The sequence below is a fragment of the Pseudarthrobacter sp. NPDC092202 genome, assembly GCF_044755505.1.
GTDB lineage: Bacteria > Actinomycetota > Actinomycetes > Actinomycetales > Micrococcaceae > Arthrobacter.
In genome coordinates, this window is record NZ_JBIVRG010000009.1 from 112066 (window position 1) to 168834 (window position 56769).

51 protein-coding genes (1 of these 51 only partly in view) are annotated in these 56769 nt (G+C 66.5%); 24 read left to right on the forward strand and 27 right to left on the reverse strand.

Going from position 1 to position 56769, the window contains the following annotated elements; all coding sequences use genetic code 11:
* The 5 genes in view from ACIQF4_RS14440 to ACIQF4_RS14460 are tightly spaced (each overlapping or abutting the next) and all read left to right on the forward strand, a layout consistent with a single transcriptional unit that may run on beyond the window.
* Window positions 1-288 carry the 3' portion of a polysaccharide biosynthesis protein gene (locus tag ACIQF4_RS14440; RefSeq protein ID WP_400516342.1) on the forward strand. The gene continues 870 nt to the left of window position 1, outside the view, so 288 of the gene's 1158 nt are visible here — the last part of the coding sequence; its start codon lies off the left edge, out of view; it ends in the stop codon at window positions 286-288.
* Window positions 285-2063 carry a glycosyltransferase gene (locus tag ACIQF4_RS14445; protein ID WP_400516341.1) on the forward strand — a complete coding sequence of 593 codons (1779 nt, stop codon included), beginning with the start codon at window positions 285-287 and terminating at the stop codon, window positions 2061-2063. Before ACIQF4_RS14440 ends, ACIQF4_RS14445 begins: the two co-directional genes overlap by 4 nt.
* On the forward strand, window positions 2060-2398 hold the full coding sequence (locus tag ACIQF4_RS14450) for a hypothetical protein (RefSeq protein WP_350003942.1): 339 nt from the start codon (window positions 2060-2062) through the stop codon (window positions 2396-2398). The genes ACIQF4_RS14445 and ACIQF4_RS14450 overlap by 4 nt, the downstream gene beginning before the upstream one ends.
* Window positions 2398-2610, forward strand: a complete 213-nt coding sequence (locus tag ACIQF4_RS14455; RefSeq protein ID WP_350003941.1) for a hypothetical protein — start codon at window positions 2398-2400, stop codon at window positions 2608-2610. The genes ACIQF4_RS14450 and ACIQF4_RS14455 overlap by 1 nt, the downstream gene beginning before the upstream one ends.
* Window positions 2607-3659: a hypothetical protein gene (locus tag ACIQF4_RS14460; RefSeq protein WP_400516340.1), complete on the forward strand. Its 1053-nt coding sequence runs from the start codon at window positions 2607-2609 to the stop codon at window positions 3657-3659. Before ACIQF4_RS14455 ends, ACIQF4_RS14460 begins: the two co-directional genes overlap by 4 nt.
* Before the next feature lie 35 nt (window positions 3660-3694).
* Here the strand turns inward: ACIQF4_RS14460 and ACIQF4_RS14465 are convergent, their stop codons facing one another.
* The 3 genes from ACIQF4_RS14465 to ACIQF4_RS14475 form a co-directional block, all read right to left on the reverse strand.
* Complete coding sequence (locus ACIQF4_RS14465; RefSeq protein WP_400516339.1) at window positions 3695-4090, reverse strand: DUF1622 domain-containing protein; 396 nt, start codon at window positions 4088-4090, stop codon at window positions 3695-3697.
* Between the two features lie 71 nt (window positions 4091-4161).
* Window positions 4162-5022, reverse strand: a complete 861-nt coding sequence (locus ACIQF4_RS14470) for an SDR family oxidoreductase (protein WP_400516338.1) — start codon at window positions 5020-5022, stop codon at window positions 4162-4164.
* 3 nt (window positions 5023-5025) lie between these two features.
* A complete protein-coding gene (locus ACIQF4_RS14475; protein ID WP_350003937.1) occupies window positions 5026-5946 on the reverse strand; it encodes an MSMEG_6728 family protein in 921 nt (306 codons plus the stop codon).
* A 156-nt stretch (window positions 5947-6102) separates the two neighbouring features.
* Between ACIQF4_RS14475 and ACIQF4_RS14480 the strand changes: the two genes are divergently transcribed.
* Entirely contained in the window at window positions 6103-6690 is a 588-nt protein-coding gene (locus ACIQF4_RS14480; RefSeq protein ID WP_400516337.1) for a hypothetical protein, read from the forward strand.
* A 160-nt stretch (window positions 6691-6850) separates the two neighbouring features.
* Here the strand turns inward: ACIQF4_RS14480 and ACIQF4_RS14485 are convergent, their stop codons facing one another.
* Both ACIQF4_RS14485 and ACIQF4_RS14490 read right to left on the reverse strand, forming a co-directional pair.
* Window positions 6851-7513 carry a transglycosylase family protein gene (locus ACIQF4_RS14485; protein ID WP_400516336.1) on the reverse strand — a complete coding sequence of 221 codons (663 nt, stop codon included), beginning with the start codon at window positions 7511-7513 and terminating at the stop codon, window positions 6851-6853.
* A 172-nt stretch (window positions 7514-7685) separates the two neighbouring features.
* Window positions 7686-10262 carry an ABC transporter gene (locus ACIQF4_RS14490; RefSeq protein WP_400516334.1) on the reverse strand — a complete coding sequence of 859 codons (2577 nt, stop codon included), beginning with the start codon at window positions 10260-10262 and terminating at the stop codon, window positions 7686-7688.
* Between the two features lie 48 nt (window positions 10263-10310).
* Here ACIQF4_RS14490 and ACIQF4_RS14495 point away from each other — a divergent pair, with 48 nt between their 5' ends.
* From ACIQF4_RS14495 to ACIQF4_RS14505, 3 genes are all read left to right on the forward strand, one after another.
* Complete coding sequence (locus tag ACIQF4_RS14495; RefSeq protein ID WP_400516333.1) at window positions 10311-11375, forward strand: adenosine deaminase; 1065 nt, start codon at window positions 10311-10313, stop codon at window positions 11373-11375.
* Window positions 11376-11629: 254 nt separating this feature from the next.
* A complete protein-coding gene (locus ACIQF4_RS14500) occupies window positions 11630-12547 on the forward strand; it encodes a glycosidase (RefSeq protein ID WP_400516332.1) in 918 nt (305 codons plus the stop codon).
* Between the two features lie 112 nt (window positions 12548-12659).
* Window positions 12660-13019, forward strand: coding sequence for an acylphosphatase (locus tag ACIQF4_RS14505; RefSeq protein ID WP_400516331.1), 360 nt, complete (start codon window positions 12660-12662; stop codon window positions 13017-13019).
* A gap of 13 nt (window positions 13020-13032) precedes the next feature.
* Here ACIQF4_RS14505 and ACIQF4_RS14510 read toward each other — a convergent pair whose 3' ends face one another.
* The 3 genes from ACIQF4_RS14510 to ACIQF4_RS14520 form a co-directional block, all read right to left on the reverse strand.
* Window positions 13033-16650, reverse strand: coding sequence for a TM0106 family RecB-like putative nuclease (locus ACIQF4_RS14510; RefSeq protein ID WP_400516330.1), 3618 nt, complete (start codon window positions 16648-16650; stop codon window positions 13033-13035).
* A gap of 112 nt (window positions 16651-16762) precedes the next feature.
* The gene (locus tag ACIQF4_RS14515; protein ID WP_350003929.1) at window positions 16763-17962 is read right to left on the reverse strand and encodes a TerC family protein; all 1200 of its coding nucleotides are present in this window, start codon (window positions 17960-17962) and stop codon (window positions 16763-16765) included.
* Window positions 17963-18003: 41 nt separating this feature from the next.
* Complete coding sequence (locus tag ACIQF4_RS14520) at window positions 18004-19677, reverse strand: RecQ family ATP-dependent DNA helicase (RefSeq protein WP_400516329.1); 1674 nt, start codon at window positions 19675-19677, stop codon at window positions 18004-18006.
* A 222-nt stretch (window positions 19678-19899) separates the two neighbouring features.
* Here ACIQF4_RS14520 and ACIQF4_RS14525 point away from each other — a divergent pair, with 222 nt between their 5' ends.
* Window positions 19900-22227 (forward strand): FdhF/YdeP family oxidoreductase, encoded by a 2328-nt coding sequence (locus ACIQF4_RS14525; protein ID WP_400516328.1) that lies wholly within the window; start codon window positions 19900-19902, stop codon window positions 22225-22227.
* A gap of 12 nt (window positions 22228-22239) precedes the next feature.
* On the opposite strand, the gene ACIQF4_RS14530 is transcribed toward ACIQF4_RS14525, so the two are convergent.
* The gene (locus ACIQF4_RS14530; protein ID WP_400516327.1) at window positions 22240-22569 is read right to left on the reverse strand and encodes a DUF6457 domain-containing protein; all 330 of its coding nucleotides are present in this window, start codon (window positions 22567-22569) and stop codon (window positions 22240-22242) included.
* 324 nt (window positions 22570-22893) lie between these two features.
* On the opposite strand from ACIQF4_RS14530, the gene fdhA reads away from it, so the two are divergent.
* The 3 genes from fdhA (at window position 22894) to ACIQF4_RS14545 (ending at window position 26116) form a co-directional block, all read left to right on the forward strand.
* On the forward strand, window positions 22894-24111 hold the full coding sequence (gene fdhA / locus ACIQF4_RS14535; protein ID WP_231457053.1) for a formaldehyde dehydrogenase, glutathione-independent: 1218 nt from the start codon (window positions 22894-22896) through the stop codon (window positions 24109-24111).
* A gap of 132 nt (window positions 24112-24243) precedes the next feature.
* On the forward strand, window positions 24244-24594 hold the full coding sequence (locus ACIQF4_RS14540; RefSeq protein WP_400516326.1) for a GNAT family N-acetyltransferase: 351 nt from the start codon (window positions 24244-24246) through the stop codon (window positions 24592-24594).
* 160 nt (window positions 24595-24754) lie between these two features.
* Complete coding sequence (locus tag ACIQF4_RS14545; protein WP_400516325.1) at window positions 24755-26116, forward strand: MFS transporter; 1362 nt, start codon at window positions 24755-24757, stop codon at window positions 26114-26116.
* A 14-nt stretch (window positions 26117-26130) separates the two neighbouring features.
* Here ACIQF4_RS14545 and ACIQF4_RS14550 read toward each other — a convergent pair whose 3' ends face one another.
* The gene (locus ACIQF4_RS14550) at window positions 26131-26883 is read right to left on the reverse strand and encodes an ArsR/SmtB family transcription factor (protein WP_400516324.1); all 753 of its coding nucleotides are present in this window, start codon (window positions 26881-26883) and stop codon (window positions 26131-26133) included.
* An 83-nt stretch (window positions 26884-26966) separates the two neighbouring features.
* Here ACIQF4_RS14550 and ACIQF4_RS14555 point away from each other — a divergent pair, with 83 nt between their 5' ends.
* Complete coding sequence (locus tag ACIQF4_RS14555; protein ID WP_400516323.1) at window positions 26967-27950, forward strand: phosphotransferase; 984 nt, start codon at window positions 26967-26969, stop codon at window positions 27948-27950.
* Here the strand turns inward: ACIQF4_RS14555 and ACIQF4_RS14560 are convergent.
* The 10 genes from ACIQF4_RS14560 to ACIQF4_RS14605 all read right to left on the reverse strand — a co-directional run bounded on the left by ACIQF4_RS14560 (window position 27947) and on the right by ACIQF4_RS14605 (window position 38154).
* A complete protein-coding gene (locus tag ACIQF4_RS14560) occupies window positions 27947-29200 on the reverse strand; it encodes an MFS transporter (RefSeq protein WP_400516322.1) in 1254 nt (417 codons plus the stop codon). The two genes, ACIQF4_RS14555 and ACIQF4_RS14560, sit on opposite strands and share 4 nt — an antisense overlap.
* A gap of 152 nt (window positions 29201-29352) precedes the next feature.
* Complete coding sequence (locus tag ACIQF4_RS14565) at window positions 29353-30627, reverse strand: AGE family epimerase/isomerase (protein ID WP_400516321.1); 1275 nt, start codon at window positions 30625-30627, stop codon at window positions 29353-29355.
* A gap of 47 nt (window positions 30628-30674) precedes the next feature.
* On the reverse strand, window positions 30675-30857 hold the full coding sequence (locus ACIQF4_RS14570) for a hypothetical protein (RefSeq protein ID WP_350003918.1): 183 nt from the start codon (window positions 30855-30857) through the stop codon (window positions 30675-30677).
* 57 nt (window positions 30858-30914) lie between these two features.
* Window positions 30915-31658, reverse strand: a complete 744-nt coding sequence (locus ACIQF4_RS14575; RefSeq protein WP_400516320.1) for a sulfite exporter TauE/SafE family protein — start codon at window positions 31656-31658, stop codon at window positions 30915-30917.
* Window positions 31659-33098, reverse strand: coding sequence for an NAD-dependent succinate-semialdehyde dehydrogenase (locus tag ACIQF4_RS14580; RefSeq protein ID WP_400516319.1), 1440 nt, complete (start codon window positions 33096-33098; stop codon window positions 31659-31661).
* A 79-nt stretch (window positions 33099-33177) separates the two neighbouring features.
* Window positions 33178-33993 (reverse strand): carbohydrate ABC transporter permease, encoded by an 816-nt coding sequence (locus tag ACIQF4_RS14585; RefSeq protein WP_066273968.1) that lies wholly within the window; start codon window positions 33991-33993, stop codon window positions 33178-33180.
* Window positions 33994-33997: 4 nt separating this feature from the next.
* Entirely contained in the window at window positions 33998-34903 is a 906-nt protein-coding gene (locus ACIQF4_RS14590) for a sugar ABC transporter permease (RefSeq protein WP_350003915.1), read from the reverse strand.
* Window positions 34904-34956: 53 nt separating this feature from the next.
* Window positions 34957-36243 (reverse strand): extracellular solute-binding protein, encoded by a 1287-nt coding sequence (locus ACIQF4_RS14595; protein WP_350003914.1) that lies wholly within the window; start codon window positions 36241-36243, stop codon window positions 34957-34959.
* A 95-nt stretch (window positions 36244-36338) separates the two neighbouring features.
* On the reverse strand, window positions 36339-37223 hold the full coding sequence (locus ACIQF4_RS14600) for an aldolase (RefSeq protein WP_350003913.1): 885 nt from the start codon (window positions 37221-37223) through the stop codon (window positions 36339-36341).
* Between the two features lie 16 nt (window positions 37224-37239).
* Complete coding sequence (locus tag ACIQF4_RS14605; protein WP_400516318.1) at window positions 37240-38154, reverse strand: PfkB family carbohydrate kinase; 915 nt, start codon at window positions 38152-38154, stop codon at window positions 37240-37242.
* A 141-nt stretch (window positions 38155-38295) separates the two neighbouring features.
* Between ACIQF4_RS14605 and ACIQF4_RS14610 the strand changes: the two genes are divergently transcribed.
* The 4 genes from ACIQF4_RS14610 (at window position 38296) to ACIQF4_RS14625 (ending at window position 42844) form a co-directional block, all read left to right on the forward strand.
* Window positions 38296-39438 (forward strand): Gfo/Idh/MocA family protein, encoded by a 1143-nt coding sequence (locus tag ACIQF4_RS14610; RefSeq protein ID WP_400516317.1) that lies wholly within the window; start codon window positions 38296-38298, stop codon window positions 39436-39438.
* Between the two features lie 69 nt (window positions 39439-39507).
* On the forward strand, window positions 39508-40290 hold the full coding sequence (locus ACIQF4_RS14615; protein ID WP_350003910.1) for a DeoR/GlpR family DNA-binding transcription regulator: 783 nt from the start codon (window positions 39508-39510) through the stop codon (window positions 40288-40290).
* Window positions 40287-41216, forward strand: coding sequence for a 2-hydroxyacid dehydrogenase (locus ACIQF4_RS14620; protein WP_400516316.1), 930 nt, complete (start codon window positions 40287-40289; stop codon window positions 41214-41216). Before ACIQF4_RS14615 ends, ACIQF4_RS14620 begins: the two co-directional genes overlap by 4 nt.
* Window positions 41217-41299: 83 nt before the next feature.
* Window positions 41300-42844 (forward strand): DUF222 domain-containing protein, encoded by a 1545-nt coding sequence (locus ACIQF4_RS14625; protein ID WP_400516315.1) that lies wholly within the window; start codon window positions 41300-41302, stop codon window positions 42842-42844.
* Here ACIQF4_RS14625 and ACIQF4_RS14630 read toward each other — a convergent pair.
* Window positions 42841-43728 (reverse strand): LysR family transcriptional regulator ArgP, encoded by an 888-nt coding sequence (locus tag ACIQF4_RS14630; RefSeq protein ID WP_400516314.1) that lies wholly within the window; start codon window positions 43726-43728, stop codon window positions 42841-42843. The genes ACIQF4_RS14625 and ACIQF4_RS14630 overlap by 4 nt on opposite strands.
* Window positions 43729-43798: 70 nt before the next feature.
* On the opposite strand from ACIQF4_RS14630, the gene ACIQF4_RS14635 reads away from it, so the two are divergent.
* The gene (locus tag ACIQF4_RS14635) at window positions 43799-44395 is read left to right on the forward strand and encodes a LysE/ArgO family amino acid transporter (RefSeq protein WP_400516313.1); all 597 of its coding nucleotides are present in this window, start codon (window positions 43799-43801) and stop codon (window positions 44393-44395) included.
* Window positions 44396-44416: 21 nt separating this feature from the next.
* Here the strand turns inward: ACIQF4_RS14635 and ACIQF4_RS14640 are convergent, their stop codons facing one another.
* From ACIQF4_RS14640 to ACIQF4_RS14655, 4 genes are all read right to left on the reverse strand, one after another.
* Window positions 44417-45280 carry a hypothetical protein gene (locus tag ACIQF4_RS14640; protein ID WP_400516312.1) on the reverse strand — a complete coding sequence of 288 codons (864 nt, stop codon included), beginning with the start codon at window positions 45278-45280 and terminating at the stop codon, window positions 44417-44419.
* Window positions 45277-45951: a hypothetical protein gene (locus ACIQF4_RS14645; RefSeq protein ID WP_400516311.1), complete on the reverse strand. Its 675-nt coding sequence runs from the start codon at window positions 45949-45951 to the stop codon at window positions 45277-45279. Before ACIQF4_RS14645 ends, ACIQF4_RS14640 begins: the two co-directional genes overlap by 4 nt.
* Before the next feature lie 725 nt (window positions 45952-46676).
* Window positions 46677-47936 carry an MFS transporter gene (locus ACIQF4_RS14650; RefSeq protein ID WP_400516310.1) on the reverse strand — a complete coding sequence of 420 codons (1260 nt, stop codon included), beginning with the start codon at window positions 47934-47936 and terminating at the stop codon, window positions 46677-46679.
* Window positions 47933-48310, reverse strand: a complete 378-nt coding sequence (locus ACIQF4_RS14655; protein WP_400516413.1) for a MarR family winged helix-turn-helix transcriptional regulator — start codon at window positions 48308-48310, stop codon at window positions 47933-47935. The genes ACIQF4_RS14650 and ACIQF4_RS14655 overlap by 4 nt, the downstream gene beginning before the upstream one ends.
* 445 nt (window positions 48311-48755) lie before the next feature.
* Here ACIQF4_RS14655 and ACIQF4_RS14660 point away from each other — a divergent pair, with 445 nt between their 5' ends.
* Genes ACIQF4_RS14660 through ACIQF4_RS14680 form a run of 5 tightly spaced genes read left to right on the forward strand, consistent with a single transcriptional unit; the run spans window position 48756 to window position 55096 of the window.
* A complete protein-coding gene (locus ACIQF4_RS14660; protein ID WP_400516309.1) occupies window positions 48756-50825 on the forward strand; it encodes a beta-galactosidase in 2070 nt (689 codons plus the stop codon).
* An 11-nt stretch (window positions 50826-50836) separates the two neighbouring features.
* On the forward strand, window positions 50837-51817 hold the full coding sequence (locus ACIQF4_RS14665) for an ABC transporter permease subunit (protein WP_350003901.1): 981 nt from the start codon (window positions 50837-50839) through the stop codon (window positions 51815-51817).
* A gap of 11 nt (window positions 51818-51828) precedes the next feature.
* The gene (locus ACIQF4_RS14670; protein ID WP_400516308.1) at window positions 51829-52728 is read left to right on the forward strand and encodes a carbohydrate ABC transporter permease; all 900 of its coding nucleotides are present in this window, start codon (window positions 51829-51831) and stop codon (window positions 52726-52728) included.
* 6 nt (window positions 52729-52734) lie between these two features.
* Entirely contained in the window at window positions 52735-54369 is a 1635-nt protein-coding gene (locus ACIQF4_RS14675; RefSeq protein ID WP_400516307.1) for an extracellular solute-binding protein, read from the forward strand.
* A gap of 49 nt (window positions 54370-54418) precedes the next feature.
* Window positions 54419-55096 (forward strand): DUF624 domain-containing protein, encoded by a 678-nt coding sequence (locus ACIQF4_RS14680; protein WP_400516306.1) that lies wholly within the window; start codon window positions 54419-54421, stop codon window positions 55094-55096.
* Window positions 55097-55153: 57 nt separating this feature from the next.
* Here the strand turns inward: ACIQF4_RS14680 and ACIQF4_RS14685 are convergent, their stop codons facing one another.
* On the reverse strand, window positions 55154-56170 hold the full coding sequence (locus ACIQF4_RS14685; RefSeq protein ID WP_400516305.1) for a CU044_5270 family protein: 1017 nt from the start codon (window positions 56168-56170) through the stop codon (window positions 55154-55156).
* The gene (locus ACIQF4_RS14690; RefSeq protein WP_400516304.1) at window positions 56136-56732 is read right to left on the reverse strand and encodes an RNA polymerase sigma factor; all 597 of its coding nucleotides are present in this window, start codon (window positions 56730-56732) and stop codon (window positions 56136-56138) included. The genes ACIQF4_RS14685 and ACIQF4_RS14690 overlap by 35 nt, the downstream gene beginning before the upstream one ends.
* Window positions 56733-56769: the final 37 nt, after the last annotated feature.

Here is a 56769-nt window from a genome sequence, read left to right on the forward strand (position 1 = left end):
TACGCCGATTCGTCAGCGGACGCCCTCCGGCTCCTGGCGGCCGGTCTGGTGGCATACGCGGTGCTGCAGGCCTACAACGCCGTGTGCCGGGCCAGCGGCCGCTACGCTGAGGCAATCATCGTGGGTGCGGCGCTCGGAACCGTCCTGTGCGCTTCGGCGCTGGTGGCGGCCGAGAGGGGGGCCAGCGCCATGGCCCTTGCGTGGCTGGTAGTGCTCTCCACCGGTGCAGCGGCTGCCGGCATCCGGCTGTTTGTTGTCCTCCGGCGAGTGAAGCAGGACGCGAGATGACCAGCACACTCGATGTGGCCAGACGCACCGAAGCGCGCTGGAAGCCCCGCGACGTGTGGTGCGCAGTGGGGGGAGCCGGGTCGCTGGCGCTTGCCGCGGGGGCCGCCTCCACAGTGGCCGTGCCCGTGAACAGCGACCTTGGGCTCCTCGCCGTCCTGCCCTACCCGTTCTGGGTGGGGATCCTGCTCCTCAACGTTTCCTTCGCCGTCGCGCTCCGCGGGGATGCCGCAGGCCCGGCGCGCCGCCCGGTCATGCTGTGGCTCATCGCGGTGCTCGTGGTGGTGCTCTTCGGGACCGCAGCCTTCGTGACGGACATTCCGCGGGGGGAGGTCGCCTTCCGCCACCTCGGCATCGCCGACGCCCTCTCAAGGACCCAGGGCATCGACCCGGACATCGACGCGTACTTCAACTGGCCGGGCTTCTTCGCCCTCCTGGCGACCGTGCTCGGCGCGACGGGTCTTGACCCCGCCACCGTGGCATTGTGGGCACCGGTGCTCAACATGGGCCTGTGGCTCGCTGCCATGGGCGTGCTGACGCGCTACCTGACGCGCGATCCGCGGCGCCGCTGGCTTGCGCTGTGGATCTTCTGCCTCGGCAACTGGCAGGACCAGGACTATCTGTCTCCCCAAGCCTTCGGCTTTTTCCTGTACCTCGTCATCGTTGCACTGCTCGTCGGGCCCTTGGCCGCGCGGGCGCCCGGCTTCCGCGGCTTCAACCGCGCCGCACTGGAGTCATGGTGGCGGGGGCGGTCGCCCACGGAACCCCGGCAGGCCCACCGGGTAAGCGCAATCGCGGTGGTCCTCCTGCTCGTGGCCGTCATTTGCGCGAGCCACCAGCTGACACCCTTCATGCTCTTGATCGCCATGATCGCCCTCACCCTGAGCGGACGGATCTGGCCCAGCCGCCTGCCCTTCATCACCGCCGTGGTGCTGTCGCTCTGGCTCGTGTACCCCGCCAGTGCCTACCTCGTGGGGCACCCTCCACTCGAGGACGCAGGACTGCTGGCAGCAGCCGAGGCGAACGTCGTCGACCGCGTGGGCGGGACCCCCGGGCATGTGTTTGTGGTCCAGGTCCGGATGGTCCTCACCGTTGTGCTGTGGCTGCTCGCTGCAGCGGGCGCCTTGCGGGACTGGCGCAGGGGGCGGCTCGACATTCGGGTGGTGCTCCTGGCCGTCAGCCCGCTGCTGCTCTTTCCCGCGCAGGCGTACGGCGGGGAGATGCTCATCCGTGTCTCATTGTTCGCGCTGCCCTTTATCGCATTGCAGGCCTGTTCGGCCCTGCTTCCCAGGCATCGCGGCACACGTCCTTCCGTCCTCCGTGCCACGGGCCTTGCGCTGACCTGCTCCCTGCTGGCCGTGCTGACCGTGACGGGACGCTTTGGGAATGCCCAGTATGATGTCTTCACTGAGGGCGAGATGGTCGCCGTCGCCGCTGTCCAGCGTCTCGCGCCGCCAGGCTCGGCAATCATCTCCGCCGCCCATCCGACGCCATGGCGCAGCGAATCCTACCTTGAGCACAAGTACCGGACCGTCGACGAACTGTGCCAGGCAGACCTGTCGCCGGCGGTGTGTGGCCCCCTCGTTTACAACTATGCCCGGCACAATCCTGCCGGTGCCGTCCTGCTGCTCACACGCTCGTCCGAGGCGAGCCTCGTGGTGCAAGGAACCACCACTGAGCGCGGCTTCGCGGAGCTGGAGGATTGGCTGGGCGCGCAGGACGGCGTGGAGTTCGTGTTCGGCAACGCGGACGCACGCGCTTACCGGGTGGCGCCATGAGCGGCAGCGTCAGCCGGTTTACCCTGGTGCTCGGCCTCGCGGCCGTGGCATTGGCGCTGGTGACGGTGGTTGGGTTGCCGGCACCGCTGCAGGCGGTGACGGCGGCGGCCGTCCTTGTACTGCTCCCGGGGCAGGCGCTGGCGCGGCTCACACCGGTGACCGACGCCGGGCTTGGCGCGCTGCTCGTCCTGGCCCTGGGCCTCGCCACGCTCACGGCGGTGTCCACGACGATGTTCTACCTCGCTGTCTGGTCCTGGCAGGCGTGCGTCGTGACGATGGCCGCCATCACTGTCCTCGCGTGCGTGGCACGGGCACGGCAGGAGGCGGCAGGCTGATGGACCTGTTGATCGACCTGGTGGGCCTGCTCGCGGCCGCAGCACTGCTTGTCACGCTCGTGGCGCTTGAGGTGCGGCGCCCGGAACCGGACACCGGGCAGCCCGTACACCCTAGGCTCCTCGGCCTGACCATCAGCCCCCGGGTGGTTGCCGCCGGCTGGGTGGTATACCTGATCCTCTTCCTTCCGCGCCTGCTGGGACTCCTGGTATGAGCGGCGCGGCGCGATGGCTGTTCCTCAGCGACCTCCACCTGGGCGTGACGGACGACGACGCGCGGCACCCCGGCATGGTGCTGTCCGCGTTCCTGCGGCGTGAGGTGCTCTCGGCCCCGGGTCCGCTGCCGCACGTCGCGTTCGTCGGTGACACCTTCGAACTGGTCGGGTGCAGCGGGGAGGGAAGCGTGGCCCGGCTCGAGGCCATCCGCAACCGCCATCCCGGGACGTTCGAGGCGCTGGAGGCGTGTGCGGCGCACGGGGTGCAACTGCATTTTGTGTGCGGCAACCACGACGTGGAGCTGGCGAGGCCCGCGGTGGCCGCCCGCCTTGCGGCAATGCTGTCACCTGCAGAGCCGGCTCGGGTCCAGGTGCACCCGTGGTTCCTGCACGTCCCGCGGGTACTCGTGGCCGAGCACGGGCACCAGCATCACGCGCTGCACCGGATACCCGAGGTTCTCCGCGCTGCTGTCAGCGGCACCGACGGACTGGACCTGCCACCGCTCGCCGCCTGGATCGCTGAGCCGTCAAGGTCACGCCTGCGCCGTGCCGGGGCGCTTGCGCAGGCCTGCCTGGGGTCCGAACGGGCGGAACGCCGCGTACGGGAGCCCGCTTACGCCAACCTCCTGCAGGCCGAATCGTCTCGGCTCGGTCTAGACGGGGCGGCCGTCCTGGAACTGGCACGCCTGTCCCGGTTCCGCACCGTGTCGGCGTTGCCGGCTGCTGCGGCCCGCATGGCGCTGGCAGCTGCTGGGCGAAGTGCTGCGGGCGGAAAGGCCCCTGCTGCAGCGGCCAAAGTGGCACATACCCTTGAAGCCCATGGCGCCGGGGTTGCCTGGTACATTTCGGGCCACACCCACCGGGCCGTGGAATCGGCCCTCGAGGCCAGCTCAACCCGGTACGTGAACACCGGCACCTGGTGTTCGGACATCCGCGGCCGCGGACCCGACCAGTCGGACCGCCAGGCGTTCCCGTATGCCGTGGTGGACGTCGCCCGCGACGGCGCTACCAGCGGCGGGCTGCGGTACTGGCGTCCGGAAGCCGGTTGAGCCGCACCGGCAGCGCAGCGGTGCTACGGGAGTCCTCAGCCTGCAGAAGCCGCCGCTGGCTCGGCGGCCTTGGTGGATTCCTTCTGCCAGGGCCAGCGCCCGGTGATTTCCAGCTCAAGCGAGAAACTGAGGAACGTCCGGATCAGCACGATGATAGCCAGGACCCCGACGCTTTCGAACGTGGGGGTCACAGCAACCGTGCGGATGATGTCGGCCGCAACCAGCAGCTCCAGGCCCAGAAGTATGGACCGGCCCAGCAGTTGCCGGTAGGAGCGGTAGAAGCTCAGCCTGTCCGCGCCGGCGGGAAGGTTGCGTGGCTGGTGCCCGCGGAGCGCCAGCGGGATGGAGATGAGCGCGCCGATCACCATGACGGCAACTCCCGCAAAATCGACGAACTCTCCGACAGTCTCGATGATGTGCCGAAAATCCATGGTTCACGCCTTCCTCTGCGACCGGGGTCCAGTCAGCCAGCCTAATGCCGGCGCCCGCAGCCACGCCGCAGCTACGGGTGGCGGACCCCGGTCCCGGCGAGGACGGCCCGGTAGCCTTCCCGGAATGTTGGATAGGTGAACGCGAAGCCGGTACTGAGCAGGAGACCGTTGCCGCAGCGCTTGTTGCCGCCCCGCGCCGGCCCTGCGTCACCTGCCGGGGGCTCGGCGAGCCCCATCTCCGCGGCGAGGAAGCGCAGCACCGTCCCAAGGTCGGCGGGATCGTTGTCCACGCCAACATAGGTTGCTTCGGGCCGGGAGGCCATCGTGGCGAGATGGACGATGGCAGCCGCAGCGTCGTCCCGGTGGATGCGGTTGGTGTACCTGACATCCTCCGGAATAACGGCGGAACCGTTGCGTACCTGGTCGATCAGGCGGGTGCGGCCAGGGCCGTAGATGCCGCCCAATCGGAGGGACGTGGCCGTGGTGGCGGTGCCGCGGAACCGGGCCTGGATGAGCTCCTCGGCTTCCAGCAGCACGCGTCCGGAAAATCCACCGGGCGCAGCCGGCGTGCCTTCGTCCACCCAACCACCTGCGGCGTCGCCGTAGACAGCCGTGGAGGAAACGAAAAGCACCCGGCCCGGCTGTACACCGTCCCGTTCCAGGGCGTCGAGGACGTTGGTGAGTCCGTCCACGTAGCTCGCGCGGTAGGCCTCCTCGGAGGGCGAATCGGCAGCAACGGCTATAACGACGGCGGTGGTGTCGGCGGGAACCGGCGGCAGTCCCGGCGCGCTGAGGTCAGCTGCGACACCTTCGATGGCGGACGGCAGCTTCGCGGGGGAGCGGCGCCAGCCCACCACGCGGTGGCCCAGCGCGTGGAACCGCAGCCCCGCTTCGGTCCCCAGGTCACCACAGCCGGCTAGGAGGATAGTCATGGGTTACGGTGCCTCCACCGGGAAGAACACGCGCGGGTCCTGCAGGAGGGCCGGATAGGTGAAGGCGGAACGGTCGATGATTTCCGTGACCGTGAAGTTCCTGCCGAACCTGCCGTCCTCCAGCGTGATGGGCCGGCCGACAACCTGCCCCACCGCAAACTTCGCACCGTGTTCGAACGGGACAGCAACGGGAGTCTTGCCCGGGAGGGTGGAGAATGCTTCCTCCTGCGCCAGGCGCTTGCGCGTGGGCTTCTTCACAAGCTGCTTGGGCGGTGCCTTGCGGGACTGCCGGGACGGGCGCCGGGACCCGTCGTCGACGAAAACAGGGGAGTAGTCCGCGTCCGCACCGGACGCATCAGCGGCGGCAGCGGGGCTCCCGTTCACCGGCGGAAGGGCCACGGTATCCAACGACTGGGGATCGACGTCGTCGTGCGGGGACCTCAGGATCCACAGGATGTCACCCTCAGGCTCCTGCGGCAGGAACTCATGCCGGGGCTCGGGCCAGATGTAGTCCATCTCCGGTATCGCATCGGTGAAGACCGGGGTGTAGAACTTGGGTTCCTTGCGTACCAGCTTTGAGCGGTGGCTCAGGTGGAAATCGGGGTCCCCAAGCCAGGGCGGCATGGGGATCTTCGCCGCATAGTCCGGGTGGGCTGCCTGCGGCGCAAACTCAGCGATGTTGGCGCGGGTGTTGTCCGGGTGGCCGCGCTGGGTCCACTCGTCAACCATGGCCAGCCCGTACATGGTGAGTGCGGGCACGTACCCCATCCACATCCGGATGGCCGGGTGCGTCTGCCAGCCGTAGCCGGGAATCACCAGGGCACGCAGTGTCTGCAGTGCCTCAACGCGCTGCTTGCCCAGCCTGGCGGTGTCCAGGGCAGCGGCGCTCTGCCGGAAATCAGGGTACGGGAGGAAGGTTTGCATCCCTTCAGTCTGACGGCACCCGGCGGATGTGCCAATTGCAGTGCCACGGACCACATGGACGAAGCCCGGATGTTCACATAGTGGACCTATGCATACGCCGGTGCTCCCAACCCACTAAGATCACCGCAACCACCCCGGCGTTTTGGAAGCTCCCTCATGACATCAACACCTGAAAAAACCACCGCAACCGCCCCCTCCCTGCCCCGCTACGGGCAGATGCTGAGCCCGGAAGCAAAGGGCATCCTTGTCCTCGACGAGTTCACCCTTGATCCCGCCGCGGCCCGCAAGGACCAGCACCGCTTCCGCGACGGCATGGCCGCGGTCGCCCTGACAATGCGCCGCATCGCCGCGCTCCGCATTGTGATCGCCATCGTGGCCATCGGAAACCTGCCGCTGTTCCTGCTCTCGAGCGGCTGGTGGATCTACGGCGTTTCCCTCACCCTCGTGGTTGCCGTCCACGCCGCCGTCACCTGGCTGAACCGGCATGAGCCGCGGCTGAAGCAGCGCTCAGCCCTGGAACTGCACAAGCACCGCGAAAACAGCGCGAACTACCGCAAGGTCCGCGATGCCGTGAAATACATGATCGACACCCCCGCCCGGATGAACGAGCACCTTTACCTTGAGCTGCTCGCCGCCAAGCGGGTCGCCCTCAACCTGGCCCACGGCACCGTCGCCCTGCTGGACACCAGCGATGACTCGGCGTGGAAGGTGCGGATTGTCCGGGAGCTGCCCGGCGCCGCGTAGGGTCCGTCCCGGGCTGCGGCCTGGAAAAGCCATTAAAGAACGACGCCGGCGCATCCCCTTGTGGGGGCGTGCCGGCGTCGTAGTTGGTCAACGGAATTTGTCTATCGCCGACCTGATTTTGGTGCCCTTGCGGGCAGCTGCTGCGCAGCTTCAACAGCCACTAGGCCGGAAGCTGGATGACCTGTCCCGCGAACACGAGGTTGGGATCCGCAATGGTGTCCAGGTTGGCGTCGGCAAGGTGCTGCCAGCCGCCTTCAATGGCAAGCTTCTCGGCAACCTTGCTCAGGGTGTCGCCGGCCTGCAGCGTGTAGGTCTCGCCGCTCAGGGCCACGGCGGTAACATGCTTCGCAACAGGCGCCTGCGCGACGGGCGCGCTTTGCTGGACCGGGGCGCTCTGTACGGGTGCAGCTTGGACCGGGGCAGCCTGCACGGGTGCGGCCTGCACCGGAACGGACTGCGGGGCAACGCCGCTGCCGCCGCCGCTCAGGCCCAGCTGGGCCGAGCAGGAGGGCCAGGCGCCCCAGCCCTGCGAGGCCTGGACCTGCTCGGCTACGGCGATCTGCTGCTCGCGGCTTGCGTCAGCGGCTGAACCGGTGCCGCCGTAGGCAGCCCAGGTGGTGGGGCTGAACTGCAGGCCCCCGGAGTAGCCGTTGCCGGTGTTGATGGACCAGTTGCCGCCGCTCTCGCACTGTGCCAGGGCATCCCACGTGGAGGTGCTGGTGGTGGCGTTGGCCGCCGTGGCTGAGAGGGCCAGGCCAGCCGCGGAGATGGCGGCTACGGTGGCTCCGCGGCGTGCGGCAGTACGGAATTTGGTGTTTTTCATGATGGGTGATGCTCCCGAAGGCCACCTGCGCTGCTTCCGTCCCCGGAGATCATCGCGCCACTGCCCGCCCCTGACGAATAGAGGTCAACTTCGGTGGCTGCCGGCTGGGCAGTTGTGGTGAAGGCAGCACCGGGCATTCATGGGCCCGCCAGCAGCGGGCATGCTTTTCACGCTAAGACATTGGGCTGCCGTTATCAAATCGAGATTGTTCTGGGCGTTGGCTGGTGGTTTCCTGTCCGAGTGCGGTGGCCAGGTACCGCGCGGTGCGGCTCCGGGTGGAACGGGCGACGGCGGCCGGCGTCCCTGTAGCCACGATCAGGCCGCCTTTGTCCCCTCCTGACGGGCCGAGGTCAATGACCCAGTCGGCGCCGGCGACTACTGCCATATCGTGCTCAACAACCACCACGGAGTTTCCCGCGTCCACCAGGCCGTGGAGCTGGGCCATCAGGAGCTGGACATCGGCAGGGTGCAGCCCGGTGGTGGGTTCATCCAAGAGGTAGAGGCTGTGGCCACGCTGGGCCCGTTGCAGCTCAGTGGCCAGCTTGATCCGCTGCGCCTCGCCGCCCGAGAGCTCGGTGGCCGGCTGCCCCAGCCGCAGATAACCCAAGCCGACATCCCGCAGGCTCTTGAGGCTCCTCGCCGCTGCGGGGATGGTGGCCAGGAACTCGGAGGCGGCGTCCACCGTCATGGCCAGGACTTCGGCGATGTTCAGGCCGTGGTACCGGACCTCAAGCGTTTCAGGGTTGTAGCGGGATCCGGCGCATTCCGGGCAGGGGCCGTAGCTGCCGGGCAGGAAGAGCAGTTCGACGGCGACGAACCCCTCGCCCTGGCAGGTTTCGCAGCGTCCGCCCGCCACGTTGAAGGAGAACCTGCCGGCGCCGAAGCCGCGGGCCCTGGCCTGCTCCGTGGCGGCATACTCCTTGCGCACGGCGTCGAACAGGCCGGTGTAGGTGGCCAGGTTGGATCGCGGGGTCCGGCCGATGGGCTTCTGGTCCACCGTCACCAGGCGGTCAATGCGGTGGTGGCCCAGGACGGCTCCCAGTTCCAGCGGCTCCGCAGATTCATCCTGCTCAGCCGGGGTCCTTAGGCCGGAGCCCACCACCTCGCCGAGTACTTTGCTCACCAGGGTGGACTTGCCGGAGCCGGACACGCCGGTGACTGCCGTCAGGACGCCCAGGGGGAACTCGGCATCCAGCCCGAGCAGGTTGTGCCGGGTGATGTCCTTCAGCTCCAGCCACTCTTCCGGTTCCCGCACCCGGCCGGTACCGGAACGGCCAGACGGGACGGAACCGCCGTCGTCGAAAAGGAAAGGCCTGGTGACAGACGCTTCAATTCCGGCGAGGCCGTCAACCGGCCCGCTGTAAAGCACCTCGCCGCCGCCTTCGCCGGCACGCGGCCCCACGTCCACCAGCCAGTCCGCGCGGCGGACCACGTCCATGTTGTGCTCCACCACGAACACCGAGTTGCCGGACGACTTCAGCTGCGCCAGCACCTCCAGCAGCGGCTCGGCGTCGGCGGGGTGGAGCCCGGCGGACGGCTCATCCAGCACATAGATCACACCGAACAGGCCGGACCGCAGCTGCGTGGCGATCCTGAACCGCTGCATCTCGCCCGGCGAGAGGGTGGGGGTGGCCCGGCCGAGCGCCAGGTAGCCGAGCCCGAGGTCCAGCAGCACCGTGATGCGCTGGAGCAGGTCCCGGGTGATGGCCACCGCCACCTCGTTGGACTCTCCGGAAAGCTGCGTGCGGGAGGCCGTGCCGGCGTCGTCCAGTTCAGCGGTGGGGCGGACAACCTCGGCGAGCTCCGCCATGGGGAGGCCGTTGAGTTCCGCGATGGTCCTGCCGGCAAAGGTGACGGCCAGAGCCTCGGGCACCAGCCCCGTGCCCGAGCAGCGGGGGCACGGACCCGACTCCATGTAGGCCAGCACGCGTTCACGCATGGAAGCGCTCTGTGAATCGGCCAGCGTATGGAGGACATAGCTGCGGGCGCTCCAGAACTTCCCCTTGTACGGTTTGGCCACGCGGTCCCGCTGCGGGGTCACCTCCACCACGGGCTGTTCCTCGGTGAAGAGGATCCAGTCCCGGTGCTTCCTGGGCAGCCTGCGCCACGGGACGTCGACGTCGTAGCCCAGGTGGGTAAGGATGTCCCGCAGGTTCTTTCCCTGCCAGGCGCCCGGCCAGGCCGCGATGGCACCGTCGCGGATGCTCAGTGACGGGTCCGGGACCAGCGAGGACTCCGTGACGGTGTGCGCGATGCCCAGGCCGTGGCATTCCCGGCAGGCGCCCGCGGCTGTGTTGGGGGAGAAGGCGTCCGAGTCCAGCTGGGTGCTGCCTGCCGGATAGGTGCCCGCCCGGGAGAACAGCATGCGGAGGGAGTTGGAGAGCGTGGTGACGGTTCCCACCGTGGACCGGCTGCTGGGGGCGCCGCGGCGCTGTTGAAGCGCGACGGCGGGCGGCAGCCCGCTGATCAGCTCCACCTTCGGGTTGTGCCCCTGCTGGATCAGGCGGCGGGCATACGGGGCGACGGATTCGAAATAGCGCCGCTGGGCCTCCGCGTAGATGGTTCCGAACGCCAGGGAGGACTTGCCGGACCCCGAGACGCCGGTGAACGCCACGATCGCATTGCGCGGGACATCCACATCCACGTTGCGGAGATTGTTTTCGCGGGCACCCCGGACCCGGACAAAACCGTCTGCGGCGGGGGCGGGAGACGGGTACTGCAGGTCATCAGCGTGCTTAGCGTTCTGCATTGGTTCGACTCTAGTGGTGATTACGGCGCTGGGCATTATCCTGACCCGATGGATAACTTTGCCGGCGGCACTGCCGTGCCCGAGACAGAACTGGACGCAGCAGAGCTGGACGTCCCCGCCAAAATCCTTCCGGTGGCGGAGCTGCACCTGCACATTGAGGGAACCCTCCAGCCGGAGCTGATCTTCGCGCTCGCGGAGCGGAACGGCATCGCCCTCCCGTATGCAGGCCTGGACGAGCTCCGGGAAAGGTATGAGTTCACGGACCTGCAGTCCTTCCTCGACCTCTACTACGCCAACATGGCCGTGCTGCAGACGGAGCAGGACTTCGCGGACATGACCCGCGCCTACCTTGAACGGGCCGCCGCCGCAGGAGTGCGGCATGCCGAGATCATGATGGACCCGCAGGCCCACCTCTCCCGCGGCATCCCGCTGGAAACGTGCGTCAACGGCGTTGCATCCGTCCTGGCGACGTCCCAGGAAGACTTCGGGATCTCAACGCTGCTGATCGCGGCCTTCCTTCGCGACCTCAGCGAAGAATCCGCCCTGGACGTCCTGGACGGCCTGCTGGCCATGAACGCCCCGATCGCCGCCGTCGGCCTGGACTCCGCCGAGGTGGGAAACCCGCCGTCCAAGTTCGAGCGGCTCTACGCGAAAGCCCGCGAAGCCGGCCTGCGGCTGACCGCCCACGCAGGGGAGGAGGGCCCGGCGTCGTACATCATCGAAGCCCTGGACATCCTTGGCGTGGAACGGATCGACCACGGCATCCGCTGCATGGATGATCCGGACCTGGTGGAGCGCCTGGTGGATGCGCGTATCCCGCTGACGGTGTGCCCGCTCTCCAACGTCCGTCTGCGCGCCGTGGACACCCTGGCAGACCATCCCCTGCCCGCCATGCTGGCAGCCGGCCTGAACGTGTCCGTGAACTCCGATGATCCGGCCTACTTTGGCGGCTACGTGGATGACAATTTTGCCCAGCTGGGCGCGGTCTTTGAGCTCTCGGACTTCGACAAGGCCAGGCTCGCCGCCAACTCCATCCACTCGTCCTTCGCTTCCGAGGAGCGTAAGGCGGAGCTGCTGGACGAACTGAACCGCGGGGAGGCCGTGCACCCGTAACGTGTCTGAGGCAACAACAGCCGCGTCATGCGGCTAAACTGGGTGCCGCAGGCGTGTCTGGGAAGTGCAGTGCGGCACCCATGTCAGCGCTCAAGGGTTGTGCAGCCAGCCCGTTTCCCGAGACCTCAGCCTCACTTGTTGGGACGTCCGCTTAACAGTCGGTCACGACACGCAGTGTTAACCATTTCAAGTCGCGCGATTTAACGGGCAGTTGGCAAGATGCCTAAGACCGATCGCTTTTATAAAGGGGAATCATGGCCAAGTCCACCGCAGAAAACACCTTCCTTCGACTCAAGACCGTACTGGATGTCCTGACCGAAGGTGTGTGGTCAGGCGATGCGCTGAACGCGGGCCAGGTCCTCGCCGAGGCAACGGCCCGGGTGCCGTTCAACGAGCACGAGGCCGAGCTGCTCAGCGGCGGCATTCCCCGCGGCCACAAGACGCTCACCTCCGCCACGGCAAAGTTGGTCAAGGCCGGCTGGCTGGTCAAGGGCCGCTCCGGCTGGACCATCACCGACGAAGGCATGCGTGCCACGGTCGCCTTCCCGGATGCGGTTTCCTTCGCCAGCGCGCTCGACGCCGGCACGCCCATCCCTGCCGACGTCCAGGTTCCCACTGCTCCAGAGGGCTTCGTCCGGAAGACCACCGCGGTTCCCGCAACGGCAGCTGCCGCCACGGAACCCAAAAAGGCCACCAAAAAGACGCCTGCCAAGAAGGCCGCCGCCGCCGTTGGCAGGGCAGCCAAGGTGATCGAGGACGCCGTCGAACCGGTTGTGAAGGCTGTCCGCAAGGACAAGGCACCGTCCAAGACCGAGGCAGTTGCCGCACCCGCAGCGCCGGAGGCGTTTGAGGACGCGGACGTCGAGACGCACCCGCAGCCCGAAGCTGTGGCTGTTGCTGGCGACTTCAATACCTTCCTGGGCGCTCCGGAGAACTGGGCGCCGCAGTACGACGAAGCGCAGATGGAGTTCGACTTCCTGGACCAGATCTGGAAGAAGAGCGCCGAACTGCCTGCCGGTTTCTACACCTTCAAGATCGCCATCAACCGCTCCTGGGATGAGAACTACGGCGCTTACGGCACGTTCGACGGCCCCAACCACGAACTGCACCACGCCGGCGGCACCGTGACCATCCGCTACAACCACAGCACCCGCGACATCACCATCAACTAACGGGTTGCCCTCCCGCCCAACCAGGTAGCAGTTAATGTCGTTCTGGAGGCTCAAAGCGACACTTGCTGCTACCTGGTTGGGCAGGGGCGGCGCTGACAGGAGGGGAGGCACCTTGGCCAGGCACGCAGGTTCGTCATCCGGGGTGCCCGACCCTTCCAACGGTGCGGCTTCGTCCCGCGCGACAGATCCAGCTGACACGGATGCGGTCCGGCTGGAGGCGCGCGTTTTCGGCATGGTTCAGGGAGTGGGCTTCCGGTTCCGGACCATGGGCAAGGCCGAGGACCTGGGCCTGGCCGGCGAAGTGGAGAATCTCAGCGACGGTTCGGTGGCCGTGATTGCCGAGGGCCCCGAGCGTCAGGTCCGGGCACTTCTTCACTGGCTCAGTTCCCCGAACACCCCCGGCCGGGTGGAGCGTGTTGAGGATTCGTTCTCCGCCGCGCGCGGCAACTTCCGCGGTTTCAGGGCCCGCTGACCGGCATCTCCCGTCAGCCGCGCGGGCTCAGGCCCAGGAACGCACCCAGCTCCTCCAGCGCTGCGGGCCGGTGCGGCATATAGCTGGTGAGCTCGGGGGAGCGGATGATCACTGCCCGCCACTGCCCCCGTGAGACAGCAACATTGATCCGGTTCCTGTTCAGCAGGAACTCCGCTCCCCGAGGCGCCTCGGCTACGGCAGAGCAGGCCATGGACACGAGCACCACCGGCGCTTCCTGCCCCTGGAACTTGTCCACCGTCCCCACCCGGACCTCCGGCAAACCGGCTTCCTCCAACGCCCTGCGCACCAGGTGGACCTGGGCGTTGTACGCGGCCACCACCAGCAGGTCCTGCTGGCCGAGGGGCCGGAACTCATCCTCGGCGCCGGGCTTCCATTTCAGGCCCAGATGCCGCCGTGCCTGCCGCACCACTTCAGCGGCCTCCTCCGGGGATGCTGTGGTGTTGCCGGCGTGCTCTACGAACACTGTCTCGACGCCGGGCGGCAGCTCCTCGAGGTTGCGCAGCGACGCCGCCGGCGCGGACTGCAGCTTTCCCTCGTAGCTGAGCCGTGACACCGCCCGGCACAGGTCCGGATGCATCCGCCAGCTGTCCGCCAGGAAGTAGCCCAGGCTGGCAGGCAGGGTGGCGTGCCCCGCAGCCAGCCAGCCCAGCGCCGATTCATCCACCGGCTCCGGGTGGGCCCCTTGGCTGACCTGCGGAAGCTGCTGAGGATCGCCCAGCAGGAGGAGCCGCTTGGCCGCGCGCGAAACCGCAAGGGTGTTGGCCAGCGAGAACTGGCCCGCCTCGTCGATCACCAGGAGGTCCAGCGAGCCCGCCGGGACTTCCTTGCCCGTCATGGTCCACGCCGTTCCGCCCACCAGGCAGCCGCCGGGGGAGGCGAGCAGCCGGGCGACGTCGCCGTCGGCCGTCTGGGTCCAGGGGACATCGTGCGGCGCAGCCAGCTTCTTCGCCACAACCGTGGGGGAGACGCCGCCGGTGGCGATGGCACGGCAGAGCAGGTTTTCCACCACGTTGTGCGACTGGCCCACCACGCCGATCTTCCAGCCGTCAGCCACGAGGTGGCCGATGACGTGGGCCCCCACGAACGTCTTTCCTGTTCCCGGAGGGCCCTGGACTGCCAGGTAGGAGTGGCCAAGGTCCCGAAGCGATGCCGTGATGGCTGCAGCGTAGTCCGGAGCGCCCGAGGTGTCATGGCGCACCCCTGCCGGGCCGGGAAGGCTGTGGAACTGCGGGGCCCGTTTCCGCAGGATGTCCAGGCCGGGATGGGCCGGCAGTGACGGAAGGGAGGCGCCCACCGTGCGGGCAAGCTCGGCGATGGCAGCCTCGATGCTGGTGGTGGCCAGCGGCTGGTCCTCGGTGAGGGCGACGGGAAGGTGCGGGTAGGCGGCCACCTTCCCGGTCTCCCGCTCGGCAACCGTGATGATGGTGTGCTCCGGGTTGTCGGGCGCGGGAGCAACGCCGCTGATTTTCGTCCCAAAGGAGAAAGCCCGCGCACCGGGGGCAGCATCCTGGGCAGCCATGCCGTCAGGTGGCGAGGCGTCGTAGAGCCGGCACCAGGTGGAGTCCGCGCGGAAGTCCGAGCCCTCCGTCATGGTGCCGCGGAGCCGGAGGGTCCGGGTCCGCATCCGTTCCCGGGGCTTGGCAAGCGCCCAGTCCGAGGCCACCTCCGCCGAGGACACCAGGAACACGTTGCGCTGGTCCGCCCAGTTTTCCACCGGTGCCTCCACGCGGTCGAAGTGCTGCCACCAGAACTGCTTGCGTTCGCGGCGGTGGTAGCCCGTGGCGGCGGCAACCATGGCGATTGCGCGTTGGTCTTCACTCCAGGCCAGGTCCTCGGGCAGTCCCGCCAGGAATTCGCGCAGCCTGGTTTCCTCAGGCGTCTCCTCCGCGGCCGCCGCGCGCTCCGGGGATGCTCCCTGGGGCGGTTGGCCGGCGGAAGCGGCACGATCAGCTTGTGCCCCGCCGGGCTGCCCCGCCACGTCCAGCAGCCAGTCCCGGAGCTTGAGCGTGGACAGGCAGTCGTACTGGTTGTAGTCGGAGATGGATGCCAGGACCTTCCCTGCTTCGGCTGAGCGCCCCGCGTCCCTGGCTGCACAGTAGGCGGCGTACGCAACAACGGATGCTCCGGCGTCTTTGACCTCACCGGAGCGCAGGTTGCTGCCCATGTACAGCGGTTCGAGTTTCTTGATCGAGTAGGACGCCTCCGAGATGCGCAGTGACTGCCGGACGGTGGCATAGAGATCCACCAGCAGCCCTTCCCGCAGCCATGCGTCCACCGTGTCTTCCCCGGCCTGGTGCGCCAGGGAGAGGTTCCGGAGGGCCGTTTTTTCGTAGGCGGCGTAGTGGTAGACATGCATGTCCGGATAACGGGCGCGGCGTTCTTCCACGTACGCGAGGAAGTCCAGGAAGGCGCGGCGTTCCTCGGCCCGGGAGTGCGCCCAGAACGGGCGGAACACGGGATCGCCGTGATGGTCCGGAACCGGCGCCTCAACAACGCCGAACAGGTACTCGATGCCCCAGGCGCCGGTGGCCGGATCCTGCCAGAGGGGATCACCCTCGAAGTCGAAGAAGATGTCCCCGGGGCTGGGCGGTGGGAGCAACCCGATGGTGTTTTCCGGGAGGACGGTGAACGAGACGGTGTGGGGCGCCCCGTCCTTGGTGAACGTCCGGGACCCCGCCACGGCGTCCAGGCCCAGCTGCATCCGCGCCTGGGCCCGCAGCCGGACCACGGAATTCCTGGCGTCCCCGGCAGGCATGGCCGCCAGTTCATCGATGGTGGTGATGCCCGCCGCATGGAGCTTCTTCCGCTGCACCACGGACATCCCCGCCACCATCAGCAGGTCCCGGTGCACCTGCACCTGCTCGGCGCAGTAGTCGCACCGGCCGCAGTGGACCACCCCTTGTTGCTGCCACTGCACAGTGGCGTTCCCTGCCCGGTGCTGCGCAGTGAGCTCGCGGAAGCGCCGCCGCCGTTCCCGGAACGCCGGCAACAGATCGGGCAGGGAATGGCTGCTGCGGAGCCAGTCTTCACCCACGCGGGTCCCCAGCACCAGGGTGACCACCGGAGAGGGCTCCAGCCCCATCCCGAGCAGCTGGTCGCCGTAGGCCGCAAGCTGCAGGAGGGCGCCCACCTTCGCGTGGCGGGCAAGCTTGGTGTCCCAGACCTCGTACCGGCCGGGGTTGCCCGTGCCTGCGGCCTCGTTGACCAGGAAGTCCGCATAGCCCAGGAACTCCCCGTCAAAGAAGGTGGCCTGGAACACCACGTCCGCCCCGGACCGCAGGGCAAGCTCGGTTTCCGCGTTCTTGGCCTGCAGGTCCCCGCGCAGGTTCTGGCCACGTTCCAGGGAGTAGACGCCGGCGCCGCGGCTGGCATCCCACTCACCGTATTTGCCAATCAGGCTGGCCAGGACGGTCTGCTCGTGGTGGTCGCCCAGTTCGCCGGCGCGCACCTGCATCTCGTCGGCGGGGAACTCGGCCTTGGGGGAGCGGCCCAGCTTCTCGTCCAGTACCCGAAGCGTCCGGTACTCACACTCGCTGGCGGCAACAAGGTCGCTGGCGGAAAACACCAGGTCCGGCGGCGCGCCGGCCGCTGCGGCTTCGAGCAAGAACACGGGGCCTCCCCATCGACAGCCGGGCTGTCATCCTCAGGCTGTTATTGCCAGAACCGGAGACTGTTCCCCGGCCCTGATCCAAACGTAGCAAGAGGGGGTGACAATCACTGTTCTAGTTCTCGGCGGCCGCCCGCACCTGGGCTTTGTCGTGCTCGGCGTGGGCCTTCCGCAGCAGGTCCAGGAACTCGGTCTCGTTGCGGACGAGGCGCTTGTACTTCTCCGGAAGCTTGCGGATCTCGTTCTCCTCGCGGCACATGGCAGCGAAGATCTTGTCCCGCTCGTTCATGTCCGTCTCGTAGTTGAGGTCCAGGTACTCCACGGCGTGCCGCCGGGCGCCGGAGACAGCGTTCTTGGCTTTGCCCTTGGGGCTGAAGATGGACGCCAGGACCGTGATCACCAGGACGCCGAGGATCACGCTCAGCGAAACGCCCGTGCTGACCTCCACCACGCTGACGTGCTCGCCGTCGTTGATGAACGGGAGGGTGTTCTCGTGCAGGGCGTGCAGGATGAGCTTCACCCCGATGAAACCCAGGATGACGGCCAGGCCGTAGGACAGGAAGATCAGCCGGTCCAGCAGCCCGTCGATCAGGAAGAACAGCTGCCGCAGGCCCATCAGGGAGAACGCCGTGGCCGTGAAGACAATAAAGACGTTCTGGGTCAGGCCGAAGATCGCCGGAATGGAGTCCAGTGCGAACAGGATGTCCGTGCCGCCGATTGCCACCATCACCAGGAGCATGGGCGTCAGGACGCGCTTGCCGTTTTCAACGGTGAACAGCTTGTCGCCGTCGTAGTGTTCCGACGCCGGCAGGAACTTCTTGGCGAGCCGCACCACCAGGCCTTCGGAGTCGTCGTCGTGGCTGCCCGGTTTGAGCAGGTTGCCGGCGGTGATCAGCAGGATCAGCCCGAAGATGTAGAACACCCACGCGAAACTGTTGATCAGTGCCGCACCCAGGAGGATGAAGCCCGTGCGGGCGATCAGGGAGAAGACGATGCCGAACAGCAGCACCTTCTGCTGGTCCGCGCGGGGCACCCGGAAGCTGGCCATGATGATCAGGAAGACGAAGAGGTTGTCCACGGACAGTGCCTTCTCCGTGATGTACCCGGCGAAGTATTCGGTACCCATCGTGGGTCCGCCGAACAGCAGCACGCCCAGTCCGAAGAGCACCGCGATGCCCACATAGATCGAGGACCAGAGGGCAGCTTCCTTGAGTGAGGGCGTGTGGGCCTTGCGCACATGGAAGAAGAAGTCGAAGGCCAGGAGGCCCACGATCCCGGCAATAGTCAGGGTCCAAACATAAGCAGGTACTTCCACGCTGCGGGCCTTTCGTCGGAGTCTCCTTAAAGCCTACCCACCTATGCCGGCTTCAGGAGTTCGTGTTCCACGACGGCGGCGCGCGAGAGGGTTTTGTAGCCCTCCTGTTCGAACAGGACCGTGATGACGTCATCCTCATGCCGCATCACCAATCCCGGCCCCCACTCCTTGTGGACCACGGCGGACTGGAGCGGGAACGGCTCCGCGGCCCGGCCGCCCGGTGCTGTGCCGCCGTCGTCCGCCCCGTCACGGGTGTAGTGCCTTGCGGCGTCGGCGCAGGCGTCGCAGTTGCCGCAGGCCTTTGCCAGTTCCTCACCGAAATAGCCCAGCAGGAACTGGCGCCGGCAGCCGTCCGTCTCGGCGTAGGCGCGCATCATGGTGAGCCGGGACTGGTCAACGCGCTGCCGGGCTTCGGCGAGTTCGACGGCGCCCCGCACCAGGGTGGGCAGCTTGGCTTTGGAGGACAGGCGGACGCCGCGCTTGCCAAGGGTGACGGCTCCGGTTTCCTCGAGCTGGTTAAGCAGCCCGGTGATCCGGCGGGCGGGAAGCCCCGTCAGCTCAGGCAGCGAAGACTTGGGCGTGGGCCCGTCCGCTGCTTTCAGCACTTTCAGCACCGCCAGGAGGGATTCCGGATCGGGGGAGTGGGTTGCGAAGAACTTCCGCAGGCCCAGGTCCTCTGACCGGTAGTGGAGGACGGCGGCCGCGGGTTCCCCGTCGCGCCCGGCCCGGCCGATCTCCTGGTAGTAGGCGTCCAGTGACTCCGGGATATCCGCATGGACCACGAAGCGCACGTTGGGCTTGTCGATTCCCATGCCGAAAGCGGTGGTGGCCACCGCCACGTCGAGCTGGTCGTCCAGGAACTGTTCGTGGATGTGCTCCCGGTCCGCCGTGGAACGGCCCGCGTGGTACGCCTCCGCGCGCAGCCCCTCCTTGCACAATTTGGCGGCGTACTTCTCGGTGTCCTTGCGGGTGGCGGCGTAGAGGAGCCCCTGCCCGTCCCGGGCCAGGGCGGCAACCTGCTTCAGCACGGCCTTCCGTTTGTCCTTGTCCTCGTGGTGGCGCACGACGTCGAGGCCGATGTTGGGCCGGTCGAACCCGCGGACCAGGACCAGCGGGTCCTTCATGCGCAGCCGCTCCACGATTTCGTCCCGGACCGGAGGCGAGGCGGTGGCGGTGAGGGCGGCTACGGGAGGGTTGCCGAGCTGCTCGCGGACGTGGCCCAGGCCCAGGTAGTCGGGGCGGAAATCGTGGCCCCAGGACGAGACGCAGTGGGCCTCGTCCACCACGAACAGGGAAATGTCCAGGGCTGCGATGCGATCCACGGTCTTGTGCTTGGCCAGCTGCTCCGGGGCCAGGAACAGGAACGTGGCTGTGCCGTTTTCCACCGCCTGCCATGCCGCCTCCACCTCGGAATCGCTGCGGGAGGAGTTGACGGCCACAGCCGCACCCGGCCCCAGGTCCCCGTCGAGGCCCTCCAGCTGGTCCTCCTGCAGCGCAATGAGCGGTGAAACCACGACGGCGGGACGTCCCGTTGCGTTGTGCAGGTGCTGGGCCGCGACCTGGTAGATCGCGGACTTGCCGTAGCCGGTGGGCATGACGGCCAGGACGTCGCGGCCGTCGGCGAGGGCGGCCATCCCGGCCAGTTGGCCGTCCCGCAGGTGGGCCAGGGAGAAGGAGGATGCCGCAAGGGCAGCGAGGTCATGAGCGTTGGACATGGGGGCGCTCCGCACAGAGTGGTTACTGCGGCCGCTTGCTTCAGCCAACTTAAACAGCCTAACGCCAGCCGCGTGCCGCCGTCGCCCGTTGCCCATGGTTCCCGCCCGGCAGGGGAGCTGCCTCCTTGACTTCCCCGCCACCCTGAACAAGTGTGGGAAAGGAACCGGCCCGCCGAAGCATCGGAAAGTGGCCGCGCCTGCAGAACGCAAGGAGAACCAGCCGTGACGCGCAAGAATCCCGATGTTGAAGAGGCCGACGAATCTGACATCGAAGTCAGCGATCACCCGAAGACATGGGCCGCGGGGGTGCCCGGCGTCTACCATTCCATGCAGCCGGCGCTGAAGCACATGGGCCTGGAACGCTCCAGGAAGACCCTGCTGGCGCTGAACCAGAAGGACGGTTTCGACTGCATGAGCTGCGCGTGGCCGGACCCCGGGCACCGCAAGACGTTCGAATTCTGCGAGAACGGCGCCAAGGCCGTGACGTGGGAGGCCACCCCGGTGGTGATTGGCTCGGATTTCTGGCAGGAGCATCCCGTCAGCGAGCTGCTGCAGCGCTCCGAGTACTGGCTGGGCATGCAGGGACGCCTGACGGAGCCGGTGTACAAGCCCGCCGGGGAGGACCACTACCGGCCCGTCAGCTGGGACCAGGCGTTCGGCATCATCGCGGACAAGCTGGCGTCCCTGCCCAGCCCGGACCAGGCGGCGTTCTACACCAGCGGCCGCACCTCGAACGAGGCCGCGTTCCTGTACCAGCTGTTCATCCGCGGGTACGGCACCAACAACCTGCCGGACTGCTCCAACATGTGCCACGAATCTTCCGGCTGGGGCATGGGCCAGACCATCGGCGTGGGCAAGGCCACGGTGTCCTATGACGACTTCGCCAAGGCGGACCTGATCATCATCATGGGCCAGAACCCCGGCACCAACCACCCCCGGATGCTCACCGCCCTGGAGGAGGCCAAGGAAGCGGGCGCAAGCATTGTGGCAGTCAACCCGCTGCCCGAGGCCGGCCTGATGCGCTACAAGAACCCACAGAAGGTCAAGGGCATCATTGGGCGGGGCACGGATCTGGCGGACCAGTTCCTCCATATCCGGATCGGCGGGGACATGGCGCTGCTGCAGGCGGTGTCCAAGCGGGTCCTCGATGCCGAGGCAGCCAATCCGGGCACCGTGCTGGACCATAAGTTCCTCGAGGAACACTGCCAGGGGCTTGAGGAGCTCCGGGAACACCTGGCCGGACTGGACGAAGCATCCGTCCTGGCGGCCACCGGCCTGCAGGCCGGGGAGATCGACGAGCTGGCCGACCGCTACCTCCGCGCCGAAAAGGTCATCATCACGTGGGCCATGGGCATCACCCAGCAGAAAAAGGGTGTGGCCACCATCAAGGAGATCATCAACCTGCTGCTGCTGCGCGGCAACATCGGCAAGCCCGGCGCCGGTGCCTCGCCCATCCGCGGGCACAGCAACGTCCAGGGGGACCGCACCATGGGCATCTGGGAGCAGATGCCGCCGGCGTTCCTGGATGCCCTGGGCAAGGAATTCAGCTTCGAGCCGCCCCGCGGGCATGGCGCGGACGCGGTGGAGACCATCCGGCAAATGCGCGACGGCGGGATCAAGGTTTTCATCGCGATGGGCGGCAACTTCGTGGGCGCCATGTCCGACACCCGGGCTGCCGAAGCGGCGATGGGCGGCACGGAACTCTCCGTCCAGATCTCAACGAAGCTGAACCGGTCCCACGCCGTGACAGGGGCCGAGGCCCTGATCCTGCCCACGCTGGGGCGCACTGAGATCGACCGGCAGGAGTCCGGCCCCCAGTTCGTCTCGGTGGAGGACACCGTCTGTGCCGTGCACGCCTCCCACGGCACCGTTGAACCGGTGGCTCCGGGCCTGCTTTCCGAGGTGGCGATTGTCTGCCAGCTGGCGCAGCGGGTGCTGGGGGACAGGATTTCGGCTGACTGGGCCGGCTTCCAGAAGGACTACGACTTGATCCGCGAGCATATCTCCCACGTGGTGGTGGGTTGCGAGGACTACAACCGTAAGATCCGGCAGGAAGGCGGCTTCGTCCTGCCGAACGGTCCCCGCGATTCCCGAACGTTCAACACCCCCACTGGCAAGGCCATGCTCACGGTCAACGAACTGGAGCATGTGGAGCGCCCGGCCGGCACCCTGATCCTGCAAAGCATGCGCTCGCACGACCAGTTCAACACCACCATTTACGGCCACAACGATCGCTACCGGGGCATCAAGAAGGGCCGCGAGGTGGTGTTCGTGAACCCCGAGGACCTGGCCGAGCTGGGGCTGGAAGACGGGCAGCACGTGGACGTGCGCGGCGTGTATTCGGACAACGTGGAGCGGGTCCTGCGGAACTACCGCCTGGTGTCCTACCCGTCAGCACGCGGATGCGCGGCCGCCTACTATCCGGAAGCGAACGTCCTGGTGCCGCTGGAGAGTGTGGCGGAGGGCAGCCAGACGCCGGTTTCCAAAGCGGTAATTGTCCGGCTCGAACCCGTTGCCGCGCTCGAGGAGGAGCCCACAGCCGCAGGGTAGGGTGCTGTATCCCTACTGCGCCGTGTCCGCCCAGCCTTTGCTGGCCGGGCCGCCGTCTTGCCCGTCCTCGCACAGCTGGAAGGCGACGTCCGCCGCTTTCGCAACTGACGCCGTCGACGCTTCCTTGGTGCCGGCGCTGCCGGTGCCTGCTTCCAGCCCTGCCGCATACCCCACCATGAAGGTGGTCACCGGAGCCGCTGCATGCGTTACGGAATCGGCCGATTTGCGGGCCAGGTCCAGGAGGAGGTCGTGGTCCACCTCCAGGTCCAGGATCTGCAGCGCCTGCGCAAGCCGGTTGCTCCACTGGTCCAGGATCTGCATTTCGTCCTCGTTGGCTGGCATGTCCGCTCCTTGGTCTTCCGTCATTGTCGGGACATTGGATCGTCCTCCGTGCCGAGACTACAAGGCTTCGCAGCGGAAGTCATCGGTACCGGGGGATCCCCGCGTAACCCCTAATCCACAAACAGGTAGACAGCCGGACTTACTACCCCTAGATATGAGGGCTGCCCGTGCTTAGACTGGGCGCACCCGCTCCAGGAAGCTCTCCGGCAACTGATTCCCAGCCATTACCAGATGCTGGACGGTGCCTGTCCGGCGGGATGCGCATCACCACTCATGAATCACGGCAGCCCTACCGGGCGATACGTGGGATAACAGGAGAAAAAGATGACAGGGAACAAAGCCGTTGCCTACAAGGGACCCGGGAAAGTCGAACTGATTGATATCGACTACCCCACGTTCGAACTCAAGGACGGGCCGGGCGTCAACCCGGCAAATGTTGGGCGCGCCGTCAACCATGGCGTGATCCTGAAGACAGTGGCCACCAACATTTGTGGCTCGGACCAGCACATGGTGCGCGGCCGCACCACGGCACCGCCGGACCTGGTTTTGGGGCACGAGATCACCGGTGAAGTGGTGGAGGTTGGCCGCGACGTTGAATTCATCAAGGTGGGGGACCTGTGCTCAGTCCCGTTCAACATTGCCTGTGGCCGCTGCCGGAACTGCAAGGAACGCAAAACCGGCATCTGCCTGAACGTGAACCCGGACCGCCCGGGCAGCGCCTACGGGTACGTGGACATGGGCGGCTGGGTGGGCGGTCAGGCCAACTATGTGCTGGTGCCGTACGCCGACTGGAACCTGCTGAAGTTCCCGGACAAGGACCGGGCCATGGAGAAGATCCTTGACCTGGCCATGCTTTCGGACATCTTTCCCACGGGATTCCACGGTGCCGTCAGCGCCGGCGTGGGAGTGGGCTCCACCGTCTACGTGGCAGGCGCAGGTCCCGTGGGCCTGGCAGCGGCCACCAGCGCGCACCTGCTGGGCGCCGCCGTCGTGATTGTGGGCGACCTGAACGAGGACAGGCTGGCGCGGGCGCGCAGCTTCGGTTGCGAAACGGTGGACCTCACCAAGGGAGGCCCGGCGGAGCAGATCGAGCAGATCCTTGGCGTGCCGGAAGTGGACTGCGGCGTGGACGCGGTGGGCTTTGAGGCGCGCGGCCACGGCCACGGCAAGGACGCCGAAGAGGCCCCGGCCACGGTGCTGAACTCGCTGATGGACATCACCGCTGCCGGCGGCGCGCTGGGCATTCCGGGGCTGTACGTGACGGGCGATCCGGGCGGCATTGACGAGGCAGCCAAGAAGGGTGCCCTCAGCCTGAGCCTGGGTACCGGTTGGGCCAAGTCGCTGAGCTTCACCACCGGCCAGTGCCCGGTGATGAAGTACAACCGCCAGCTGATGATGGCCATCCTGAACGACAGGGTGAACATCGCCAAGAACGTGAACGCCAAGGCGATCACGCTTGAGGAGGCCCCGCAGGGCTACGCGGAGTTCGACGCCGGCGCGGCCACCAAGTACGTCCTCAACCCGAACGGCTACCTGAGCTAGGCCGGACGGCGTCACGCGGCGCCGCCGGAAGCGGGGCGGCGGACGGTACTGTCCGGTAAGGGACCGGTGCGGAAATAGATGCCCTTCGGCTGGGGTTAGGCTGAAGGACACACCGCATCGAAGGAGATTCCCTTGAGTGACATCACTGTCCGCCACAACCCCGGCCGCGAGCGCTTTGAGATCCTCGACGCCGGCAACGTGATTGGCAAGGCGGCGTACAAGGCGTACGACGGCGGCGCCTCGCCGGAGCGGATTTTCTACCACACGGTGATCAACGAGGAATACGGCGGGCAGGGCCTTGCAGGGCAGCTCGCCACCGTTGCACTGGACGAGACGGTCAAGGCAGGCGTGGGCATTGTCCCGGTCTGCCCCTTCATCAAGAAGTTCCTCGCCAAGCACCCCGAATACGCCGGCGATGCGGTGGCCGTGAAGCCCGCGCACCTTGAGTTCCTCAACGGAGCCCTGGCCAGCCGCGCCCGCTGATATTCGACGCGCTCATTCGTTGTTGCCACGCAGCTTGGTTTTCGACTCGCAGGTTAGTTCTCGACCCTCGGATTTAGGCCGCGCCTCCTGACTTGGGCGTCGAGATGTACTTTGCGTGTCGCCAGATGCCCTCCCGCGCCCCGTGCGCAAGACTGTTTCCGTGAGCAACAAACCCCGGACTGCGCTGGCCGTCGCCGGCCTCAGCCTGGGCACGGCGCTGAACCCCCTCAACTCCTCGATGATCGCCGTCGCCCTGGTGGTGCTCCGCGGGGACTTTGGACTCGACGTCGCGGCCGTCACCTGGGTGGTGACCTCGTTTTACCTGGCCTCGGCCGCGGGCCAGCCGGTGATGGGCAGGCTTGCCGACAGGTTCGGGCCGCGGCGGATGTTCATGCTGGGCATGGGTTTGGTCGCGGTCACCTGTGCGCTGGCGCCGTTCGCCCCGAACTTCGCGCTGCTCTGCGTTGCCCGGGCGGTGATGGCGCTGGGCACGGCCACCGCCTATCCCAGCGCTGTGGTGATGGTGGGTGCCATTGCGCACCGGGCCAACGTGGAACCGGCACGTCCGCTGGGCAGCCTCCAGATGGCCAACACGTCGGCGGCGGCAGTGGGACCTGTGATCGGCGGATTGCTGGTGGGCTTTGTGGGCTGGGAGGCGTTGTTCCTGGTCAATGTCCCGCTGGCGCTGGCCGCGCTGCTGATCGTCCGGCAGGCTGCTCCGGCGGACAAAGCCAGGGAACGCGGCAGCGTTGCCGAGCTGCTGCGGGATTCGGACCTTCCCGGCATCCTGGGCTTTGTCTCCGCGCTGCTGCTGGTGATGATGGCCGCCCTGAACGTCGTGCCGGGCTACCGCTGGTGGATGCTGGCCGCGGGAACCGCGATCGCGGGGTTGTTTGCCTGGCGGGAGCTCCGGTTCACCCGGCCGTTCCTGGACCTGAGGCTCCTCGGCCGTAACAAGCCCCTGATGCTCATCTACCTTGCCTTCGCAGTGTTCAGCAGCGTCTATTACTTCGTCTTTTTCGGCCTGCCCCAGCTCCTGCAGGAAGCCGGCGGCTACGAGCCGGGCATTGTGGGCCTGCTGATGCTGCCCCTGGCGGGAATGTCCGTCCTGGCGACCCCCTGGGCGGTGAAGGCAATGGGAAGGTTCGGCGTGCGGCGCGTGCTGATTGCCGGCGTCGTGCTCCTGGCCGCGGCCGCCGCCCTGATGTGGCTGCTCACCGGCACCCTGGCGATCCCGCTGGTGGTGGTGCTCACTGCCCTGATGGGCATCCCGTACGGGACCGTGGGCATCGCCACGAACCAGGGCATGTTCGTTTCCATCCGGCCGCAGGAGCGCGGCGTCGCTGCCGGGATCTACCAAACCTGCCGGTATGTCGGCGCGATCACGGCCACGGTGATGATCGGTGTATTCGCGGGCGGCGGCGTGGACCAGGAAAGCTGGGCGCGGATGGTCCTGGCGATGCTGGTCCTGTGCGTGGTGACGTTCGCCGTGAGCCTGCTGTGGAGGCAGCGGACACCCTAGCCGGGCAGGAGCGCCTAGGTGTACATCAGCGAGCCCGGCGTGGTCAGCTTCTCCCCGGTCTCCAGCCAGGTCTTGAGTCCGGAGAGGATCATGGGCCAGCCGCCGTAGAGCTGCTCGTTCGCTCCTTCCCGCAGGTCGCTGTGGGTGACGGTCAGGCGGCAGGAATCGCCCACGGGCTCGATCTCCCACGTGACCTTCGAGGTCCCCTCCGTCTTGACGTCCTCGCCCCACAGCGCGCGCATGGTCTGGACCAGCCGGCGGGGCGGATCAACTTCCAGGTTCTCGCCCTCGCCCAGCGGCGCGCCGGCCTTCACGTTGTTCATGGTGAAGCTGCTGCCTGGGGTCCAGTCCGTGTCGATGGTGTTCCCGAACTGGTACTTGCTGCGGATCCCGCTGTCCGTAATGGCTTCCCAGAGCCGTTCCGGCGTGGTCTTGATATAGATTTCGAAGATCTTTTCCATGGGACTTTCCAATCTGGATTTGAGGTCGCTGAGGCCAGCGGCCCATGGTTCTGAATATTTGCTCACCCAGCGGTCGTGGACGAGCCTGATGGGCACCGGGTTCAGGAAATGCAGCTTTTCACGCCCCCGACGGCGGGCCACCACCAGTCCCGCTTCCTCCAGGACCTTGAGGTGCTTGGCAATCCCGAAGCGAGTCATGTCGAAGCGGGCCCCAAGCGAGCTCAGGGACTGCCCGTCCTGGCGGAACAGCTCATCGAGGAGGTCCCGGCGGGTGGGGTCGGAGAGTGCCTTGAACACTGCGTCCATAACCACATGATAGGTGACTATATGGTCACCTATCAAGGGTGTGCCACTATGTTTTTGTGCTGCCCCTGAGCCAAATTTCCAGTATGCGTAAGACGGTCGACGACGGCTGGCGCTCACCCGTGGCGGATGCCGTGGGGGAGCTTTGGGATATCGACCCCGCTGGACTTCGGTTCTGGCGCTCATCCTCGGTACACGTGTTCGTTGTTCCACCACGAAGCGATGACCGCGGTGTGCTGTACGCGCGCTTTGCGCCGTACGACGGAACGGCGGGGCGCCGGCTGCGGCAGGGGGCAGAACTCGGCGAACTACTGAAGGCGGCCGGAGCCGCTGTGGCCGGGGTGGTCAGGTCCCGGTCCGACGCGGTCGTGGAACGCGTCAGCACGCCGTTAGGCGACATGGCCGCGTGTGTGCTGCATCGGGTGGAAGGCGAGGAACTGGACGCAGATGACCTCGTGGCGGAGGACGCACGTGCCTGGGGGCTGGCGCTGGCTGCTTTCCACCGGACAGCGGGGGAGGTGGGTTCGTCTGCCGCTTCGCGCCCGGACCAAGCGGTCCCGGATGCCTTTGCCGCCCTGGCCGCTCATGCAGAGCGCCAGGGCGATGCTGAACTTGCGTCATCGGCTAGCCACCTGCGTGGAGTGTATGCGCGCTTGGACCCGGAACCCCTGGTGTTAGGGCACGGCGATTTCGAACTGGACAACCTGCGGTGGTCAGGAGGCCAGGCTGTGTGCTTTGACCTGGACGAATCCGGCGTGATGCCTGCGCCTGCCGACGTTGCCTCCGCAGTGCGCGACCTCCTGGGCCCGTGTCCCGGATCGCCACAGCATCCGGAACTGCTCGCGGCGTTCCTCGATGGTTACCGCCTCGGATCAGGCCGCGCCATCAGCCCGGACCAGCTCCTCCTGCACCGTGCGTCCTTCGCCGCGGAACACGTCCTGGAAGCACCGGCAGTCCTGGACCTGAACCCCGCAGGCACGGGCTGGCTCCCGGATCTGGCTGCCTCCCTGGTCCGCCACTACAAAGGCGAGCGCACCATCATCCTGGCGACGGCCGCCGTCGTGCCTTAAGAGCGCCCGCCCACTTTGTCCGGGAACGGCTTGGCGATGGGCCGCGGCTCCAGCCATATCCGCTCCCGCGGGCCCTGTGGGTACGCATGCTTCTTGCCGGCCAGCGTGATGATCCAGGCTGCCACTACCGGCAGCGCGGCGGCCACGGGAACCAGCATCGGACCACCCACCACCAATGCCGCTGAGCCATACAAGGCACCGACCGTGATGCCGAGCTGGATGGTCAGCACGGTGAGGCCGTTCGCTGCTTCCTGGTACTCGCCGCCGGCCCTCAGGATGGCGGACTGGTTGTAGATGCCGATCGCCCCCAGTCCCGCCCCCCAGACGGTCATGAGGACCAACGCCACGGTGAAGTTGCCTACGGCGAGGGGCAGGAAAAACATGGACAGGGCGATCGCCGCAGTGGTGACCAGCAGGGAACGCCGCGGCCGGGAATCCACGGTGAGGCCCGCGATCCAGATGCCCAGCAGCCCGGAGCCGCCCAGCACGGTGAGCGAGAGGCTGATGGCGTAGTCCGGGAAACCGGCGTCGCGGATAAACGGAGCGATATAGGTGAACAGGGCGAAGTGCGCCAGGACCAGCAGCGGCCAGGCAATTGCGACCGGCTTCACCCCGGGCTGGGCGATGGCTTTGCGCAGTGACGGGCGGACGGCGTCGGAGATCTTTTGTACGCGTGGGAGCAGGAAGAACGCCAGCACGGTGAGGACCAGTCCGAACCCGGCCAGCACCATGAACGCGGCCCGCCAGCCCAGGAACCCGCCCAGCGCGGTCCCCACGGGCGCGCCGATGGCCAGGCCCAGGCTGTTGCCGCTGAAGACAATGGCCAGGGCCTTGCCCACCTTGTCCGCCGGAACCACCCTGGTGACGAACGGGGCCATGGTGGTCCACAGCAGCCCATGGGCCAGGCCGCCCACCAGGCGGGCAATCATCGCGGACGTGAAGTCAGGCGCCAGTCCCACCATGGCGTTGCTGGCGGCGAACGTCAGGACCAGCCCCACCAGCAGCGCATGCCGCGGTATCTTCCCCAGCAGCCGGGCAGCCGGAACCACCGTAACCACAATCACCGCGGCATAGGCCGCAGCCAGGTAGCCGGCCACCGGCTCGGACACATTCAGGCCCGCGCTGATCTGCGGCAGCAGCCCGGACGGCAGCAGTTCGGTGGTGATGGCGGTAAAGGCGATGGTGGCCAGGACCACCATCGCGGCGTAGGGGAAACGGGCAGGCGCCGGCGCGGAATTCGCGGAAGACATGGGGGAGGGGTCCATTCAAGGGGGAGGGGTGGAACGCGGCTCGCTGGCCGGACAATTCCTCCCTTAAATTTACAGGATCCCGCCCCCTGCTCCGTGCCGTTCCCGGCGCGTCCCCGGTGCCGTTTACGGTGTGCCGTGCCGCACCGCTGGAATCAGCGGGCGGCCGGTTCCCTGACCTCCGTGATGGCGCTTAGCCGTGAATCCAGCAGGCCTGCCGCGACGGCTGGAGCAAGCCCCGGCGCCAGCGGAAGGCGCGGTACCACCAGGCAGTGCCAGAGGTGGTAGATGTCCGCCTTGCCCGACCATACGGTGGAGGTGACATTGCCGTGCTCGTCGAGTTCCTGCTTCCAGGAGCCGTGCTCGTAGTCGATGAACCAGTCGCGGGCGTGGTCCCAGATCCGCTCGTACCAGTCCGCGTATTTCTTCTCGCCGGTGGCGATGTAGAGGGCTGCGGCCCCGCCGATTGCCTCCGCGGGAACCCAGCGGATGCGGGTGGTGACCACCGGCCTGCCCTCCCAGTCCACCGTGTACACAAACCCGGGATGGCCGTCCGGCTGCCAGGCGTCGCGGATCGCAGCATCGAACAGGCCGCGCGCGTCTTCCAACAGCCAGGCCGGTACATCCAGGCGGCGGGCTTCGAGCCCGGCACGGAGGTGGAGGAGCAGCCGGGCCCACTCAACCCAGTGGCCCGGGGTTCCGCCATAGGCCCGGAACTGGCTGGCCCGGTCATCGGTGTTGTACTCCGGCATCGGGGTCCACTCGGGGTCGAAGTGCTCGAACACCCGGTAGTTGTTGTTGCGCGCAAATTCGTGGATGAGCACCTCGGCAATGTGGAGGGCCCGTTCCAGCCAGCGGTCCTCGCCGGTCACATCAGCGACGATCAGGTACGCCTCGACCGAGTGCATGCTCGCGTTGCCGCCACGGTAGGCCTCGGTTTCGGTGAACTCCCGGTTCCAGGAGTCAAAGCACATGTTGGCTTTGTGGTCCCAGAATTTTGTGTCGGCTACCCGCAGGGCCTCGTCCAGCAGTTCCCGGGCTCCCGGGCGGTTTGCGGCAACGGCACTGGCGGCGGCGAGGAGCACGAAGGAGTGCTGGTAGCCGGACTTGGTGTCGTTTACCGGACCGTTCGCGTCGATCTCGGCGTACCAGCCGCCAAACTCATCGTCGTGGAAGGCCCCGTTAAGCGCTGCGATGCCGTGGTCCACGAGCGTCGCGGCACCCGGCCGCCCCATCAGCGCGGCGACAGCGAAACTGTGGACCATCCGGGCGGTGATCCACAGATGGGTCGGCTTGTCGGTGAATACCTTGCCGTTGTTGTCCAGCCAGCCGAATCCCGTGGGCACCTTTGACCCCGCGGCGAAATTGATCAGCCGGTCGGTTTCTGCCTCGAGCCATCGTGCGTGGGCGGCACTGTTCAGCCACGTCATGTCAGTTCCTCTTTCTGATACGGGGTGCAAGTTTGGAGCCGGTCCAGTCAGCGGGTGCCGAAGTCGGTATCTGTGTAGGCGCCGGCACGCCGGGCGCCACCACAGCTGCAGTCGTTTCCGACGTCAAGCTGGATGTTCACCGGTGCACCCGGGTCAATCGTCAGCGAGATGGTTTCGCCGCTGGTGGTGGACACGCGCAAGGGGCTCTTGTGCGGGGAGATGGCAGTCATGGCCGCCCTTTCGTTAGTGGTGTTGGTTGGATACATGCATCTGTTACCCGACGGTTGTTACCCGACAGTGTCGAGCACGCCGCGGACAATGGTGGCTGCCGCGCCAAGGTAGGCAAGGACGATCAGCAGGATCTGGGCGGCGCGGGCAGGGACAAAACGGGCAGCGACGTCGCCCAGCACCAGCCCCACCAGGCAGGCTGCGGCAACCGCCGCCCACATCGCAGCGGGAAGTGAGGGAAATGTCGCGGGAGCCGTCAGGGCTTTGGAGGCCAGGGAAAGCGCGCCGATGGTGAAAAAATATGGCTGCATGGTGGCTGCGAAGGACTTGTGCTGCCACCGGGTGGCGATGGAGTACATGCTCACGGCGGGTCCGCCGACGCCGGCCGCGGTGTTCATGAAGCCGCTGAGGCCGCCCGCGGTAAAGAGGTAGCGGCGCCGGGCCGGCAAGGTGGCGGATTTCAGGGCCAGCAGGACGGTCAGCCCGACGGCAAGGATCACCCCGATGGAAATCTCCAGGACTGCAGGCGGGATGAGCCGGATCAGGAAGGCCGCCGGAACGATTCCCAGCACCGCCGAGGCCGTGAGGGCCGCGTACCGTTTCCAGTCGATGTCCCGGACAACCCGGAAGATGATGGCTCCGGCAGTCACGGCGCCGCAGACGTTCACCAGCACCACCCCCTCCACCGGGCCCAGGAGCAGGACCAGGAAGGGGGCGGCCACCAGGGCGAAGCCCATGCCGGTGATGCGCTGCATCCCTGCTCCCATGACGACGGCTCCCAGCACCAGCCCGGTGGTCAGCATTTAGGGCCGCCAGGCCACGTATTGGACCTCCTCGAACTCCTCCAGGCCCAGGCTTGCGCCTTCCCGGCCCAGGCCTGACTGCTTGGCACCGCCCATGGGCGCGAAAGCCACGGACGGCAGGGGATCGTTGACGCCCACGATGCCGGCCTCGAGCTGCTCCGGAATCTCCCAGCCGCGCTTTGGGCTGCTGCTCCAGACGTATGCGGCCAGGCCCATCTCGGTGGCGTTGGCCTTCCGGATGGCGTCCTCCTCCGAGGAGAAAGTCACGACGCCGGCTGCCGGACCGAACACTTCTTCGGTCACCAGGGGTGCGTCGTCCGGAACGTCCGCCAGGAGCGTGGGAGCCAGGAAGGAGCCGTGGCCGGGCACGTCGGTCCGCTGCGTGACGCGGCGGGCGCCGCGTTCCAGGGCGTCGTCCACCAGCGCCTGCACGGCGGACACCCGCTCGGCGTCGATCACGGGGCCCAGGTCCGGGACGGGAGTGCCGTCGTCGGGAACGCCGTGGCCGATGCTCATCGCGTCAAACCGCGCAGCCAGCCTGGCGGCGAACTCCCCGGCGATGCTGTCCTGGACCAGGAACCGGTTGGCCGCCACGCAGGACTGGCCCGTGTTGCGCAGCCGGCCCAGCACTGCGCCCTCGACGGCCGCATCCAGGTCGGCATCCTCGAAGACGATGAACGGCGCATTGCCGCCCAGTTCCAGCAGCGGCCGGACCACCCGGTCCGAGGCGGATGCCATGATCTGCTTGCCCACGCCGGTGGAGCCGGTGAAGCTGACGGCCCGGACGGCCGGGTGCTTGAGCAGGGCCGCGGTGATTTCCCGCGAGGGGCCGTGGACCAGATTGACCACGCCCGCCGGGAATCCGGCGTCGTGCAGCACTTCGAAGAGTCCGGTGGCGGCCAGCGGCGCCTTTTCGGAGACCCTGCCCACCACGGTGCAGCCTGCGGCGAGCATCGCGGCGAGTTTGCGGGCCTGGATGGAGACCGGGAAGTTCCAGGGGGTGAGGCTGAGGGCCACACCGATGGGCTTCCGCAGGCTCAGGTGGCGGCGGCCCTGCAACTCGGGCGGGCTGACGGTGCCGGTGGTGCGCCGTACTTCCTCGGCGAACCAACGGAAGTATTCCACCGAGAAGTCCACCTCGCCCTGGGCTTCGGGGAGCCGCTTGCCGGCCTCGAGGGCCAGGGTGTGGGCGAGTTCATCCCGGCGTTCGGCAAGGAGGTCGGCTGCGTTGCGGAGCAGGTCGGCGCGGTTCCGCACCGTGGTGCGGGACCAGGACCCGAAGGCGTCCGCTGCTGCGTCGGCTGCCTGGGTGGCGTCCGCGGCGGTGCCCCAGGCGATCTCTCCGACGGTGCTGCCGTTTCCGGGGTCCGTCACGGTCTTGGAGGTGCCGGTGGCGTGCCAGGTGCCGTTGACGAGGTGTTGGGCTGATTTGAGGTTCACGGATGATGCCTTTCGGAGGGCGGGGAGAGGTCCGGGACGGCGGGGCGGGAGCGGAAGGCCGCCGCCGCCGTCGTAATGCTCATCCCTTGCTGGCGCCGGCGGTGATGCCGGCAACGAAGTAGCGCTGCAGGAAGACGTAGGCCACCACCACGGGCAGGGAGGCCAGGATGACGCCGGCGAACAGCAGCGGGTAGTCGGTCTGGAACTCGCCCTGGAAGCTCAGCAGCGCCAGCGGCAGCGTGCGGTTGCCGGGGGACTGGATGAACAGCAGCGGGTACAGCAGTTCGTTCCAGTGGATGACGAACAGGAAGATGGCAGCCGCGGCGATGGACGGCGCGGACAGCGGCAGGGCGATGGAGACGTACGTCCGCCAGGGGCCGGTGCCGTCAATCGAGGATGCTTCGTAGAGTTCCTTGGGCAGGGTCCGCATGAACCCGCCCAGGATAAAGACGGCGATGGGCAGGGTGGACACCAGGTTCGCCAGCACCAGCCCGGCCAGGCTGTCCAGCAGCCCCAAACGGCCAAAGAGGACATACAACGGAACCATGTTGGCCTGCGCCGGGATGGCCATGCCCAGCACCAGGAAGCCGAAGATGGCCCAGGACATGAACCCCTTGAGCCGGGAGACGGCGTAGCCGGCCAGGCTGGCAAGGAACAGGGTGAGCGGGACGGAAATGGCGGTGACAATCACGCTGTTCATGAAGGACGAACCGAGGTCCTGGCCGCCGATCACCTCGGCGTAGTTGCCGGGGGAGAGGGACTGCGGCAGGCTGAACGGCCCGGCAAACAGTTCCTGCGTGGACTTGAAGCTGCCGAACCCCACCACGGTCAGCGGAACGATGATGATGACCGCGTAGATCGCGAGGATTCCGCGGCGGGTTATTGACGAGAGCATGCTGTCATTCCCCCTTCGGGGTGAGGCGGAGCAGCCGGCGCTGGAGCCAGGTGACCAGGGCGATCATGGCCATGAAGATGATCGACTGGGCGGCGGCGTAGCCGAACTCCGAGTTGGCGAAGGTGCTGTAGATACGGGTGGAGAGGATGTCCAGGGACTGCTTGGGCGGGTTGCCCGCGATGCCCAGGATCAGGTCGAAGGCCTTGAACGACTGCACGGTGGTGTACGCCACCACGATGGATGTTGCCGGGGCCACGAAGGGCCAGGTGATGGATTTGAACTGCTGCCACTTGTTGGCGCCGTCCATTTCGGCTGCCTCGTAGAGTTCCCGCGGGATGGCCTGCAGGCCGGCGATGTAGACCACCATCATCTGCCCGGCGTGGAACCACACCTGCGTCACGGCCACCCAGTACAGCGCCTGGGCGTCGTTTCCAAGGTAGGAGCTTTGGAGTGCTTCCAGCCCCACGCCGCCCAGCACCGCATTGGCCAGGCCGAAGTTGGGATCGTAGATGAACTTCCAGATGAACGCCACTGACACCGAGGACAGGATGGTGGGGAAGAAGAACAGCGCGCGGAGCAAGACGCTCCCGCGCGAATTCTTCGTCAACAGCAGCGCCAGGATCAGCGAGAAGAACGTCTGCGCGATCACCACCAGCAGCACGAACTTGAGGTTGTTCATGAGGGCGTTCGTGAACAGCGAGTCGTTAGTGAAGGCCCGCATGAAGTTGTCCAGCCCCACGTAGTTGAACGCGGCTGAGAAGCCGTTCCAGTCCGTGATGGCGTACTGGAAGGCCTGCAGCGTGGGCATCACCAGGAAGAAGGCGATCACCGCGACGGCGGGAAGCGGGAAGAGGTAGAGCGCCGGATTTACCCGGGTGGGGGAGCGGCGGCGCCCCTTGTTGGCATTCACGTCTGGAGGGCTGCCTGGTGCCTTCCGCTTCGCAGGCAGCCCGGTGTGGGTGCTCATATCCGTTCGTCAACAATCTTTTGGGCGGCCTCTGCTGCCTGCTCGGGGCTGGTGCCCGAGATGACGGCGGTGGCGCTGGCTTCCACGGCGTTGCGGACATCCAGGTTCTGGAACTGGAACCGCGCGGCCAGTGCTGTGTTCTTGTCCAGCCAGGGACTCAGGCGCTTCAGGTCCGGGTTGGTGTAGTCCACGTCCTTCACGGACACGTGCTGCGCCGTCTGGTTGGCGTAGTAGGCGGCGTTCTCCGGCTCGGAAAGGAAATCGATCCAGGCAGCCGCTGCGGCCTGGTTCTTGCTGGCCGAGTTGACGCCCAGAATGAAGGTTGCGTTGTAGACGCCCTCATACTTGGCGTTGCCGTCCGAGGTGTTGGGGAACACCAGCTCGATGGGGAACTGGGCGCCCAGGCCGCGGACGGCGGCAATGTGGTACGAGCCCGTGGCGAGCATGGCTGCCTGGCCCTGGGAGAACAGGTTCTGGGCCGGCTCCACGGCGGTGCCGGTGGCGTTGGGCTGCAGGTACGGGACCAGGTCCTTGTACTGGTTCAGCATCTTGATGAACCAGTCATCCGTGACCTTGAGCTTGCCCTGTTCTATTTGGGCGCACATGTCGTCCACAGGGCCGTTGTTGGCGATCATGCAGTTGAAGAGCTGGCCGCCGTTTCCAACATCGCCGCCCGGCCACGAAATGGGGATGACGCCGGAGGACGCCAGCTTCTCGCACATGGCAAGGAAGCTGTCCCAGTCCTTGGGGGCGAGGTCAGCGCCGGCCTTGTCGAACAGGTCCACGTTGGCCATCGGCATGGGGAACACCACCTGGTACGGCAGTCCCAGCTGGCTCTCGCCGGACTTTCCGGCGGAGAGCAGCCCTTCCTGGTAGTTCGAGACGGCCTTGCTGTCCTTGAGCTCGGTGTAGATCCCGGCCTCGGTGAAGTTCTTGAACTGGGACCCGCGGAAGGTGGCAAACGCGTCGCCAATGGAGCCGCCGCGCAGCTTCTGCAGGGCCTGGGCGTTGTAGTCGTTGGACGTCGAGATGTCCTGGGCCACTTCAACGCCGTCGTGCAGTGCAGCAAACCGCTTGACCAGCTCGTCGAACACCACCTTGTCCTCACCGCGCCAGTGCGCAAAGGACACCTTGCCCGTGATATCCCCCGTGGCGGGGGCGGCGGGGCCGGTGGCACCGCCGGGCGCCGTGGAACCACCGGGACCGGCGCATGCTGCCGCGGTGGCGCCGAAGCCCATAGCCCCCAGGAGTGCGATGGCCTGCCTGCGTGAAATCTGACTCACAATAATCTCCTCGTTGAGTGTTTTGCTGTGCCTTGCTTGCTTGACTGCGGAAAGCGGCTTGCCACGGCCCTGACGCTGTGGCCCTCCCGGAGTGGTTACGCGTTGGTCCTTTGCGCGGTGACAACGTCGTCCACCACGGCGCAGAGGCGCTGCAGCCGCCGGACGGCGTCCGTGGACAGGGATTCGACGACGTCGGGCGCACCGATGCAGGACGCCCAGACGGCGCGTCCGGAGAGGAAGCCGCTGGCACCTTCCAGGCAGGCCCACCGGACTGCATCCGGGAAGACGTCTTCGGGGACGCCGGAGGAGAGCACCACCCAGGGTCCGTCGATCGCGCTGGTGAGTTCGGCGCACGCGGCGCGGACCTCGGCTTCGGGGGCCTGGCCTTTGTACGGGACCTCCGCCTTGTACAGGTCCGCGCCCAGGCTGCCGAGTTCCCTGGCGGCGGTGAGGATGCCGGCGTTCCAGTCGAAGTCCCCGCCGGCCAGTGGCTTGCGGGAGACGGGCTCGATGATGCTGATGAGCCCCGCGGAGCGGCAGCTGTCCACGAATTCGCGGACCATTTCCACCCTGCCTTCGGCGGGCTCGTCCGGGCGGTACAGCACCAGGAGTTTGAGGGCCTTGACGCCCAGGGCCTTGTACTTGTGCGGGTCCACCAGGCGGTCGATGGTTACCTCGCCCACCAGCTCGCCGTGCGCGGACTCGAAGTGGTCTGCCGAGGCGATCAGCCCGCAGCTGGGATCCACCACGTTGTCCGCGATGGCCTGGTCCAGGGCGAACTGCCGGTCGATGAGGACGCCGGACGCATAGGGGGTGAGGATTTTGGCGGCCTGCAGCTTGAAGTCCTGCAGGTCTTGGTCCGTGACGGGCTGGTCGGTGTGTTCGGCGAACATGTTGCGCATGGCTTCGCGTTGGTCGACGGCGAGCATTGCGAAGGCGCCTGACGGGCGCTGGAGGGGTGAGAGGTCTGTGGGGCTCATGGGCTGCTTCTTTCAGCTAGGCGGTGTGGTTGGAAGTAAGGACAGGTGTAATGGCCTGGTGCGGGATGGCGGAGCGGCCGTCCAGCCCTTCGCAGGATGCGGAAGCGGTGCGGCCGGCGAAGGCTGCCGCGTCAGCCAGGGAAAGGCCGGCCGCGACGGCGGCGAGCAGGGCGCCGTGGTAGACGTCGCCGGCGCCCAGCGTGGAGACGATCGTGGCGGGGGTTGCGGGCACATGGAGCGGGTCCGCGTTGCCGTCCCTGACCCAGGCCCCGTCAGAGCCGGCGGTGGCGACGACGGCGGAGGCGCCGTCGTCGACCGCTTTGCCCAGGAGCGCCTCCGGTGAGTGGTGCCCGCCGTACTCTGCGTGGAGCCGCTCGGTGGTGGGGACGTAGAGGGCCACGCCCCGCGGGCTGAAGGACGCAATGGGGTTGCCGGCATCCACGCTGACGTTCAGGCTGCCGGCGCTGAAGGCCGGAAGGGACGCCACGGCGTCCCAGCCAAGGTGGTCCACGTGCACCCAGGCTGCCGATTCCACCAGTTCATGGAACCGGCTGCCGGCCGGAAAACTGACCGGCGGCACGGGCCGGGTGACAATCGCCCGGCTTTCGGACGCCTTGCTGACCACGATCACGCTGGCACCCGTTTTGACGTTGGGGTCGCGGATCACTGCCGAGGTGTCCACGCCTTCGGCCTGCAGGCCGGCGATGATGCGGTCGCCTTCCTCGTCGGTGCCGAGGACGCCTGCGAAGGCTGTGTTTGCTCCGGCACGGGCGGCCGCCACGGCTGCGGTGGCGGCCGGGCCGCCACCCGCCGTCGCGAAGTCCGAAGCGACGGTGCGGCTGTCCGCGGCGGGGTAATCCTCCACCAAAGCGATGGAGTCAAGCGTGGCGCAGCCTACGAAGAGCAGGGTTCCAGTTGACGGTTGGGGCACGTTCCACCTCGTTGTAGTTCCGGCTGGTACTGAAGAAATATACACACGCTATGTTGGAATAACAACACTTTCTGTATAGTTCTGTTTGGGATGCAACGCCACGGTCCCCCCAAAACTCAACGTAGAGAAACGGAGCAGCACATGTCATTGCCTTCTGCGGAAACGGTCCGGACCATCCGGTACGGCCTCATCGGCGCCGGCCACATGGCCCGCGAACATGTCCGGAACCTGGCCCTGATTCCCGGAAGCCGGATCACCGCCGTATCTGATCCCCAGCAGTCATCCTTGGAGGAGACCGTTGCCGAGATCGGCTACGAGGTGCAGGCCTTCCCCTCGCACCAGGAACTGCTCGCTTCCGGCCTGGTGGACGCACTGGTGATCGCCAGCCCCAACGACACCCACCTGGCCATCCTCAAGGACATCTTCGCCAGCGGAACCAACCTGCCCGTGCTCGTGGAAAAGCCGGTGTGCACCACCGCCGCGCAGGCAGATGAACTGGAAGCGCTCGCCGCGGACTACCCGGCACCTGTATGGGTTGCCATGGAATACCGCTACATGCCGCCGGTCCAGGAAGTCATCCAGGCCGCACACAACGGCAAGCTCGGCAACATCTACATGCTGTCCATCGTGGAGCACCGTTTCCCGTTCCTGCACAAGGTGGATGCCTGGAACCGCTTCGCGGAGCGGACCGGCGGAACCCTGGTGGAGAAGTGCTGCCACTTCTTCGACCTGATGAGGCTGATCCTGCAGGATGAGCCCGTCCGCGTGTACGCCAGCGGCGGCCACGACGTGAACCACATGGATGAGGTGTTCGACGGCCGGGTGTCGGACATGATCGACAACGCCTACGTGATCGTGGACTTCAAGGGCGGCCGCCGCGCGATGCTGGAGCTGTCCATGTTCGCCGAGGGCTCCAAGTTCCAGGAGCGGATCTCCATTGTGGGGGATGCCGCGAAGATCGAGACGCTCATCCCCGTGGCGGCCAACCACTGGATCGAAGGTGACGAAGCGGAAGCCACGGTAGAGTTCAGCCCGCGCTCGCCGCTCGGACCGGAAAAGCATGAGGTTCCGGTGGATGAAGCAGTGCTTGCCGCCGGTGCCCACCACGGCTCCACCTACTACGAGCACCTTGGCTACCGGAAGGCGATCCTGGGCGAAGGCCCCGTTGAGGTGACGGTAGCAGATGGCCTGCAGTCGGTCCGGATGGGGCTCGCGGCCGAGCGCTCGATCTTGGAAGGACGCCCCGTTGAGCTTACGAATGCCGGTGCCGGGGTACGTCACTAGGTAAGTTGGTGTTGGAAAAGCAACACTCCGCGGGCTGGGGGCCCGCGGGTGGGGCAGGAAGAAGGGGATATGAGCACCGCACGTGAAGAGGCGCCGCTGACGCCCCGCCAGCGCACCATCGTGGAGGAACTTGGCCGGCGCGGGTTTATTTCCACCACGGACCTGGCCGAAACCTTTGCGGTATCGGACATGACCGTGCGCCGGGACACCCGGGTACTGTCCAAACTGGGCCTGGTCAGGGTGGTCCACGGCGGGGTCAGCGCCATCCATGGTCAGGGCCAGAACGCGGACTTTGCCGCCCGCGTGCGGGAGGATTCCGACGCGAAGCTCCGGGTGGCCCGTGCCTGCGTCTCCATGATCGGGGAACGCGACGCCATCATCCTGGACGCCGGCACCACCACGTACCAGATCGCCCAGGAGCTGCCCAGCTCCTTCACGGGCACCATCATCACGCACTCCGCACCGGCCATCCAGCGCTGCCTGCAGTTGACCGCTGCCCGCACCATCTGCCTGGGCGGCGAACTGCTCCTGGACAGCCAGGCATTCAACGGTCCCATGACTGTCAGCGCCGCGGCCGGCCTCCGCGCCAAGACGGCCTTCATTGGCGTGAGCGGAATCCATGACGAGGCGTTTTACATTGAGCGGGACGTGGAGCGCGCCACTAAGATCGCCCTCATGAACTCTGCGGAACAAGTGGTAGTGGTGGCAACACACCAGAAAATGCTGCGGTATGCGCTGGCCAGGCTGGCTGCCTTCGATGCGGCCGACGTGCTGGTGACGGATGCGCCCCCGCCGCGGGAAATCGAGACGGCGTTGCGCGCCGCGGACGTCAAGCTTGTGGTGGCCGCGTGAGGGCGCCCCTGCAGGTTTCCGTGCCCGACCAGAAACTGCTGGACGCGCTCGCGCCTGCTTCCGGCGTCGAATTTTATGTGTGGGACTTTTCCGGGCCCGCCCCCGCGGAACGGCTGGACATTGTGGTGCCGCCGTACATGCGCGGGCCGGAGGTGCTGGCCGCGCTGGAGTCCGTGGAGATCGGCCTCATCCAGAGCCAGTCGATAGGGTACGACGGCGTGGCGGACGTGCTGCCCGCGGGTTGCGTTTTCGCCAACGCGGCAGGGGTGCATGAGACGTCGACGGCGGAGCTTGCCTTGGGCATGATGATCGCCAGCCAGCGCGGCATGGACGACTTCGTGCGCAACCAGGCCAGCGGCACGTGGGGCAACAGCCAGCGGCCAAGCCTTGCGGACAGGCGCGTGCTGCTGGTGGGTTACGGGGGAGTGGGCAAGGCCATCGAGGCCCGGCTTTTGCCCTTCGAAACGCAGGTGACCCGGATGGCCAGCCGTGAACGCGAGGATGCCAGCGGCAAGATCTTCGGGATCGACTCGTTGTATGAGCAACTGCCGCTGCACGACATTGCGGTGGTCAGCGTTCCCCTCAGTGAGCAGACCCGGCAGCTGGTGGACGCGAAGTTCCTGGCCTCAATGCCGGACGGGGCGCTGCTGGTCAACGTGGCCCGCGGGGCGGTGGCGGACACAGATGCGCTGCTGGCCGAGACGTCCACGGGCCGTCTGCGTGCCGCCTTGGATGTCACGGATCCGGAGCCGCTGCCGGCGGACCATCCCCTGTGGACCACGCCGGGAGTGCTGATCACCCCGCACGTGGGCGGGGCCAGTTCGGCGATGTTCCCCCGCATGGTCCGGCTGGTCCAGCAGCAGATTGGATTGATGCTGGACGGCAAAGAACCGGTGAACGTGGTGTTGGGCGGCGCTGCCGGATAGGGTCATTCGCCCGTATCTGGGCGTTATCCACATAGCGGTTTCCGCGGGCTCTCATTGTCAGGGGTCGCTGGCAGACTGGGGTTATGGAGGCAGGTGCGGGGAACCCGGTTATGAAGGCGGCGCCGCGCGTCTGCGTTGATTTCGCCGGTGTTGCTTTGGCCGGCGTTGTGCCGGTTCCCGGTGTTCCATCCGCCGCAGTCCCGAGCGCCGCAATTGACCCCCAAGCGCCGTTTGATCCCACGGTTGAGGATCTGATCGCGGGGGTTCGGGGTCTGCGGGTGTCCTCTGACGGCGCCGGGCTGATTGACCAGTTGTGGGGCCTGGAGGAGCTGAAGGCGGCCATTGGGGCTGCGCAGGCAAGGGTTGCCGTGGCGTTTGATGTTGCCCAGCGCCGCGAGCAGGCCGAAGCCGGGATTCCTGTGGCCGAGCAGGGGCAGGGCGTGGCGGCGCAGGTTGCGCTGGCCCGGGGTGAGTCGCCGTCCCGGGGCGGGCGGCTGCTCGGGCTGGCCAAAGCGCTGGTGGCGGAGATGCCCCGTACCCTGGCTGCGCTGGATGCCGGCCGGCTGAATGAGTGGCGGGCCACCCTGGTGGTCAGGGAAACGGCGTGCCTGAGCGCCGCGGACCGGTGCGCCGTTGATGAGGAGCTCGCCGCTGACATGTGTACTTTTACCGGGGCCGGGGACCGGGCGGTGGTGGCTGCAGCGCGGGCGGCGGCGTATCGGCGGGATCCCCGTTCGGTGACGCAGCGGGCGTCCCATGCTGCCGGGGAGCGGTGTGTGAGCCTGCGTCCGGCACCCGACACCATGGCGCGTCTGACAGCGCTGCTGCCCGTCGCAGAGGGCGTGGCGGCTTATGCTGCGCTGAGCGCGCACGCCGACACTTTGCGGGCCGGCGGTGAAGACCGTTCCCGGGGGCAGATCATGGCCGACACCCTGGTGGAGCGGACCACGGGCACCCCGGGCGGCGTCATCGGTGTGGAGATCCAGTTGGTCATGACCGACCGGACTCTGTTGCAGGGGGATTCTGAACCGGCACGCCTTCCCGGCTACGGGATTGTCCCGGGCGGCTGGGCCCGTGAGTTGGTTTCCAGCGGTGGCAGGGGCGGCAAAGCCAGGAATCCGGGATCAGTTGCCGGCAGGGAGCCTGCGGCAGGTGGCGTAGAAGGCCCAGGGAGCAAGACGCCCGCACCGGGTGATCATGAGCCCGGGCTCGACGAGCATGATTTCAGGGTCTGGCTGCGGCGGCTGTACACGGCTCCCGGCGCGGGAGACCTGGTGGGCATGGATTCGCGGGCGCGGTTGTTCCCGGCAGGGTTGCGCCGTTTTATCCAGGCCCGCGACGACACCTGCCGCACGCCATACTGTGATGCACCCATCAGGCATCACGACCACGTGGTGGCCTGGCATGCCGACGGGACCACGAGCCTGGGCAACGCGGCCGGGCTCTGCGAGGCCTGCAACCACACGAAGGAAAACCACGGCTGGAAGACCATCCCCCGGCCGGCCCCACGGCACACCATCGAGTACCGGACCCCCACCGGCCACTCCTACCACTCAACAGCACCCCCACCACCCGGAAGCCCAGTAGCTGGTCGGTTGGTGCGTGCCACAAAGCTGGTTCGAACTTAACCGCCCGGGTGTGCGTCCCGCAGCTTTTGGCGGCTGGCCTTGCGAATGGCCTTGGTGACGCGATCAAGCCGTGGTGAGTCCAGGGTCCAGGTCTGCCAGTAAAGGGCCACGTCATGGTGCTCACGCTCCTTCAACACCACCAGGGAGCCGTCGGCGAGGTCCGTTCCCAGCTGCAACTCGGGAATCATGCCCCATCCGAGGCCTGCCCTCAAACCTGCAAGGAATCCCTCGGAGGAAGGGATGAAATGTGTTGGTGGCGCCTGCTGTACACCACGGGCCTTGAGCTGCAGCTGTTGCAGGTTGTCCTTGGCATTGAACTGGAGCATCGGCATGCGCTGCCAGTCCACCCCGCTGCCGGCTTTGAAGCGCTTGCGCAGCCCCGGGGTGGAAACCGGGAGGTAGCGCATATGGCCAAGCCGTTCCGCCCGGCACCCGTTGACCGGCGTGGGGTCGGAGGTGATCGCTCCGAGAACGTCTCCGCGGCGCAGGAGTTGGCTGCTGTGGTCCTGGTCCTCCACACGCAGGTCCAGGGTGGTCTCGGCCCACGTGCCGGCCTCGTGAAGCACGTCCACAAACCATGTGGCCAGGGAGTCAGCGTTGACGGCAAGGGGGGTCACGGTCCGGGAAGAGGCGCCGTTACCCAGTGACTCCCAGGTTTCGGCCTCAAGGACCTGCACCTGGCGGGACATGCGCAGCAGGACCGATCCGGCTTCCGTGGGGGTGCACGGCACGCTACGGCGGACAACCACCTGCCCTACCGATTTTTCCAGCGCCCTGATGCGCTGGCTGACCGCGGAGGGACTGATGCACAGGAGATCGGCCGCGGCCTCGAAAGTGCCCTCGTCCACAATCGCTGCCAGGGCCCGGAGATGCTCAAAGTTCATGAAGAAATTCTAATGGATGCGCAGAATATATCGTTTGTCTTCATCAATGTCGGCGGGCTACGGTCTACGCATGTGGAGCATTTGGAGTACCGGGCTGATGGCAGGCCTGGCATTGATCATCGCCATCGGCGCCCAGAACGCGTTTGTGCTGCGGCAGGGGATCCGCCGTGAACACGTGGGTGTGGTGGTGATGCTGTGCATGCTCAGCGATGCCTTGCTGATCCTCGGCGGCACCGTGGGGATCGGTGCTTTGGTGTCCCGGTTCCCGTTGGCACTGGACGTGCTGAGGTGGGGCGGTGCTGCCTATCTGGCATGGTGGGCACTGAGGTCCTTCAGGTCCGCGCTCAAGCCTTCAACCCTGACGGCTGAGGCGCCACGGTCCAAGGGATCGGTCATCGCCACCACCTTGGCGCTGACCTACCTGAATCCCCATGTGTACCTGGATACCGTGGTGCTGCTGGGCGGACTGGCCAACCAGCACGGTCCTGACGCGCGGTGGATCTTCGCGGCCGGGGCTGTGGTGGGAAGCGCCCTCTGGTTCTCGGCACTGGGATATGGAGCCCGAAAGCTCTCCGGGGCGCTCAGCAGCCCGCGGACGTGGCGGATTGTGGACCTGGCCATCGGTGTCGTGATGCTGGCGCTGGCCATCAAGCTCGTGCTGGGCTGACACAGGCTCCGGCAGGGAGTCCTACCGCCTGAATTCAATACGGACGGAGTTGTCGTCAGGGAGGACGATGACCGTTCCGTCCCGTGGCGTCCAGCCGTCGTGCAGGAAGAAGAAGCGCCCGCCGCTGAGCACCAGCAGCCGCAGGCCGTCGTACCGGTAAAGCGTTCCGTCCCCGTTTCCCACCTTGACCTCCGTGACCGCGGCCGAGCCGATGCCCAGCGGCCTGGGCGAGTAGACCTCCGCCCGGGGCATGTACTGGACGCCCTGTTCGAAGTTCAACGCCAGCCGCCGGCCCACCGCCTGGGCGTAGTCGGCCGTGCCCCAGAAGAGCAGCAGCGTCACGATGCTGAGGATCAGCGTGGTTTCCACCGCCCGTTGCTCGGAGCTGAGGGCTGGCAACTTGCGGTCCCGGCCGAGCCGCCGCAGGCGCATGCACCAGGTGGCCACCAGGACACCCAAGGCCATTAGATACGGAGTGAACAGCGCTGTCCGGGCGGGTTCCACCACAGCCAGGACCAGGCTCACGCCCACTAGAACGCCGCTGAGCAGCGCGGCGATGCCCGCGGCCCTGACGATGAGGGCCCTGCCGCGGTCCTCTTCGATGCGGCGGCGCAGCCAGCGGTCCAGGCCCAGCCAGACAACGCTGGCGGCCAGGATGCAGACGAGCGGCAGGAACAGCGCGTTGATGCTGATCAGGATGTAGTCCTGCACCGCGTATCCAAACAGGCTGACGTTCAGGCCCATTTGTGCCGCTTGCGCCTCCGCGCGGGCCCAGCCGAAGTAGAACAGCAGGGCCGTGGCTACCGTGACCGGCGGGCCGATGGCCGAAATGACACCCAGGGCGCGGGACCAGGAGGAACGCCCGTCCCCACCGGCCTCCGTCATGGCGCGGTGCCCGGCGCCGGGCTGCAGGAGCCCTGGTCCGGTGCGTACTCAAAGGAAGCGGATCCGCTCACCGGCCAGTCGGCGTCGGCAACGCTGACCTCGGCCGTGGTTGGCTGCCCCGCTTCGAGGGGCGGCGCCAGGAAGTAGAACTCAAACGGATGGTTACTGTCGATGAAGCTCTGGCGCTGCAGGACTGCGGCTGTCGTGGCGCCAACCTGAACCGAGCGGACGGTCCCGGTGGGCAGGCCGGTGATGTTTCCGGCCAGGACAATTATCTGCCCGGGGCAGACAAGGAAGGGCGGCGAATTGCCTTCGCTGTCCTCAAGGCCCGTCAGCTCCGGCAGGCATGCGGTTCCGGGGAGAGGGGCCAGTTTCACGGTAACACCCGGCTTTTGTTGCCGGACGGCGGCTATGGGGCGGAGGACCTCGAGGGCGGTGGCGGACCAGCAATCGCCCTCGAATGGCGGCGGCATCGTGTCCAGTGCCGAGGCCCCCGCATCCCAAGCAGCCTGGTCTCCGGTCAAACCGAGGCAGAACGCTTTCGCCGCTTCTTCCACCGTATTGAAGGGTGCAGAGGTACCGGGGAGAACCCCGCAGTCCAGGCCCCTCAGGTTCCTGTACCAAATGGGGTCGCCCCTGCCCACCGGGCCGATGGGCAGCCAGTCGAGCACCACGGTCTCCGGTACCGGCGGCAGGTTCGGGGCGGGCGGACCCGGTGGCCGGGCGGGTGGCTGGTTCGGGGCAGGTGGAGCGGGCGGCGGGGCAGGCGGCTGGTTTGGGGCCGGCGGGCCGGATGGCTGGGCCGGCGGCGGAGCGGGCGGCTGGTTTGGGGCAGGCGGGCCGGGTGGCTGGTTTGGGGCAGGCAGGGCAGGTGGCTGGGCCGGCGGCTGCCCCGGGACAGGGCTTTGTTCACCGCCCGGTGCAGGCAGTGGCTGGTCCTGTTGCGGATCCTGGGACTGGCTGCGTTCCCCGCCGGCCGTGGAACCGCCAGCGGAACCACTGGAACCGCCGGACTCGGTGGCCCGGTTTGATTGTGACGTGCTGCTGGGAGCCGGCTCACCACCACCGCCGGTCGGCATGCAGGCAGACAGGAGCAGCGAGAGGGAGACCGCCCAGATGAGGGCAGCCGGGCGGCGGCTGCAGATGTGCATCTCGCACCATCACTATCTGTACTGCCTGGGTTCCAGCCCTGGAGGTCCGGCCGGCCAGGGAAAGCATCGACCGTGGAGAGGTCTTTGCGTCCAACGGAATTAAACCCTGCCGGCGTTACTAGGGCGTTACTGCCGGCGGTGCGAAGAACGTACGACGGCGGGGTGGGCCGCCGAAGCAGCCCCTCCTTGGGTGCGTCCACGTAAAAGTCCGGCGCCGCCGTCGTCCGTTGCGCGGATGCGCTGCGCTAGACGGCCGGCTCGCGGCGCCGCCGGAACACCATGCGGAGGTTGTCCCGAAAGCTCAGGCTGCTCCGCCGGCTCACCACAATCACGGCGGCCACGGCCGCCAGCAGCACGACGATTCCACCGGCCGCCACCGACCAGCGCGCGCCGAACTCCGAGCCGATCCAGCCCATCAGGGGAGCGCCCACGGCGGTTCCGCCCTGCAGCACGGCGAGGTACAGGGCCAGCACCCGCCCGCGGAACCGGGGCTCCACGGACAGCTGGATGCTGGTATTGCAGCTGTTCAGGAAGGTGATGGACGCCAGGCCTACCGGGATCAAAACTGCTGCATACAGCCAGAACGACGGCGACACGCTGCCCAGGAGCGTGAACGCGCCAAGCCCGAGCGCCCCGCCCAACAGGAACCTCAGCCGGGGACCGGCCCGGCGTGCGGCAAGGAGTGCCCCGGCCAGGGTGCCCACTGCCATGATGGATCCCAGCAGCCCGAATTCGCCGGCGCCCACCCCGAACTCGGTGGTGGCCATGAGCGCGTTGATGATGGGGAAGTTCATCCCGAAGGCGCCGAGGATGCCCACCAGGACCATGATCAGCATCAGGTCCGGCCGGTTGTGCACGTAGCGGACACCCTCTGCCACCTGGTGCCTGCCCCTGCTGGCCGGCGCTGCGGGAGCGAGCTCCGAGGCCCGGATCCTGGACAGGGAGATGATGACGGCCCCAAAGCTGGCTGCGTTGAGCAGGAACACCGGCCCAGTCCCTACCCAGGCGATCAGTACGCCTGCGATTGCCGGGCCGGTAAGCCTGGCCGTGTTGAAGGACGCGGAGTTGAGTGCCACCGCGTTGGAGATGTTGTCCTGGCCCACGAGTTCGGAGACGAAAGCCTGCCGGGAGGGCGCGTCCATGGCGCTGGCAATTCCAAGGCACAGGGCCGCTACGTAGGCGTGCCACAGTTCGGCGGTACCGGTGACCACCAGCAGCCCCAGCGCCAGGCCGGTCAGGCCCATGGCCACCTGGGTCCACAGCAGGATCACGCGTTTGCGGTAGCGGTCCGCCAGCACGCCGCCGTACGGTCCAAGGAGCAGCATGGGGAGGAACTGCAGGCCGGTGGTGATGCCGACGGCGGCGCCGGAGTAGTTGGTAAGTACGGTCAGCACCAGCCAGTCCTGGGCTATCCGCTGCATCCAGGTGCCGATATTGGACACCAGCGCACCACTGGCCCAGATCCGGTAGTTCCGGTTCTCCAAGGCCCTGAACATGGCACTCATTTGCCGCTCATTTCCTGCATGATCTGCGCCGCGCGGCCCAGGACCAGCCTGTCCTCTTCGCTCAGTCCGGCCACCCGCTGCGCCAGCCAGGCGGTCCGCTGGTTCCGGGCCTCGGCCAGGACTGCCCGGCCGGCGTCGGTGATGTCCACGCGGACCTGGCGCCCGTCGTCGGGGTTTGCGGTTCGGGATACGAACCCCTGCTCTGCCAGCGCGTTGACGATCCGTGTCATGGAAGGGGCCTGCACGTGCTCGCTTTCGGCGAGGGCGCGGAGGGTGCTGGGACCGTTGCCGTTGAGGAGGGCAAGCACCGTGTACTGGCCGGGGGTGATGGCGTCCCCGGTGGCCTCGACGCGGAGCCGCCGCGAGGTGCGCATCACGGCCGTGCGGAGTTCGATGGCCAGGCTGTCCGGGGTGGCCGTTCCGGTGGTTTTGCGGTTCTCGATGTTGGTGGTGGTCACGCCGGAATTGCGCCTCCTGAAGATACTTAGCGCTGCTAATTAGTTCTGCTAATAAGTATGCTCCTGTTCCGGAAGTGCGGCAAGGAAGTGTGCCGGGGGTAGCAGTGATGCAGGCAGGTCCGATAGTTTCTGCATTTGGTCCGAAAGGGTGGGACCGAATGTGCCGCAGGCACGATTGGGGCCGCCGACTTGCGGCCTCGCGGTGCGTTGTTGGGCGGGGTCGGTTCCTGCCGTGGCGTGGGAGTGCACTTTCGGTTCGCATCAGACTGTTGTTATTGCTGAAACTTTACGATAGTTTCTTCGTGTGATGCAGGTCGCAACGGTGGGGAGCCGGCGGCCTCTTGCCTACCGAAGGACAATGATGACCAGCGAGCCTCACGCAAGCACCCCCGAATTCCGTCTTAAACGCCTGCACGAGAGGCTGGGCGGCATCGCGTACGGCGGGGACTACAACCCGGAACAGTGGCCCCGCGAGGTGTGGCAGGAGGACGTCCGCCTCATGAAGGAGGCGGGGGTCAACCTGGTTACCCTGGCTGTCTTTTCCTGGAGCCGGCTGGAAAGCGCGGACGGTGTCTATGACTTCGGCTGGCTGGACCAGATCATGGACCTGCTGCACACAAACGGCATCGGCGTGGACCTCGCCACCCCTGATGCCGTCCCGCCGGCGTGGCTCGTTTCCCAGCACCCGGACATCCTTCCGGTCCTGGCGGACGGCACCACCTTCGGCTTCGGGTCCCGCCAGCACTTCGACGTCTCCCACCCCGCGTACCGGGAGAAGTCCCAGGCCATGGCCGAGAAGATGGGGGAGCGGTACGCGAAGCACCCCGCCCTCTGCATGTGGCACGTCAACAACGAATACGGCCCGGTCTCCTACGGCCCCCATGCGGACCGGGCCTTCCGTGCATGGCTGCAGCAGAAGTACAGCAGCCTGGACCAACTCAACCAGGCCTGGAGCACGGACGTCTGGGGCCAGGTCTACTCAGACTGGGCCCAGGTCAACGCCCCCGCCCAGCCCCGCACGTGGTCCAACCCCTCCCGGCGCCTGGACTACCACCGCTTCACCTCGGACAGCATGCTGGAGCACTACAAGGCCGAACGGGACATCCTGCGCCGGCACACCCCGGACCTTCCCATCGTCACCAACTTCATGCGCTTCTACAAGAACAACGACTACTGGGCCTGGGCCGCGGAGGAGGACGCCGCCGCCCTGGACATCTACCCGGACCCGCGCGAGGAAGACGCCCACGTGGCCGCCGCCCTCAACTTCGACCTGATGCGCTCGCTCCGGAAGGGCCAGCCCTGGCTGGTCATGGAACAGGCCACCGCAGCGGTGAGCCAGTGGTCCGTCAACGTCTCCAAACTCCCCGGCAAGATGCGGCTGGGCTCCTACCAGGCGATCGCCCAGGGCGCGGATTCCATCCTCTTCTTCCAGTGGCGCCAGGCCAAGGGCGGCACGGAGCGCTTCCACTCCGGCATGGTCAACCACGCCGGGCCCAACACGCGCGTTTTCCGGGAAGTCTGCGAGCTGGGCCGTGAGCTGAAGGAGCTCGGCGGCATTACCGGCACACGGTCAGCCGCCAAGGTGGCCATGGTGTTCGACTGGGACTGCTGGTGGGCCCTGGAACTAGGCAACTCGCCGCGCTCTGACCTGAGCTACACCCAGGAAGTCCTCCGCCTCTACCGGCCCTTCTTCGAGGCGAACATTCCGGTGGACTTCGTGGACACCAAGGCGGATCTCAGCCAGTACCGCCTGCTGGTCCTGCCGGCGTCGTACCTTCTTTCAGACGAGGCCGCGCAGCGGATCGAGGACTACGTTGCCGGCGGCGGCCGCCTGGTGGCCAGCTACCTCTCCGGCATTGTGGACCCGGACAACACCATCCGCCTGGGCGGCTACCCGGGCGCCCTCCGGAACGTCCTGGGCGCGTGGAGCGAGGAGATGCACCCGCTGGCCGGCGAGGGCGAGGAAGTAAAGCTTTCAACGGCCGACGGCGGCACGGCCTCCGCCAGTTACTGGACTGAGCACCTGCACACCGAAACAGCGGACGTCCTGGCGAGCTACGCCTCCGGCCGGCTCGCGGGATCGCCCGCCGTCACCCGGAATACTTTCGGCGAGGGCACGGCCGTCTATCTGTCCGCCCGGGTGGACAGCACCTTCCTGGAGGAACTGCTTGCGTCCGAGCGCGCTGCTGCGGGGATCCGTCCGGAACTTGACGCTCCGCTGGGAGTGCAGGTCCGCCGTCGTACGGGCAACGGACGCAGCTACCTTCTGGTCCTGAACCACAACGACGCCCCGGCCCGCGTGGACATCAAGGCCGGCGGCACCGACCTCCTCACCGGCAACTCCGTCCAGGGAACCGTAGAGCTCGCTGGCTACGGCGTCCTGGTGATTGAAGAACCCGCAGAATCCATTTCCGCAGAAACCGCCCGATAGGAGGCCCCACCATGGCCCTGCGACTGGAAGTACCTCCCGAGGCGGTCACCCCGGACCCGCCCGGCACCACCCGGAACCGCCGCAACAAACCCGGCAGCTGGGGGCTGGCCCTGAAACGGGACTGGCGGCTCTACACCCTGGTGCTGCTGCCGCTGGCCTACTTCGCCGTGTTCCGCTACCTGCCCATGGCCGGCAACGTGATCGCCTTCCGGCAGTTCCAGCCCGGCGGCAGCATCTTCGGCGAGAAATGGGTGGGACTGAAATACGTCACCCTGTTCATCAACGATCCCAGCTTCTGGCAGGCGTTCCAGAACACCATCGTCCTGGGCGTGCTGACGCTGCTGTTCTGCTTCCCCATGCCCATCATCTTCGCGCTGATGCTGAACGAGCTGCGCTCGCAGAAGTTCAAGAAGTTCGTCCAGACCGTGGCGTACCTGCCGCACTTCATGTCCGTGGTGATCATCGCCGGCATGATCCTGCAGAACTTCTCCATGACCGGCACGGTCAACCAGATCGCCAACACTTTGTTCGGCACCACGGTGAACTTCACCCAGGACGCCGGCTGGTTCCGGCCCATGTACATCAGCTCCGAGGTGTGGCAGACCATGGGCTGGGGCGCCATCCTCTACCTCGCCGCGCTGACCCGCGTGGACGAATCGCTGTACGAGGCCGCCCGGATTGACGGTGCCAACCGCTGGCAACAGACCTGGCACGTGACGCTGCCGGCCATCAGGCCCACCATCATCACCCTCCTGATCCTGAACATCGGCACGTTCATGGCCGTGGGCTTCGAGAAGATCCTCCTGATCTACAACCCGCTCAACTACGCAACGTCCGATGTCATCTCCACCTACCTGTACCGGGTGGGCCTGGAGTCCAGCAACTTCAGCTACGCCGCGGCCATCGGCATGTTCGAATCCGTCATCGGCCTCACGCTGATCCTCTCCGCCAACGCCATCTCCAAGCGGCTGGCCGGAACGAGCCTGTGGTGAAAGGGCCAACCATGAAAGAAACCGGCGTCCTGCTCAAGGACATGAAGGTCTCCCGCGGCATGCGGGTGTTCCGGATGTTCAACCTGGTCTTCCTGCTGGTGGTGGTGTTCCTGACCCTCTACCCGTTCCTGAACATCATTGCCCAGAGCTTCTCCAGCGAAGGCTTCATCAACGCGGGCCAGGTCAACCTGTTCCCCATGGGGTTCAACACCGAAACGTACAAGCTGATCCTCGCCGACTCCACCTTCTGGAACAACTACGGCAACACGGTCCTGTACACGGTGGTGGCAACGGCCATCTCCATGGTGCTGACCACCAGCTTCGCCTATGCCATCGCCAAGAAGGACCTGAAGGGCCGCAGCGTGTTCATCGGCATCGCGGTTTTCACCATGTTCTTCAACGGCGGCCTCATCCCCAACTACGTGCTGATCAGCTCGCTGGGGATGCGGGACACCCTGTGGGCCGTGGTGCTGCCCAATGCCATCAGCGTCTTCAACCTGCTCATCATGAAGTCGTTCTTCGAGAACATGCCCCGGGAGCTGGAGGAAGCTGCCGCCATCGACGGGCTGACCCAGTACGGCGTGCTGTTCAAGGTGGTCCTTCCCCTGAGCAAGGCCATCGTGGCCACCATGGTGCTGTTCTACGCCGTTGCCAACTGGAACTCCTGGTTCCAGGCCTTCCTCTACCTGGACAACCCGGACCTGTTCCCGGTGACCATTTACCTGCGGAACATGATCGCCGGGGTCACCACCGCGGACTCTGCCGGCGGCACGGCCGAGAACCTGGGCCAGATCGCGGCGAACATCCAGTCGGTCACCATCGTCCTCACCGTAATCCCCATTTTGTGCGTTTACCCCTTTGTCCAAAAGTACTTCTTCACCGGCGTCATGCTCGGTTCCGTCAAGGAATAACCCCTTATGAAAGGAAAACTTATGATCCGCAGACGAGAGTTCCTCGGCCTCTCCGCCCTCGCCGCCTTCGGCCTGGTGGCGGCTGGCTGTGACTCCGATTCAGGCGCCAAGGTGGATACCTCCAAGGCCCGTACCGGAGCCATGGACAGCTTCGGCGTGGGGGACACGTTCAAGGCGACGGCGCCGGTGAGCTTCACCTTCCTCTTCAGCGACCAGCCCTCGTACCCGTTCAAGAAGGACTGGCTGCTGTTCACCCAGATGTCCACCGCGAACAACGTCACGCTGGAACCCACCATCGTTCCCAGCAGCGACTACGAGCAGAAGCGCAGCCTGCTGATCAGCTCGGGCAACGCCCCGGAAATCATCGCCAAGACCTACCCGGGCCAGGAGAGCGCCTACGTCTCCTCCGGGGCGGTCCTGCCGGTCAGCGACTACGTGGACCTGATGCCGCACTTCCAGGACAAGGTGAAGAAGTGGAAGCTCGAGCCGGAGATCGCCGGGCTCACACAGGAGGACGGCAAGTACTATGTGCTGCCCGGCCTCCATGAGGAGCTGTGGCCGGACTACACGCTGGCGTTCCGCACCGACATCCTGGAGAAGGAGGGGATCGCAGATCCAAAAACCTGGGACGAGTTCCGCGAGGTGCTGCGAAAACTGAAGAAGGCCTACCCGGACGTGGTTCCGTTCTCGGACAGGTTCAACGGCAACAGCGTGCTGAACATCGCCGGGAACTCGTTCGGCACGATGGCGGGCTGGGGCCTGGTGGACGGGCTGAACTTCGACGAATCGAAAAAGGAGTTCGAGTTCGCCGCCGGCACCTCCAAGTTCAAGGAACTGGTGACCTACTTCAACTCCCTGGTGACCGAGGGCCTGATGGACCCCGAAAGCTTCACCCAGACGGACGACTCCGCCATCCAGAAGTTCACCTCCGGCAAGTCGTTCGTGATCAGCGCGAACTCGCAGAACATCATCACGTACCGCACGTCCATGGAGCAGTCGCTGGGCAAGGGCAACTTCACCGTCCGCAAGATCACCGTCCCCGGTGGCCCAGCGGGGGACGTCATCGGCGGATCGCGGCTGGAGAACGGCATCATGCTCAACTCGTCCGTGAAGGACAAGGACACGTTCGTGGCGCTCATGCAGTACATCGACTGGCTCTTCTACAGCGATGCCGGGCAGGAGTTTGCGAAGTGGGGTGTGGAGGGAACCACCTTCACCAAGGAAGGCGGGAAGCGCGTCCTGGCCAAGGACATCAACTTCCAGGGCCTCAACCCGGCCGGCACCAAGGACCTGCGGATGGAATACGGCTTCTCCGGCGGCAACTTCGCCTACGGCGGCACCACGGACCTGCTGCACTCCACCTTCAACGAGGAGGAGCTCGCGTTCCAGGAGGCCATGAAGAGCAAGACACCGAAGCCGGTGTCCCCGCCCGTGCCGTTCAGCGACGTGGACCGCGAGCAGGCCACCCTGGTGCTCACCCCGCTGAAGGACCACGTCAAGCAGAACACCCTGAAGTTCATCACGGGGCAGCGGAGCCTGGGCGAGTTCGACGCCTACCTCAAGGAACTGGACAGCAAGGGCATGTCCAAGTACGTAGAGTTGGCGAACAAGGCGTACACGGCTTACGCGGACAAGAAGTAGCAAGTACGACGGCGGCGGCCAGCGTTGGCCGGCAACCGAGAGGCAGTGCGTGGTTCAGAAGAAAATGGAGTACGGTGCGGGCCCCCTGTTCAGGGCGGCCGGCACCGTCTCCGGCGTGATGATGGGCCACGCACTGCTGGTGCTTGCCAACGTGCCGCTGGTGGTAGCGCCGCTGCTGGGCAACTGGCTCCTGGTGCTGCTGGCCTGCGTTCCGGTTGGCCCGTCCCTGGTGGCTGTCATGTACGCGTTCAACCGGCTGCTTGCCGGCCATGACACCGGGGTGTTCCGTGACTTTGTGCGCGGCTACCGGATGAACTTTGCGCAGGCCCTGTCGGTGTGGCTGCCGTACCTGCTGGTGCTGGCCGTGATCGCCTTGAACCTGGCCGGACTGCCGCTCATGCCCGGCGCCGGGCCCGCCGCGGAACCGGCCATCCGGGTGGCGCTGCTGGTCCTGGGGCTCCTGGTGGCAACGGCGTCACTGAACGCTTTGCAGCTGCTCTCCCGCTTTACCTTCCCGGTGCGGGACATCTACCGGTTGTCGCTGTACAGCTTCGGTGCGCAGAAGCGGGTGGCGCTGGGCACAGCCGGCATCCTGTTTGTGGCTGCATTCCTGCTGCTGATGACCACCACCTACCTGATGCTGGTGGCCGCCGGGGCCCTGGTGTTCCTGGTGTGCCTCAACTCCCGGCCGCTGCTGCGGTTCATCGAGGACAGGTTCACCGCTTAGCTTCATGTCCTTTGCGGGCTGTGATCGCAGCTATCCATTGCGGAAGACGCGGGAGCGCTAGGGTGCGGTCTCCGAAATGGTCGTTTCGATCGCGGTCCAAGTCGTCGCAGTTCCCGCAGGCATAGATCCCTGGGGTTTTGTCAGCACTTCTCGTTCGCCGATCAGCAGACCTGTCTTGGGGTCGATGATGATGTCTTGACGGCGGTTGGAAGCTGTCTCCACGCGTCCGATTGCGATGCCTTTCCTTCCATCGAGCGTGGCTTGCTCGTCCGTGACTGTCACCCCCGGAACGAGCGCTGCGGCTTTGTACAATGCGGCGCGGAGATCGGCAGGGACCATGCCGGTGCGGAGCAGGTCAGCGATGAACACCAAGGACTCGCCGTCCCTGGACTGACCCTTGCCGTCTGTTTGCCGGCGGATTTCAGCCAGGAGGGCGTTTGGGTCACGGGGAAAGGCAGCCAGTGCATCCTGTGAGGGAAAGCCGGACTGCTCAGGGGGCGTGCCGTAGAAACCACCGTTATTGCCCCTTAGCACGTACCCTGCGGCGGGTTTTGTACTGGAGGCGTATTCCTTCGATTTCTCATCAAAAAATGTTGTGGGGATCCGTCCTGATCTTTCCCAAATCCACTCTTCCTGCCGGTTGGCGGGGATGTAAATAGTGCTTTTTTCCGTATCCAACCACTCATGCACGCTGCCATCTGCGGCGACGGCAGCACTACCCCAGATATTGGTGCTCTGGATCTTCAAGTACTGCCCCGGGCCCGGAACAAGGTCTGCTGTCCGGATGGTTGTTTCGGCAGCTGCGTTGAGCACCTCCGCGGCCTGCGCGGTAGCTGCTCCACGCAGTGGACCGGGCACGAACACGTCGCCGCCAACCAATGCGGCAGCGACCAAGGCCGTTGCCGCTGACGCAAGACCCCATCTCACCACCGCGCGGCGACGAGGCTTCTTCTGAAGCTTTACCGACTGCGGATCAATACGTTGCAGCAACTTGGTCCGGCCTCTGTCGATAGCGGCATCGGTGGCTATGGGAGTCCTGTCACGCATTTCGCGCAGGAGTGATAGCTCGTCCATGCTCGATCTCCTCTTCATCTGTGTTCAGCAGGCCGGCTGCATCTCGAATGATGCGCCGTGCCCTGTTAAGCCGTGACCGGACAGTCCCAACGGGAACGCCGGTTGCCAGTGCGATGCCCTCATAGGTCAGATCAGCCCACGCATAAAGCAACAAACATTCCCGGTCTGCTGTCGAAAGCGTCCTGATTGCTGCGGCCAAGTTGGATGACTTCGCGGCTGCGTCCAGCCGTTCAGCCACACGATCGGCGCCGTCCTCGTAGCTGTCTCTGCCTGCAGCTTTCGCGAAGGCTCTTAGCCGTCTGGCTTCAGTACGGTGGTGCCGGCGGAGCAGATTGGTCGCGATCCCGAACAGCCAGGGCCTGGCATCATCCCATGCGTAGTCAAAAGCCTCCCGGCTTTCGTAGGCGACCAGGAACGTTTGCGACATGACGTCCTCGGCTACTGAATCACCTGCCCGGGTAGCCGCGTAGCGGTACACCGCCCGGGAATACTTGTCATAAAGCGCAGCGAAGGCCTGCGGGTCCTTGCTGGATCGGCGAATCAAGTCGCTATCGGTAGTCACAAACGGTATTGCCCCCAAGCGTGAAAAGAGTTCACGG

Bases quoted from the DNA above. Each gene is read 5' to 3' on its own strand.
- ACIQF4_RS14685 (WP_400516305.1), bottom strand. From the start codon at position 56,170: ATGGACGAGCTATCACTCCTGCGCGAAATGCGTGACAGGACTCCCATA.
- ACIQF4_RS14610 (WP_400516317.1), top strand. From the start codon at position 38,296: ATGTCATTGCCTTCTGCGGAAACGGTCCGGACCATCCGGTACGGCCTC.
- ACIQF4_RS14485 (WP_400516336.1), bottom strand. From the start codon at position 7,513: ATGAAAAACACCAAATTCCGTACTGCCGCACGCCGCGGAGCCACCGTA.
- ACIQF4_RS14575 (WP_400516320.1), bottom strand. From the start codon at position 31,658: ATGCTGACCACCGGGCTGGTGCTGGGAGCCGTCGTCATGGGAGCAGGG.
- ACIQF4_RS14565 (WP_400516321.1), bottom strand. From the start codon at position 30,627: ATGACGTGGCTGAACAGTGCCGCCCACGCACGATGGCTCGAGGCAGAA.
- ACIQF4_RS14450 (WP_350003942.1), top strand. From the start codon at position 2,060: ATGAGCGGCAGCGTCAGCCGGTTTACCCTGGTGCTCGGCCTCGCGGCC.
- ACIQF4_RS14675 (WP_400516307.1), top strand. From the start codon at position 52,735: ATGAAAGGAAAACTTATGATCCGCAGACGAGAGTTCCTCGGCCTCTCC.
- ACIQF4_RS14670 (WP_400516308.1), top strand. From the start codon at position 51,829: ATGAAAGAAACCGGCGTCCTGCTCAAGGACATGAAGGTCTCCCGCGGC.
- ACIQF4_RS14520 (WP_400516329.1), bottom strand. From the start codon at position 19,677: ATGTCCAACGCTCATGACCTCGCTGCCCTTGCGGCATCCTCCTTCTCC.
- ACIQF4_RS14530 (WP_400516327.1), bottom strand. From the start codon at position 22,569: ATGCCAGCCAACGAGGACGAAATGCAGATCCTGGACCAGTGGAGCAAC.
- ACIQF4_RS14455 (WP_350003941.1), top strand. From the start codon at position 2,398: ATGGACCTGTTGATCGACCTGGTGGGCCTGCTCGCGGCCGCAGCACTG.
- ACIQF4_RS14470 (WP_400516338.1), bottom strand. From the start codon at position 5,022: ATGACTATCCTCCTAGCCGGCTGTGGTGACCTGGGGACCGAAGCGGGG.
- ACIQF4_RS14615 (WP_350003910.1), top strand. From the start codon at position 39,508: ATGAGCACCGCACGTGAAGAGGCGCCGCTGACGCCCCGCCAGCGCACC.
- ACIQF4_RS14445 (WP_400516341.1), top strand. From the start codon at position 285: ATGACCAGCACACTCGATGTGGCCAGACGCACCGAAGCGCGCTGGAAG.
- ACIQF4_RS14475 (WP_350003937.1), bottom strand. From the start codon at position 5,946: ATGCAAACCTTCCTCCCGTACCCTGATTTCCGGCAGAGCGCCGCTGCC.
- ACIQF4_RS14630 (WP_400516314.1), bottom strand. From the start codon at position 43,728: ATGAACTTTGAGCATCTCCGGGCCCTGGCAGCGATTGTGGACGAGGGC.
- ACIQF4_RS14560 (WP_400516322.1), bottom strand. From the start codon at position 29,200: ATGTCTTCCGCGAATTCCGCGCCGGCGCCTGCCCGTTTCCCCTACGCC.
- ACIQF4_RS14500 (WP_400516332.1), top strand. From the start codon at position 11,630: ATGGCCAAGTCCACCGCAGAAAACACCTTCCTTCGACTCAAGACCGTA.
- ACIQF4_RS14600 (WP_350003913.1), bottom strand. From the start codon at position 37,223: ATGAGCCCCACAGACCTCTCACCCCTCCAGCGCCCGTCAGGCGCCTTC.
- ACIQF4_RS14655 (WP_400516413.1), bottom strand. From the start codon at position 48,310: ATGCGCACCTCGCGGCGGCTCCGCGTCGAGGCCACCGGGGACGCCATC.
- ACIQF4_RS14495 (WP_400516333.1), top strand. From the start codon at position 10,311: ATGGATAACTTTGCCGGCGGCACTGCCGTGCCCGAGACAGAACTGGAC.
- ACIQF4_RS14480 (WP_400516337.1), top strand. From the start codon at position 6,103: ATGACATCAACACCTGAAAAAACCACCGCAACCGCCCCCTCCCTGCCC.
- ACIQF4_RS14640 (WP_400516312.1), bottom strand. From the start codon at position 45,280: ATGACGGAGGCCGGTGGGGACGGGCGTTCCTCCTGGTCCCGCGCCCTG.
- ACIQF4_RS14490 (WP_400516334.1), bottom strand. From the start codon at position 10,262: ATGCAGAACGCTAAGCACGCTGATGACCTGCAGTACCCGTCTCCCGCC.
- ACIQF4_RS14660 (WP_400516309.1), top strand. From the start codon at position 48,756: ATGACCAGCGAGCCTCACGCAAGCACCCCCGAATTCCGTCTTAAACGC.
- ACIQF4_RS14665 (WP_350003901.1), top strand. From the start codon at position 50,837: ATGGCCCTGCGACTGGAAGTACCTCCCGAGGCGGTCACCCCGGACCCG.
- ACIQF4_RS14635 (WP_400516313.1), top strand. From the start codon at position 43,799: ATGTGGAGCATTTGGAGTACCGGGCTGATGGCAGGCCTGGCATTGATC.
- ACIQF4_RS14555 (WP_400516323.1), top strand. From the start codon at position 26,967: ATGCGTAAGACGGTCGACGACGGCTGGCGCTCACCCGTGGCGGATGCC.
- fdhA (WP_231457053.1), top strand. From the start codon at position 22,894: ATGACAGGGAACAAAGCCGTTGCCTACAAGGGACCCGGGAAAGTCGAA.
- ACIQF4_RS14570 (WP_350003918.1), bottom strand. From the start codon at position 30,857: ATGACTGCCATCTCCCCGCACAAGAGCCCCTTGCGCGTGTCCACCACC.
- ACIQF4_RS14460 (WP_400516340.1), top strand. From the start codon at position 2,607: ATGAGCGGCGCGGCGCGATGGCTGTTCCTCAGCGACCTCCACCTGGGC.
- ACIQF4_RS14550 (WP_400516324.1), bottom strand. From the start codon at position 26,883: ATGGACGCAGTGTTCAAGGCACTCTCCGACCCCACCCGCCGGGACCTC.
- ACIQF4_RS14625 (WP_400516315.1), top strand. From the start codon at position 41,300: ATGGAGGCAGGTGCGGGGAACCCGGTTATGAAGGCGGCGCCGCGCGTC.
- ACIQF4_RS14465 (WP_400516339.1), bottom strand. From the start codon at position 4,090: ATGGATTTTCGGCACATCATCGAGACTGTCGGAGAGTTCGTCGATTTT.
- ACIQF4_RS14585 (WP_066273968.1), bottom strand. From the start codon at position 33,993: ATGCTCTCGTCAATAACCCGCCGCGGAATCCTCGCGATCTACGCGGTC.
- ACIQF4_RS14650 (WP_400516310.1), bottom strand. From the start codon at position 47,936: ATGAGTGCCATGTTCAGGGCCTTGGAGAACCGGAACTACCGGATCTGG.